Origin of the sequence: uncultured Corynebacterium sp. (assembly GCF_946998835.1) — a bacterium.
GTDB lineage: Bacteria > Actinomycetota > Actinomycetes > Mycobacteriales > Mycobacteriaceae > Corynebacterium.
Genome location: NZ_CAMQAZ010000011.1, coordinates 1 through 57,671 on the forward strand (window position 1 = coordinate 1; position 57,671 = coordinate 57,671).

Below are 57,671 nucleotides of genomic sequence, written 5' to 3' on the forward strand. Positions count from 1 at the left end.
GGATTTAATCGCCATGGAGGTTGAACTTCGTCTCCAACTTTCGGTTGATGTTGACGATTCCGGCTCGTCAGCGGTGTTTTGGCAGGTGGAACTGACCTAAGCTCGAGAGCGTGGATACTCCTGAGACTCTGAACCGCAGCTGGCAAGTGCTGCGGTTTGCCCTGGATGTGTTGGTGCTGGTGCTGCTGGCGGTATGCGTGGTGCCGAACCCGGAGTGGCGAATCATCACTTATGCGGCGTGCTTTCTGGTGGTTTATATTGCGGGTTCGGTCGGACCAATCGGGCGGGCTCGCCATGGCAACGTTGCCAACGAGGTTGCGCTGACGAAGCCGCGCGGTCTGCTGCTGGGTTGGCTTGTGATTCTGCTGCTGTGCTGGGCTGCGATGGCGTTCGCAACGCTGGATGCCTCGTTCCTGGTCTTCCCGCTGTTTTTCGTAATTTTGCAGGTCACCGGTGGGCTTACCGCTGTAATCATGGTGGTTGCGACAACCGCGACGGCAATCGGTGCTATCGCTGTCCACACGCCGCTGACTTTTGGTGGTGTCCTCGGCCCCATCCTGGGCGGAACATTTGTCCTCACTGTGGGGCTGGGGTTCCGGCTTCTGCAGAAGGAGACCATCGAAAAGACCAAGGCACTAGAGGAGCTTTCGGCTGCCCGCGCCCGCTCGGAAGCGCTATCACGTCGCGCTGGTGAACTGGACGAACGCGCACGCCTCGCAGCCGATATCCACGACACTGTGGCTCAGGGCCTGTCCTCCATCCAGCTGCTGCTGCATTCGGTGGAGTCGCGCATGAAGAACGCCCCCATCGAGCATGACCAGGCCTCACTTGATTCTCTACAGCTCGCCCGCAAGGTCGCGGCCGACAATCTCGCCGAGACCCGCCGCATCATTGCAGCGCTTCAGCCGGCTCCCCTCGAAGGCTCCGACCTTTCCAGCGCGTTAGAGAACGTCTGCTCCTCCACGGTGCTCGGCGATGCTGTCAGCTTCTGCGTCGACGGCACGCCGACACGCCTGCCAGCCACCGTCGAGGCGACCATCATCAGGGTGGCCCAGGCGAGCTTGGCGAACGTCGTCAAGCATGCACACGCCACACGTTGCCGCGTCACCCTGACCTACCAGCCCGACGAAGTTCTGCTCGACTGCGTCGACAACGGCATCGGATTCGACCCCACCACACCCACCAGCGGAGACAGCGTCGGTATCGCCAACGCGCGCCGACGTGTGGAAAAGCTCGGCGGCACCTTCACCATCGAATCGGAGCCGGGGCGCGGCTGCGGAGTCAGCGTCAGTATCCCCCACGAACTCGCCTCCTAAAGAACCGCGCCTGGTATGCAGGTAGGAAACAAACGTTCACATCACCCGAGGAGTTAGCCAGGTGACCAAACCCATCGGAGTCCTCATCGCCGACGACCACCCCATCGTGCGGGCTGGTCTGCGCGCAGTCGTTGAATCGGCGCCGGATATCGTCGTGGTCGGCGAGGCCGCCAGCGCTGATGAGGCGGTCAATAAGGTACGCGCATCGCTTGACGACGACTCTTGCGACCGCATCGATTTGGTACTGATGGACCTTCGCTTTGGCGAGGCCCCTGGCACCAACACGCGCGCAGGCGGTGTCGATGCCACCGCAGCCATTCGTGCCTTGTCCGGGCGCGGTGTGAAAGCTCCGGAAGTGTTGGTTGTGACCAATTATTCTTCGGACTCCGATGTACTCGGCGCTGTGACTGCAGGTGCCGTTGGCTATCTGCTCAAGGATGCTGCGCCGGAGGAACTGATTGATGGCATCCGTCGCGCCGTCCGTGGCGAAACGGTACTGAACACGCAGGTAGCCGGGCGCCTGATGGGCCGGATGCGCAACCCCAATACAGCACTAACCCCGCGCGAACTCGAAGTGCTCGAGTTGGTCGCACGGGGGATGTCGAATAGGAAAATCGCAGAACAACTGGTGCTCACTGAAGCGACGGTGAAATCGCACCTGGTGCATATTTTCACCAAGCTAGACGTCAGCTCCCGCACCGCGGCTGTTGCTCGGGCGCAGGAGCTGGGAATGCTGGGCGAATAGGTAAGAGCTAACCTACGGGGCTTGAGCGGCGGGTTAACTCCGGCGTAGGAATAAAGGCTACCGATGTGAAGGAGTTACCAGGAGCTGGTCTCGTCGGCATTGCCCTTCTTCCAGGTCTCCCACGGAATGTTCCAGTCACCCAGCCCATCGACACCAGAGAGCGTCCCGCCAACAGTGTTCTTCACAATGACGATGTCACCACGCTTCGTGTTGTCCAGGAACCACTTAGCGTTGGCATCAGAAACATTGATACAACCGTGAGACTGGTTGACGCTACCTTGTGCCCACGTTGACCACGGTGCGCCGTGGACATAGATGCCGGAATAGGACATCTGCGTTGCGTAGTTAACCGGAGTGACGTAGCCACCATTTTCCAGCGACAGACCGTAAGTGCGAGAGTCCATCACCATACTCTGGTTGCGATCACCAATGATGTACTGACCATTCGGAGTCGGGTGAACATTTGACCCCATGGAAATGGGCATGGAGTTCACGACTTTACCGTTCTTCTTAATAACCATGGTCTTGGTCGCATCATCGGCAATAGCGATAACTTCATCACCGATAGTGAAGCTAGCTTCGGCGGACTCCGCACCGTACATGCCGTCACCGAGATCCGTACCGTAAATGTCGGACTTTACGGTAACCTTCGTGCCCGGCTTCCAGTACTCCTTTGGACGCCAGCGAACCTCAGTGTTGTTCAGCCAGTAAAAACCACCCTCCACCTTAGGTTCAGTGGTCACCTTAATGGCTTCCTCCGCGGCCTTTCGGTCCGAGATGCTCGCGCTGAACTTCACAGCAATAGGCTGACCGACACCTACAGTAGAACCATCCAGTGGAGACAGATAGCCGTTCACCTGATTAGTCGGCTCGACAGTAGTGAAAGAACTCGAAAGCTTTTCCGCACCCGAGGTTGCATTAATCTCGTAAGTTTTCGAGTAGCCCAGGGGCTCAGCAGTGGTCCACTTAGACCCCGTGGAGTCAAGCTTGCCCTTTACTTCTTTGCCCTCAGGGTTGGTCATTACGACCTTATCCAGGCGATGTCCCTCGCCAACCTCGACCGAAATGGGGTCAACCACAGAAACCTCCGTGGCATCATCCTTCACGCTCGCGACAAGACCAGCGTCTGCCTCTTTCGCCTCTTGCTGTTCGGCTTCTTCTCCGCCAACAGTACAAGCCGCTAGAGAAACAGCGGTCGCGAACGCCACCACCGTCATCGACAGACGCTTAAAAGATTGCCGCATGATCGTGCTTCACTCCAACAGTGCAATTATTAGCTAGTACTTTAGCGGGCTCACCAGCACAAACTTGATACGCCCTGAAAAAATCAGACTACCCTGCACTAGCGCTGGCCGTCCCCGAAAACAGTTAACCCGAGGTGAAAAAGTCTTATAACTGTACAGCGCCGGCTAGACAGTCACAGTTTGAAGCCCCACACAGGGCACAACATGCAAGATAGTCTGACAGTCCCTACAGTTAACCCTCTAGAAAACTGCTGTGCAACCCCCAAAAAGTTGGGCATTTGAATTGACCTGCAGAAACAGAACGTCCCCAAGAAGCGTTACCAAAAAGTAATCAGTTCACTATCCAGTGTCACCTCCCAGTCGCACCCTAGCTACCCCTTAGCCTCTCTCCGGCCATCCCCACCTACGCCCGAATTTCACAGCCACAATAGCCCGACGGCGGTTTATACCAGCCCAGCGAATATTGCCTCGAAGTTAGTGGGTACTGCCTCAAACGTTGATACAAGTCGCCAACCAACCCCACTTTGAGGTTTTTCAAACTTTTTTTGAACTTTTTTCAAACGGTTACGCAAACTCCTTACAAAAACACGCAAAAACGGCGACATAAAAACCCCGGCTGACCAGCCGATTTTACAAACAATCAGAAACCTGGTTATATATCTTTTCGTTGCCAGCGAGGAGCTCACAAAGAGAGCACCAAGCAGGAAACGGTAAGCGCCATTAGCTCAACTGGCAGAGCAGCTGACTCTTAATCAGCGGGTTCGGGGTTCGAGTCCCTGATGGCGCACGAAAGCCCAGGCCAGACAGTTTTTACTGTCTGGCTTTCGGCGTTTTTAAAGGTAACTCCCTGTTCAGGGCGTTTTTCGCAATAGCATGCCCAGGGTACATTAATCGCCCGTGCACCCGGGAAACAACCTCTAAAGGGCAGACATTGGGCACGATTTGGGCACAAAACTTCGGTAGTTTGCGGCTGCTGAAAAGCGCACAGACCCCAAGTAACCACTTGGGGCCTGTGCGCTAACTACCGAAAACTACTTCGCAGCAGCCTCGATCATCTCGCGAATGCGGTCGATTTCCTTGCTGCGGTTACGGTTGCGACGAATTCCCATTGCGATGCCGCCAACAACGAGTGCGGCGACAACACCCAGTGCCGCCTGCACCTTCGGCTCGTTCAGAACATCGACAACGCGGGTCTTTGCGTCATCCGCAACGTTCTTCGGATTCGTTCGCACGGTTAGCTCATCCAGAGTACGGGCGAGCTGGTTACGGTTACGCTCAATATCGCGCTGGATATCTTCAATGCTGCGAGCCACGTAAACTCCCTAAAAAGTTGAGTATCTAAAGTGATTGTTCGCCTAAAAGACTAACACTTCCCGTACGGCAACGTGGTCGAGCACTGGGAAATACTCCTCGAATACTCCAGAGCCAACACGCATGGCCCCAGAGTCGATACGATTAACTCATGACTACTTCTTCCGCCAACGAAAAAGAATTCGGCCAAAATAACATCCGACTGGAAGCTGGTGAGCCAGCTCCCGCGTTTACTCTTCTCAACGACGCCGAAGAGCAGGTTTCTCTGTCGGACTACGCGGGCAAGCCCGTGCTGATTTACTTCTACCCGCGGGCTAACACCCCAGGTTGCACCACTGAGGCATGCGACTTCCGCGATGAATCCGCAGCCCTGAATGGTGCCGGCATTCCTGTCGTAGGTATTTCTCCGGACAAGCCGGCGAAACTCGCAAAGTTCCGTGAGGACCACGGCTTGAACTTCACCCTCCTGTCCGATCCGGACAAGGAAACCATGACCGCGTTCGGTGCCTTCGGCGAGAAGAAGAATTACGGCAAGATTGTTCAGGGTGTTATCCGCTCAACCTTCCTGGTCAACGCTGAAGGTGAAATCGAGAAGGCCTGGTACAACGTTCGCGCTAAGGGCCACGTCCAGCGAGTCCTACGCGACTTGGGCGTAGAGTCACAGTCCACCGAGAGCTAGCTTGACACTGGCAGCCTCACCGCCGCCTACTAACCGCACACCGAGCAGACAGTTTCGCAGTCGTGAATCAACCTCAAGGAACTCCGGAGATTCTTCGTCCCCGCCGCACCCCGGCTCAACAGCGCAGCCGCGAACGGTACGCGCGAATGCTCAGCTCTGCACGCGCGGTGCTCGTGCAACATGGGTTTGAGTCCTTCACTTTCGATGAAGTAGCGCGACATGCAGACATCCCCATCGGCACCCTCTACCAGTTCTTCGCGAACAAATTCGTGATGATTTGCGAGCTCGACCGCCAGGATACAGAAGCCGTTATCGAAGAGGTCTCACGTTTTAGTCAGACGATTCCCACGCTGGAATGGCCCGAGTTCCTTTCGGAGTTCATCGACCACCTAGCTACGTTGTGGCGCGGTGATGTCTCAAGAAGGGCCGTATGGTTGGCGGTGCAATCAACTCCCGCCACCCGAGCCACGGCTGAGGACACGAAGTCCCGCCTGGTCACCGAGATCTCACAAGTGCTGCGCCCGCTGGTGCCGTCGTCAAGCGAGGCGGAACTGAACTTTATCGCCGACCTCTTAATTAACGCCACGTACGCCCTGCTGAATTATGCAGTGGACCATCCGGGGAGCGAGGCCGAACGGTCAGCACATTATGAGCTGACTGTGCAGGAAATTAAGCGCATGACAATTTCCTATCTCATGAGCGTCGCGGAAGCAGCACGTTAACAATCGCTACTGCCGACTAACAGCTGCTTTTTGGGGGGGCTAGTCCAAACGCACAATGGCAATCGCGTAGTCGCCGTCGTGCGAGATGCTTAACGACGGCCCCCGCTGCCACTGCCTATCGTGGAAGTGGCAACCCACAGCTCCGTGGAGGCGCAGGCTCACACGGCCATACGCATCCGGTTGCACCTCTATCTCCTGCCAGTCCAGCTGATCCCGAGAAATTGGCGGCGCGCTTCCGAAAAATGCCTGTGACCAGGCCTTGATGAAGGCTTCTTTAGCAGCCCAGCGGCCTGCTAAATGACGTGCCAGCGCGGCCTCTCCCAGTCCACGTCGCCTCGCCACCAGCAACTCCGCCGGCGTGAAAACTGCTTGCGCGAACTGACTGCCTGAGGCATTCAGTTGTTCCGCAAAGCCTGGGACGTGGACTAGGTCGATGCCAATCATGGGTGCAGGACACCTTCTACCAGGCGGGCACCGTCGGAAAGCAGGACGGCTTTTTCCAAAGCGGCGGGTGAGCCAAACGAACCACCGTCTGCCAGATTGCGCTCGCGAGGACGCTCATACAGCGCTTCTCCACCGTAGATGGCCTCGTCGATGCGACGCAGGCCAGCTACTTCTCGCGAGTGTGCCGCGCTCCGCCAACGCTTCGCCGCTTCTGCTCCATCATGTTGCGCAATCGCCTGGTAGAAAGCTTCCGGATGGACAACCGCAACTAAAGCGGAGACATGCCCGAATCCGAGTGAGGTGACAAACCCGGCCTTCAACGGCAGCGTGCTGCCAAAGTTGACTGTCTGCGTTGGCCATACCAGACGCGCATGCTTAGACAACACGGGATCGACGCAGTCCAGTGACTTATTCCCCGGCACGATGCCACTGCGCAGCACCTGAGTCAGACCAATGAGCTGGAAGGCCGCGGCTCCGCCCTTAGCGTGCCCGGTCAACGACTTCTGAGAGACCACGAGCAACGGATTCGACGGCGCACGACCGAGTTCATCAGCGATGCATTCATGCAGTTCGGACTCGTTGGGATCATTGGCATTGGTAGACGTATCGTGCTTGGACAACACCGCAACTTCGTCCGCAGTGACATCGAGCGCAGCAAGCGCACGGGCCAAGGAAGACTTTCCACCGCCCTGTGCTGCGGCTAGCGCACCCAAGCCGGGAGCCGGAATGGAGGTGTGCGCACCGTCGGCGAATGACTGCGCGTACGCGACTACACCAAGTACTGGTAGCCCCAGGTCACGGGCTACGTCGCCGCGGGCCAACAACACCGTGCCGCCGCCCTGCGATTCCACGAATCCTCCACGCCGGCGATCGTTCGGTCGGGAGAAGTATGCCTGATCGATGCCTCTGTCCTCCATGGTGGCGGAGTCAGCGGTAGCAGCCATGTCGCCGAAACCTGTAATTCCCTCTGTCGAGAGGTCATCGAAGCCACCGGCGACAACAAAATCGGCCTTGCCCAGGGCAATCTTGTCGACACCTTCCTCCACCGACACCGCCGCCGTCGCACAAGCGGCAACCGGATGAATCATCTGCCCATAGCCACCGACATAGGACTGCATCACGTGCGCCGCGATTACATTCGGCAGTGCCTCCTGCAATACGTCATTGGCGCGTGGCTGTCCTAGCAATCCGTCGATGTAAAGGCTACGGAGCGACTCCATCGCACCGATTCCCGTTCCCTGTGTCGATGACACCCGCGCAGGGTTCACCGCTTCGAGCAGCTGCGCTGGGCTAAAGCCGGACGACAGGAACGCATCTACGGTGCAGACGAGGTTCCACAAGCTCACACGATCTAGATTTTCCATCATGTCCGCCGGGATACCGTAGCGTGCCGGATCAAAACCCTGTGGAATTTGCCCGCCAACATAGCGACTCATCGCCATACGCCGAGGCACCTGCACTGGTGTGCCCGCAGCCCGGGTCACCAACCATTGGCCTGTCTCGGCATCAAAGCTCGCAGTGGTGTTGTCCGGATTGGACGCGACAAATGTCTCTGCTGTTTGCCGGTCACGCACCGAAAAGCTCAGCGCGCGATCCAGGTAGACCGTGGTCAGCTCGGTCATCGTATTGTCGACCAGATCGCCATCATCGGCGTACCGACGCACGCCAACTCGCGCTAGCACCTCATCGCGGTAGCGCGAAACAATGTCGCTTTCGGCAATAGCCTGCCCCTCGTCATCGAGCCAGCCACCCTCATAGGAGATTAGTCCCATTGACCAGGCCAACTCTACGATTCCCGCTGCCGAAAGATCACCGACTTCCGCCTCAAAGCGCGTCCGCGAAGAACCATATGGCCCCAGCTCGCCGGCACCGACAATGACCACCATGTCCTCCGTCGCCACTGCGATGTCATCAAAGGCCGGTGTCGTCTGCACAATAGGCCGGCGCGGACTGGGCAGGCCCTGCAGAACTCGGCTTGACGACGGTCCCTGTGCGGTAGCCACATCACCAACCTCGGCACCTTCTGCTGACTCCTGCCCCGCCTGCGCAGCTTCCTGCGCCAACTGAGCAATATTGAGGTCCACCTCGCCCAATCCGCCAGTGAGATCGGCAACGATGGGGCGTGTGCACGCCTTCTTCTTAGCCTCGACGCTGGCCAGACGAACGAGCTGGGCTGCCATTTCTTCGGTGGAGAAGGTGCGCACGCCCCGTTCTTCCACTGCAGCAACCAACGGGTCGTTACCACCCATCAGGTTGGTGCCGCGGACCCAACCAATGTGCGCATGCGCCAATGTCGTGCGGGTGCGCCAGGAATCCTCCACATTCCAGCGTGCCACCACTGCATCGAGGGCTGCCTTAGCTTCACCGTAGGCGCCATCGCCACCAAAGCGACCGCGATTCGGCGAGCCAGGCAGCACCACATGCAAGCGCTGCTGCAGATTGTTATCCCCACCGAGTGCAGACAACCCTGCAATAAGGCGTTCCACCGACCACAGAAGTAGGCGCATCTGGGTCTCGGACGCGGGGCCTGCGTCGGCAAGCGAACCCGAAACAGGCGGGGCGGCAAATGGGAATAGCAGGGTCGGCACCAGAGCTGGCTTGGTAACCACCACATCCGCGCCGATTGTCGTAGTCTGCTCGGTTCCGATCCAGTCGACAAGGGAATCCAGGTCCTGGAAGCTCGACAAGTTAGCCGGAACCACCCACATCTTCGCGTCACCTCGCGCATGTGTGCGGTAGAGCTCCTTGTAGAAGCTCAGTCGCTGGTGTCCCAGACGTGAGGTGGTCACTACCACGGTCGCGCCTTGACAGAGCAACTGCGCCACCACAGCCGAGGCAATCGAGTGTGGCGAGGCCCCGGTGACTACTGCAATCTCGGCGCTCATCTGTAGCTCATCAGTCCGGCTTCCGGCTTCTTCCGCCAGTTGACGATAAATTGTCGCCAGCTGCGTCCGACCGACCTGGTCGGCCTTGGCAGCCCACCATTGTGCCTGCTCGGCTGCGCTTTCGTGGATACTGCCCGGCGCGGCTTCGGCCACATCCTCGTCAGCTGTTGCCCAAAGGCGGGCAAGGTCATCGCGGGAGGTGGCCCAGCGGTCGTCGAGAAGCACTGCCTTAGTCGGCGCGAACGACGGCGTCACCAGCTTCGGCCAGTCCGCGCCGAGCTCAGCGGTGACGAGATTAACCAGGTTGTCATCAGCATCATCGGCGTTGAAGTCGATGGCGCCGGTGAACTCATGGCCAAGTTGCTCCAGAATCGTCCGCGCAGCGGTCGCCAGAATGCCCGTTTGTCCTGTGGTTTTGTCGGCGAACTCATTGAGCACGCTCGAGTCGACCAGGCCCGCCCTCCCTTCGCTTGCCGACGGCTTGGCAACAGAGATACCCCGTAGCGCGGCAACAGCGACTACCGCTTCATCGATGAGCTGATTGAGCTCTGACGTGTTCGTTGGAGCTGCCGGCGCAAGATACGCCAGCTCCCCGCCACGCAGGGACGCGCCTTCGCGGGTACCGAGCATAATTTCAGCGTTGATTGCGGTTACCCAGCCGTCGCCGAGCTGCCACTCATCGCCAACGTAGTCAGCAATGTAGTTCGCCCCCGCACCGGCAGGCCCCGTGATGCGGCGAATACCGTCAGCAACAGCTTCGGTAAGCACTGGCCCGAAGGCTGTATAGCCACTGGCCAAATTATCGGTCTTGGCCTTCAGGTCCAGCAGCTCCGCATCGGCAGCCCCCTCGATTGAACCGAGGTCGAATTCCACCCCGAGATCGAGCAGTAGCTGATTACGCCGGGACGAAACTCCGTCGACCAGAGTCTCAATCGAGTCGGCTGCGCCCAGCTGGTCTCGACGCAACTTCGTCCACTGACAAATGAGCACGTCGAGTGCTTCGGCTGGGCTGATGGTGATATCAGCAACTTCTGCACTTGAGGTGGTGGCGCTGGCTCCCCTGGCCTCATGCACGGCAGCCGTGTCCTGTTCGGCAGCCGTGGCCTGTTCGGCAGCCGTGTTCTGTTCGGCGGCGGAGTGCTCAGCCCCCGCGGTTACCTGGGCTGTCTCCGAATCCGCAGCGCGTTCCAGGGCCGGCTCGCGCTCCGACTCTGGCTTCTCCGGCTGAATCTGGTCGCGCATAAATACGGCATCAGCATCGCGTTCGAGATTGAGTACTCGAATGTCACGGCTGCGGTGCCGGGGCAGCTGGCAGGTTCGGGCAGCCAAGTTTGCAAGTGTGGGCGCAGTACCAACACCGATTTCAATGATGCGGCTGACTCCGAGGTCGTCGAAAAGCAGATCCTGCGTTTCAATCCACCTCACCGGCGAACAGAACTGCCAGGCCAGCAACTCAACCAGCAGCGTACGGGCCAAGTACGACGGGTTCTCGGCAGCAGCTTCGAAGTCAGCGAGAATTTTTTCCAGAATTTCTGAATCAACGACGGCCGTCATCTGTCGGACAAACTGCTCCGAAAGTTCAAACGCTGTTGCGGTGAGATTCGGGATATAGCGTCCAACCAGGCGCTCTGGAGCAATCTCTGCCGGCAGCAATCGATCCAGATGTTCGCGGAAAGAGTCGACTCCATCCCGGAGAACACCGGAATGGAAGGGCACGTCGATACCCGGAATACGCACAAAGCCCTTGCCATCCGGGCTTCGACGCGCGCACTGCTCGGCAAGCGCCTCCAGGCCCGCGACGGTACCTGCAACGGCATACTGTTTGCCCGCCAGGTTGAGATTGACAACTTCGAGGAACTCACCCGTTTCCTGCGCCAGGTGACCGACGAACTCCGCGACCTCACCTTCGCTCACGCCAATCTTGTCCGGACGCAGCGCACACAAACCATAGTTGGAACGCCCCTGTTCATCGCGTTCGACCAGCTCGTGCATGGTCAAGCCGCGACGGTACACGACCTCCAACACGGCATCTGCATCAAGCGCACCGGCAAAAGCTGCCAGCGCGTTGTACTCGCCAACTGAGTGCCCGGCAAAGTGCGCCGATTCATCCAACAGCCCTGCCTCACGCAGCTCCGCGACCTGCGCCAGCCCCAAGGTAGCCATTGCTACCTGGGTAAATTGCGTAAGATTCAGGACACCTTCTGGGTGGAAATAGCGCACCCCATCGACAACAACTTCTGTGGGGTTATCGCGGACGATTGCCAGCACGGAAAAGCCGAGCTTCTCCCGGGTCATCGCATCTGCTTCGCCCCATACGCGCCGGGCAGCCACGCTCCGCGTCCGCGCGTCCAGACCCATCCCCTGTGATTGAATGCCCTGGCCGGGGAACACATATGCAGTCGTCGGCGCGGCGATCACGGCGGTGGCGGTCAGCACGAGTTCCCCATCGACCGTGGCGAGGACTTCACGGACCTCACCGGCGCCAGGGCGGTTATCAAAGCCGCGCCGCTCCACGGAGAAACTCACCTTTTGCCCAGGCAGCACGGGGCTCAACATAGTCGCGGTGAACTCAGATACTCGGTTTCCTACGCCCGCATCTGAGGCTGCTACGGCTGCATGCTCCGCCATCGCAGACAGCCACATGCCATGGACAATGACGCTTGGCAAACCAGCGAGAGCAGCTGCGCGGGAATCAACATGGATGGGATTGCAATCGCCTGTGACGCTGCCAAACGGCGCCATTGCCCGCGGGGCTTCTACAGTCATCGCCCCTCGGAAGCTCCGTGGCGTATCCGTCACCGTCGGCAATGGCACAGTATTGGTCCGCGCCGTTTGCCCACCGTTTCGACCACGAATGGCAAAGCGTTCACTCAAGGTGGCTAATAGTTCGTCACCATTGTGAATCTCCGCACGGACCACAACTACTCGTCCCAGGTCCGTATCGACAACCTCGTCGACACGCGCACTACTTCGCAGTGTTGTGTTTTCCTGCGGCAGTGCTCCGAACATACGAATGTGATGCTCCAGATGCACAAGCGACAGCATGCCCTCGACAACATCTATCCCGTGCTCAGTCCGCGCCTGCGCAATCGCTGCAAAGATTGCCGGCCAGGCATGTCCGACCAGCACATCTGGCACTGTCGCCCGAGCATCATCGTCAGCTGCCGCAACGGTCACCGCGTCGTAGTCAGCCACTGCCATCAGGTCCCACGCGGATTCCCACACCGCGACCCCATCAACAACATCCGCAAGCTCACCACCGGCGGCAATCCGCGTCAGCTCCCGCATCGCCGACGTCGCATCCTCATGCTTGACGACGGGCACCGCGCCCACCGCTTCACTCTGGCACATGCGAATCTTAAGTTGCGTATCCTCGCCTACGGCCTCCGGCAGCGGTACGGTCAACTGTGCCCACGACAGGTCCTCCGCTATTTCCTCGGCTATTTCCTCGGCGCTGCCAGATACTTCGATGGTTTCCAAAATGGCACCCGTGCCTGGATGCTCCAGACGCTGTGCACCGGAGTAATCGGCCTCGTCAGAGACACACACCCACTCGTGTTCCGGCCCCAGCGCCAGTGCTGGATTCGGCTGCTGCCGACCTGCCCACCAGATCACAGGTGCTGCGAGCATCCGGCTGAGAGTGTCGACAGGCGCACCTGGCAGATAACCGTCCTCCATCAGCGCCCGGGCGGTAGCCTTTTCAAACCGGCCCAGAATCTCCGCCACCGTCTCATTCGCGCGAGTAATACCTGCCACGGCCTGTGGTCCTGGGATAATGCACACTCCATCCGCGTCATAGCGGGAGTCATGGGCCTGCCACAGCGAATCCGAACGCCACCAGCGCCGTACCTCAGCATCGATAACCGGCACAAAGGGAACGGGTTTGCCCGGTGTGCGGCACAGCTCGGAGATAAAGAAGGTGACATCTGCCGGGTGGAGGCGAATATCCAAGTCCAGGAGGCTAGCCAACCTCGAAGTTTCGTCCCGCGGCTGGGTGCGCACGCTGTCACCGTCGGCAAGCGCGTCAAACGTGCCCTCATCGGCCGGACTGAGTCGCGCTTCCACACGATCGACAAGTGCGACAAAGCGCGTCGCCCACGTCGGGTCGATGAACTCACCGTCCGGTGCGCACAATTCGAGATAGCGATTCAGCACCTCGGCGTAGGTCATGGAGTCGACATCGCCGAAGAAGGGCTTCGCAGTGGCGTTTATGGCAGCAATGATCTCCGCTCGACGTTCGTTTACCGCTGCGGCATCGCCTGCAACCTCGTCGAGCAATCGGCCAGCACGTGCTGCGGCATTGTCGATTTCATGGATGTCAGCGCCCAACTGGCTGCGTCCCGAGGCCATGCCATCAACGGCGCCGCCAGCGGGAATCCACTTATCGGTGCCGTTGGTAGCAACGAGCAATTGTTTCACAGACTCAGAAGCCGTCGATTCCTTAGCCGCCATCGCGGCGGTGCCGATGATGACCGCATCCACCGGCATTGGGGCCAGGCCGTAGCGAGTCGACCACGTTCCCATCAGGTAATCGCGGGCCTGCTCCGGCTTACCGATACCACCGCCAACAGCAAGCACCACATCGTGGGTACGAATCTTTGCGTAAGTGTTAATTAGCAGGTCATCGAGGTCCTCCCAGGAATGATGTCCACCAGCACGCCCACCTTCAACCTGCATGATGATCGGATAGTGAACACCCTGCTGCACCAACGCATCTGAAATTGCCAGCACGGATTCAATCTGCTCAATGGTGCCCGGTTTGAACGAGATATGCGGAATCCCACCCTCGCGCAGCTGCTTCACCAGCTCGACTGCCTCGTCCACTTCCGGAATTCCCGCAGAAATGGTCACACCGTCAATCGGACGTCCCGCTGCCACCGCACGCGGCAGCAGACGACGTCCCCCGACGTGCAGGCCCCACAGGTACGGGTCCAAGAACATGGTGTTGAACTGTGCACTGCGCCCCTCATCGAGCAGCTCCGACAGACGTTGGACATTGGCCTCGAAAATCTCCGGCGTGACCTGACCGCCACCGGCCAATTCCGCCCAGAAACCAGCATTCGCGGCAGCAGCAACAATCTCCGGGTCAACAGTTGTTGGTGTCATGCCGCCGAGCAGAATCGGCGCACGCCCAGTTAACCTAGTGAACTTCGTCTCAACACGGGGCTTATCACCCGTGACCAGGCGCGGTGCAAACTCCCGCCAGGAGGTGGGGTGTTCAATGTCGGCCTCAAAAAGTGCGCGCTGCCCTGCCGCAGTTGCCGCAGAGAGCACCGCTACGCCGTACCCTTCAGCATTGCGCTCCGTCAGCTTGACGACGCCCGTGTCTGGCCCCAAATCCACGATAGTGGTGACCCCTTGGTCGATGAGCCCCCGTACCTCGGCACTCCAATCGCTGGGGTCAACCAAAATTGCACGCGCGAGCCGGTCGGCCACATCGGTATCCAGTCCGATGCGGTCAGCCTGTTGCACCACCCATTTCACAGCGGAGGCAAGCACTGGATGGTGAAAGGCCCCGCTCACTGGCAGTGTCGTGCATTCGACAGCACGGTCCTTCCGCTGCCCTGCCGTGAGCTGATTGGATAATTGGTCAGTGAGTCCCTCGGCGAGCTGTTCCAACTTTTCCTGGGCACCGATAACGACGCTGGTAGTCCGCGTGTTCTTCAGCCCGATGACGCATCCCTGTGGAAGGAGCGGTTCCAATTCCGCGGCTGTCAGCCCCGAGATGCTCAGCATTGGCGCGCGACCAAATCCAGCTACCCGAGTGCCGCGCGCGCAGGCCACACCAATAAGGCGAGCGAGTGCAAGAATATCTGCTGCTTTTTCTGGGTGCATCGCGATTTCAGCGGCCAACACACCTTGCGAATGCCCTGCCACCGCTGTCGCTTCGGAGATATCAATACCCTGCGCTGCCAACTGCTCAATGACGCCCAACTGCGCCAAGAGAATGCCCGGAACACTGACCGCAGGGTTGGTTGTATCTCCGGTAAATGGCTCCTCAGTGGCAAGAGAGGTAGCCCAACCAAAAGGATTAAAGCCTGCAGGTAGTTGGCCTACGAGATCGTCGTTAAGCGGTGCGATTAGTTCCTCGGCGAGAGTGAACGCGTCCCATAGTTTCTGTGCAGTACCGCTGGCGATAGCGCTGGCAAGAGTGTCCAACCAAGGGCGCGATTGACCGGCGAATGTAACGGCGAAGGTCCCAAGATCTGGAGCAGACGCAGCGTTGGTGTGCACAGTATCGAGTTTCTCGTAAATCACGTGGCTGAGGTCCTTGTCTATTGAGCTGCGGATGAACTGCGAAACGGAAACAGCTTTTGTTTCCAAATCCTTGCCAGGACACTATGCCATAAATCATGAGGCTTTCATCATGTTTGGATTGCGTGAATATGCGATGTCGCCAATAAAGGAAGAGCACCCAAAGGAAGATGGGGCAAAACATCACCGCGACTAGATCGACAGCGCCCACGCTTTAGCCGCGCAAGGATTCTGCAGGTAGAGAACAGTGTTCCCCTATTGGGGTGCTGTCCAAATTAGACACTGAGGCGAGTGCATAAGAGACAGGAGGCGGACGAAATCCCCGTGCCACCACTTGCCGAGTTCGTGATTAACATCACAGCGGCTGGTCGTGTCCGAATCGTTGAAATTGCCCGAATTTAATCGCCGAGTGCATCCAACACCGCCGACTCTGCTTCCTCGAGGCGACGCTCCGACTCTTCGACTTCCCGCTGGGACTTGCCGTCGCGCTCTACGTTGCCGTCAAAAATTGCGCAGGGATCATCGTTAACCACGGTGTCATCGGGGACGATGCCCCGACGCGCCATGTATTCATCCAGATGCATTGAGATGCTCATGTCGCCTCCCTGCTTTAAATATACGATTGGCGCCATTGTATCGACAGGCCTGATTGCCTTCTTATCTTCGGATAGCCAAGCAAGCTGGCCAAGTTTATCCGGAAACGTGGAGCCGTACCGCTTACCGTCCGGTGCGGTGTATCGCGCTTGGTATCGTCCGCTTTCAGCAGCCGCAAACTACCCCACCCGCATTATCTCCCAGACCCCGAACAGAGTCAGCAGTCCGGCAAGTGGCGGTACCTAGCTCATTGGCAACGCGGCTAGAGGCTCGTCGTGGGCTGCCCGGTGCGCTCCTATTTGAGTCCCCACGCGGCGGGGGCGTGCTGCCGGAGCCTAGCTCTTCCCACAGCTGGTGGAGTACGTCTGTCGCTGAGACACAGGCTACTGACCCGACGTTTCCGAAGCAGTTAACCCGTCACGACCTCAGGCACACTGCAGCGTCTCTGATGTTGTCCCGCGGCTGCACCGTGTTGCAGGTACAGCGCCAGCTCGGTCATGCAGATGTGGCCACGACCCTTCGCATCTACTCGCACCTGATGCCCGGCGACCTGGAGCGGGTTAGGGAGGTCATGGATAATTTCGTCCCCACCACGTCCTCATAGGTAACACTGGCGCGAAAGACCGCGTAGGCTGCTCGCCCGCTGACTTACTGCGTACTAGAGTCGTGGCGAGTTGACAGATAGGTATTGCCGCCCCGCGTCCCGCTCCTGCCCGAGGGGCGGAGCTGTCGCAGGTCTACAACTGGTCTGGCGGCCACGGCTTTCCGTCAGGGAAGTATCTGTCATACTTCCAGCCCAGGCGGAAAGGGAGTACATATTTCTGGGGACTGTTGTTCGCTTCCCACATCGACTTTGGTTTTGTTGCCCGCTCGGCTTCTTCCCGGTCGGTGTACACCCCGTAACAGATAGGGTCCCAGAAGTTGCTATCGGTGATTTCGAGAGTGGGTGTGCCGGTGAACACTCCGTAAAGGAGTTGGTCGCGGCTTTCGACCTCGACCTCGAAATCTTCCCAGGTGCCCATCATTCCGCCGGGTTGCGCGCGCCACCAGTTGTCAATCGCGAGGGCGGTCTCCTCGGACTCGACGAACCCGCCGAGCGGCTCGGTGTTATCCGGGTAGCGCGGGTAAATGACGCAGACGACAATTTTCATAGACACGTTTCTACACCCGGCACGGGAGATTAGCCACAGAGGAGTAGCTGCGGGCGTAGTAGGTTTTTCCGTGGTAGACGATGGTTCCCAGGGTGACACCGATGAAGCGGGTATCTACCTTGCCGTTGCATGTAAAGGCCACGTTCTTTTGAGTGAGGGTATTTGTATTGTAAGCAGAAGCATGCACCCCGCTTAGGGCAAGCTTCCACGCGGTGTAGTACTTGTACCGTAGGTCCGAGCTGTGCTTAATGCTGCTGACAGGCACACGGCAGTTGGTGTGCGCCTTGAAGCCTATGGTTCCCCAACCTCCGGACTTGCGAAGATGAATGTTGTCGAGTTTCAGAGTGCATGGCCCGTACTCCTTGACGGCCCGAACGGCGGTGGTGTCCTCGCCGGGTGGGGTGTCAGATAGGACGTAGGGTATCGAGATTGACCCAAGGTTTTCTTCTACTTGAGCCTGGGCGGGTGCTGCAATCCCTAAGCTGGCGACGCTAATTGCTACCGCTGTGAGTAGGGATATTGTGCGTGTGCGCATGGTCAGAGTCTTTCGTGAGCGTGCTTGCCAAACCGTTGGCGACAGGCTGCCCTTTTGCGACCTATTAGCTGGGCGACTGTCACTAATAGATTGGCTCACTCCCTGCCTCAATGGAAGCCCCGTGACTTTCGGTTACCCCCAAGGCGAGCTGAGTTGTGTCTACTCCTCTAGACACGGGGAACCGGCTCCGCGAGACTGGGCACATGACTATATACACCGCAAGGGTAAAGCGCTCCGGCGACTGGTGGGCCGTCACCGTGCCCCAGGTGCCGGGACTCTTCACCCAGGGGCGCACCCTCGCTGAGATAAAAGATATGGTGCGCCGGCCGCTAGAGCTATACCCGGAGATAGAGCCAGACCCGGACACTGCGAGGGTAGTTATCCAGCTGGGCACTCCCGCGGGTGAAGAGGCAGCCGCAACCGCAACTGCTCGTGCTGCTCGCAACCTTGTAGCTCAAGGGCTGACCTACCGCGACACGGCGGTACTGCTCGACATATCCCATCAGCGGGTCGCGCAGCTCGTCTCCGACTAGCTCGTCACCTATCCCACCACCCCGCCTGACGCGGCACTGCACCGGTTCATGCAGCAGTGTAATCGCGCCGGGCGTTTTCTACGTGTGACCTAGGAAAATGCCGCCCGCGACCGAAAATGTTTCCGGCGTTGTACCCTAGCCTCCGTCGCACACACGCGCTAGAATGGGGTCAAGTTTCCAGAGTTGATTTAAGGAGTGTACCTAATGTATACAAGCTTTTTCGAGCGCCAGCAGGAGGCCATGGCGCGTGTGGCCGAGTCGCAGGAGGTTTACGACCGTGCAGAGGCGGCGTACCAGGCGGCAGTCACCGAGCGCACGGATACCTACGACGCGGGAAAGACTGAGCGCGAGCAGCGCATGGCAGCCCTTGAGGAGGAGCAGGCGCGGCAGCGCGCCGCCCTTAATGCGGAGATGGATAATGACTACGCGGAGACGCTGGCGGAGGCCGACCGCGCAGTCAACGCCGCAGTGGAGACTGTCAATGCTGCACAGGACCCGTGGCGGGAGACCATCACCGCGGAGGTGGAATCTAAGACCGTCACGCGCCCGCAAATCGAGATGGCTGGCCTGACCTTGCCGCAGCGTCGCCACACGCACCGCAAGCAGGTCGCCTAGCAACAAGCGACTAGCCCCCAGGTGATTTAACTGGGGACTTTTTCATGCGTCAAAACTCACCCGCTGCGAGGTGCTGTGGCGGGCTGCGGGGAGCAGGGAACGGGAGGCCTGTGGCAGGTCGCAGGTGGCAGGCAGACTGTTCCCTAGACCGGGCGCTAGACCACGGTCTAGACCATGAAAAGTAAATTCTGTATGCGGGAAATGAGCATAGACCCGGAGCGTTAAAGCCCTAGACAGTCTGGGTTAAAGTCCTAGATACTTAGCGACAGAAAACCCGCCCAAGTCCGAGTTTTCCCAGGTTCGAGGCGGGTTTTCAGGGTCTACGCCCGAGGTATGAGGGGTCTTGCGGTCTAGAGCCAGGTACAACGGCCAGTCGCGCGGACATTACTACCGTCGAGGTGCCCATCAAGCGGGCCACGTCCGCCACGGCTAGGTCGCTCATGCAACACGCCCCCAGCCCCTTGGTGATACTCAGCCGGTCTAGCTCTCCGTCAGCTTCTCGCAGGCGAGCCAGGCGGCCACATCTCCCGCGTCAAAATGAGCCTTGTCCTGGCTGCTCTGTATGCCCGCCTTGCGATATTCCCACGTAAAGCGCAGCTGCCTCAGCGAGTCCCGCATGAGCCGCGTCGCCGCCTCCGTAGGGGCGGGCGGGGCAGTCACCGGCAGCGTTTTCAAGCCAGGCGCGCGACTAGTTAGGAACTGTAACAATCGGTTTTGTGAGACCCCGGCGAGTGTGGCCACCGCCCGGCGGGGCACCCCGAAATCGAGCAGCGCGCCTACCGCGTCACGGTGCCACTGCATGGTGCCCAGCTGCCCCGCGTGCTCCATGTCGCGGAGCAGTGCGGGGGCTGCGGCCCACATCTCGGAGCCGTCGATAGCATTCGCTGCGGCCTGTAGACGCTGCTCTAGCTCCGCGCGTGCGCGGCCTGCTGCACTGTAAATTTTCTGCACGTCTTTCATGGTCTACCCCTAGTGATAGGTGGCGTGTTCGTGTACCAGACAATCGAGCTGACCGGCGGTAGACGATACTTTTCCCAAGGGGCTGGTTCGCCATGACCTCCGTCACACTGCCGCGTCGCTTCTTATCTCGGCGGGTGCCAATGTGTTGCAGGTGCAGCGGCAGCTTGGTCACGCTAAGCCGTCGATTACGCTCGACACCTACTCCCACCTATTTGACTCGGGACTCGGCGAAGTGGGGGCGAAAATGGGCGAAATTTTAGGCTCTGGTTGCAGTGAGGTTGTAGTGGAAGCCCCCGCGGGAAAGTAAAATACCCGTGACCTGCATAGTCACGAGGTGTTTATGTGTGCGCCTGGGGAGACTTGAACTCCCACGCCCTAAGGCACTGGAACCTAAATCCAGCGCGTCTGCCAATTCCGCCACAGGCGCCTGTCTTCAAAATCCGTGACCGTTCCGTGCGGTCCCAGCAGGCACCAGCTACCGCTTAGCCGCCTACCGAGGCAACGAACCATCACAGCTCTTTTGGACTGTACACACTTTAACGGGTTCGCCGCAGATTTCCTAATGTCCTATCTAATGTCTCCTAACCTCTCATCAGGCAAGCGCGCTAGCTTGGCAGGTCACACACTAGCTATGGTGGTTGTGTGTCCACTTCACAGCATCCCAACACCACTGACAGGCCAGCAAAGATTCCCACTCGCACTCGAGTGGTGCAACTGATCTTCTTAGTCCTTGCTGTCGGCGCTACTCTTGCGCTCGCCTACTGGCAGCTCAGCAGGTGGAACACAACCAGCTCATTCCAGAATCTGGGCTACGCACTGCAGTGGCCCGCTTTCGGTCTGTTCTTTATTTGGGCCTATCGCAAGTACATGGAGTACGAACGAGAGCGCCTGAGCGGCAATACTGAGGCCGCATCCGAGTCCAAGGACAGTGTCATGACGGAAATCCCCGACGAGTTCCTGCCCACCAACCCAGATGGCACACGCAAGGTACCGCGCGTGGATGAGACACAATCGACTGACTCTAGTACCAACGCTTAGGCGACAACTGCTTACTCGAGAAAAGGACTTTTAGTGACCAACATCAACCCCGATCGTCAGGAGCGCGTGAAGAAGGCACTGACGTATTTCTCCATCACTGCTTACTTCACCGGTGTAATGCTGCTCCTGCTGTGCGCCGAGATGATCTACAAGTACCTCATCCTCGACAACTCCGCCGACGCGCCGCGGTGGTTCTTCTACACTGCCCAGATTCACGGCTTCGGCTACATGGCATTTCTGATTGCCACCGTAAACCTGGGCACCAAGGCCCGCTGGGAGCCGGCTAAGTGGATTATCACCGCTCTCGGCGGCGTTGTCCCGTTCCTCTCGTTCTACGTTGAGAAGAAGCGCCGTGAGGAAGTCGAGACCGCTTTCCAGCTGAAGTAGCGGTTGCTACCCCTCAGCCTCAGCCAGAATTTTCAGCGCCGGAGTCAAGGCACGCAGTGCACGCCCCCTGTGGCTAAATGCGTCCTTGTCTTCGGCGCTCATTTGTGCCGCAGACAAGGTGCCCTCAGCATCGTTGCCCTCTCCAATTGCAGGTGAGAACACCGGGTCGTAGCCGAACCCGTTATCCCCAACCGGCTCACGCAGAATGGAGCCCGGCCAGCGCCCCTCTACAACCAGCAGAAGGTTACCGGCTTCATCGAGGACGGCGGGGAAACCGCCGTCGGCAAGCGCGGACGGTACCTCGCCAACACCGGGGACGACTAGCGCGCAGGCGGTGCGGAAGGACGCTGTCCGACGCTTATCCGGGCAGTCACCCATCTGCGCGAGCAGCAGCTCGTAGTTAGCGACATCATCGCCGTGGGTGCCGGACCAGCGTGCGGAGAGCACACCCGGCATACCGTTTAGCTCGTCGACGCTCAGCCCTGAATCATCGGCCAAGCAGGCGTATCCGGTGTGAGTCGCGCCATCGAAAGCCTTGATATAGGCATTGTCCGCAAAAGTGCGACCGGTTTCGGGGCGCTCTGGGTACTCCGGGACGTCGCTAAGCGAAAGAAGCTCCACCGAATCGATCCCCGCCGCGCGCAGAATGCGGTCGAGTTCGACTAGTTTCTTGGAGTTTCGGGTAGCGACGAGGAGTTTCACGGCAGCTCACCTGGGTACGGTGCGCGCAGAACTTCCTGCTGCAGGGCGACGAGCTCGCGCAGACCCTTTTCAGCCGAGTCGAGCATGTCGTTCAGCTGATCGCGGTCGAAGGTGCCTTCCTCGCCAGTGCCCTGGATTTCGACGAACTTACCCTCAGCGGTCATCACCACGTTGAGGTCGACCTCAGCGCGGGAGTCCTCCTCGTAAGGCAGGTCCAAGCAGACGCGGCCGTCGATAATGCCGACCGAAACAGCTGCAACCGGCGCCTTCAGCGGTGTGCCCGGAACAGCGCCCGCTGCGTGCAGGTAAGTCAGGGCATCGGCCAGCGCGACATAGGCACCCGTGATGGAAGCGGTACGGGTACCGCCATCTGCCTGCAGAACATCACAGTCAATGTTGATGGTGTTCTCGCCGAGCTCCTTCAGATCGATAGCTGCGCGCAGGGAACGGCCAATCAGGCGGGAAATCTCGTGCGTACGACCCTTGACCTTGCCGCGCATCGACTCACGCGGCATGCGCTCGTGAGTAGAGGCCGGCAGCATGGAGTACTCAGCGGTCAGCCAGCCCTCACCGGAGTCACGCTTGAATCGCGGTACGGACTGCTCCACGGAAGCGGTGCACATCACGCGCGTGTTGCCGAAGGTCACCAGCACAGAACCGGCCGGATTGTCGGTGAAGCCACGAGTGATGGTCACCTTGCGCATTTCATCTACCGCGCGTCCATCGGCACGGCGAAAATCGGAATTAGCTGTAGTCATGCCCACTACCCTACCGCTCGGCGCGAATCTGTTGCGACAGCCCAGCGGCAACCCGACGATTGCTGGAGCTAGGCGCCCAGCTCCATGCCCAAGTAGGCCAATTCAATATCCCCAGCAAAGGTGCTCTTCGCGGCGCGCAGGGCCTCCTGCCCATCTGCGTACGGCGGAATGTGAGTCAAAACCAGCTTCTTAACCCCGGCTAGCGTCGCAGCCCGTCCGGCTTCGAAGCCCGACAGATGCATATTTGGGGGATTCCCCTCGTCGTTGCTGCACCACGTGGCCTCGCAGATGAAGATATCCGCATCCCGCGCCAGCTCCACCAACTCATCAGTCCATGCGGTATCGCCCGAGTACGCAATGGTCAGACCGTCCGCTTCAATGCGATATCCAACAGCTGGCACCGGGTGGATCATGGTGTACGGCGTGACGACGGCACCTCCGTCCGCTTCAGCCCCTCCAACCAGCAGTGGCTCGCCAGGATTGGTGACCACCTGATTAAAGGTGTCTTCCAAGTTCGCATCCTCTTCACTGCCCAGCGCTTCACACATGACCGCAATGCGGCGGTGAATATCCCCTGGGCCGACAAGCAGATTTCGGCAGCGCGCCGGGGCCGTCGGGTGGAAGCGGCGCCAGACAAGCAGCCCGGGGATGTCTGCCGTGTGGTCTGGGTGTACATGGGTCAGAAGTAAATCGCAGGCCGCGGGATCAGCGATTTTCTGCAATTCAGCGAGGACGCCAGGACCCAAATCAATGACAAAGGTTCGACCGTTATCCAGCTCAATGAAGTAGCCAGATGCTGGCGCCGATGGGCCACCCATGCTGCCCGTACATCCCAGAACCTTCAATCGCATACTTCAAGCTTGCCATGTAATTGGCCGAAGCAGCGCAAAAAACCAGTGGAGTGTCCGGGTTTAATAAGAAAGGTCACATTTGTGAATGCATAGTGACCTGGCTTATACCCGGGCCGAGGAAGCGCTTGGCCAGTGATGCAAAAACTTGCGGATCGCCAGTGGATTCAAAAGTGCGCATCGGGTTCGGATTGCTCTCCGGGTCTGCGAGCATGTCCGTCTCTGTGAGGATGCGCAGTACGTCCTTGGAAGTTTCCTCCGCCGAGGACACCAGGGCGACATCTTCGCCCATCGCCAGCTGAATAACACCGGACAGCAGTGGATAGTGCGTGCAGCCCAGCACGAGCGTGTCTACGCCGTCGGACTGCAGTGGTGCGAGGTAGCCCTCCGCAAGCCCCAGAATCTGGCGTCCCGAGGTGATGCCACGCTCCACAAAGTCCACGAACCGCGGGCAATCAACGGCGGAAACGTCCACACCGGGCACTGCATCAAAGAGGTCTTGGTAAGCACGGGAGCGAATCGTGGCGGCAGTACCGATGACACCGACTTTTCCATTCCTGGTGGTCGAGACCGCACGCCGCACGGCAGGCAGGATAACTTCGACAACCGGAACTGGGTAGCGTTCGCGGGCATCGCGCAAAAAAGCAGCCGAAGCGGTATTGCAGGCAATGACAATCATCTTGCAGCCGCGGGCAACCAATTCATCGGCAATCGCTTCAGCGTGCTGACGTACCTCGGCAATCCGCAGCGGGCCATAGGGACCATTGGCCGTATCGCCGATATACATAATCGACTCGTGCGGCAGCTGATCCATGATGGCACGTGCCACTGTCAGGCCGCCCACACCCGAGTCGAAGATGCCAATCGGCGCAGTCCTGTCGGGGAAGCCGTTATCCTGTGCCGCCAACTGATTGACCGCCTGAGTTTCCGCTCCTGCTCCCACCGCTATCTGGACTCCTCATATCGTTTGAAGGACTGGTTTTAACGAGTGCCGATGATTACCGAGTGCCTCTGTGATGTTTAAGTGTCAATCTTTCGGCGCACACCGAAACTCCCATTCTAGGCAGATTCTAAGCCGACCCTACTTAAGGGCCGAGTAGCTGATGCCGCAGAGTATTCGCGCTGCAGACTCCTAGCTACGCAGACCTCTAGCTACGTGTGCGACCACGCTTAAACATCATCGCAGCCCAGATACCCGCAAGCCCACCGAAGAGGTGCATCTGCCAACTGACAGCCATCTGTGTCGGCAGCACTCCCCAGATTAGACCCGAGTACATGGAGGCCAGAATCACGCCCAAAATGATCTGCATCACGCGACGATTAACAAAACCGCGGACCACCAAGAACGCGAGCCAACCGTAGATAAGACCGGACGCACCAATGTGGACCGTATTCGCACCGCCGACCAACCACGTCAGACCGCCACCAACTACCGTAATGAGAAGTGTGACCTGCCAAAATAACCGCTTCGACGACATTGCAATCAGACCGGCAAATAACGCCCCCGGCAGAGAGTTCGCCATAATATGCCCGTAATCTGCGTGCAGTAGCGGTGCGGCAAAGATTCCCCACACTGTCGAGGTTTCGCGTGGGCGCACACCGAAGTTATTCAGCGCACCGCCGAAGACGAATTCATTGACGAGAAAGACCGTCCAGATAACTACCAAGTACCCAATAGCCGTACTGATGGCCGCCCCGAGCCCGCCATCGCGATCTTGCGGAATAAGCTGATTATTTCGACGCTGCTGCACCGGACCGCCAGTCGGATACTGCGCATAGTTCTGGTAATTCTGCTGTCGTGCCGAGCCCCATTGCGGATTCATTGGCGAACGTCCCTCACTACTTGTCCAGCATCTCTGACAGCGCGGACACTCCCGCGCGTCCTGTTGCACTCATTACGGCATCGACAATAGCCATCTGCACCGCATCTGCTGACATCGCAGCCAGCAGTGCCACTACCTCCGAGCCCACGGGTTCAACGTTTCCGCCATCCTCCGCCTCTGCGGTGCTGAGTACAAACAGCGTGTCACCGTCCATCGGCGCATGCGCCGGCCGAATCGCCCGGGCCAGTCCATCATGACCGCACATCGCCAACCGCTTCAACTGTGCCGTCGTCAGCGGCGCATTGGTTACCAACGTGCCAATCGTCGTATTTCGCACGCTTGCCGACGATTCCCCATCCCCAGCCACATCAGCGAGAATCTTGGTCCTACCGACGAAAACCCGGTCCAACTGCGCCAATGCGTCCTCACTGGCACCGGCCGCCACAGGCATTCCGTAAAGGCGTCCCTCCGGGTCAATGACCGCCCCAAAGGAGTTAACCACCATGGCAGCGGCCACGAAATACTTGCCATCGGCTGAGTTCACGCGAGCTTGGCCAAAGCCACCCTTGATAGCACCGGCCATAGCTCCGACACCGGCACCTACTGTTCCAGAGGGAATGGTCTCCGGGACGTCGTCAAGCGCGTGCGACAACGCCTCGCGCCCGAGCTCTGCGGTGGGAAGCGTCGGTTCGCCCAACAGCAAATCGAAGATGACGGCGCCGGGAACGATGGGCACGAGGACGTCCGGCCGTGTTGGAGTGACCTCAAAACCGATGCCACGGTCATGCAGCTCGCGCATAACTCCATCTGCAGCGGCGAGACCGAACGCGGAGCCGCCAGCCAGAACGACAGCGTGCGCGCGTTCGACAGTATTTTCCGGCGCGAGCAGGTCGGTCTCACGGGTGCCGGGGCCACCGCCGCGGACATCGACAGCGCCGATGGCACCGCGTGGAGCGGCTATGACGGTAACTCCGGTATCTCCCTCGGTAGCGTGCCCGATGGAGATACCCTCGATGGAGTCGAGGCTGCCTGCGCCGACGTCGATGGTCGTGCCCAGCGCAGCACTGCTGGCCTGGTGTCGAACGTCGGCGGGGCTGATTGCGAAGATGTCAGAATTCATTGTCGACCACGGCACCTTTCACCACAGTTCATCGCAGTTGATCACTGCTAATCACTGTTGATTGCAGTTAATCTCTGCATTCTTTTGAGGTTTTACTGGGACTCACTACTCGCCCATGAGCTGATCCAGCAGCGATTCCTGGTTATAGGACAACCACTGGTACATCGCATCGGTCTGCTCAATCTGCTCGATGGACCCGTTGAGGTTCTCCATGGAAACATGCAGGTAAATACGCAAATCATTGATACCCGAAACCCAGGCGTGGGCATCGCTTTCCGAAATGGATACCTGCCCGGACTCCGCCGGTTCCAGAGCGTCGATGATGGCGCGCAGTGAGTGGAGCTTGGCTTCAACAATCTCCGATTCATAGAGCTGGCGCATGAGGGCATTTTCCCCCTCGACGCTCTCAGCTCCTGGCTTAGCGAAATCCGGCAACAGGCGCGCGAGCTTCGGGTCAGTCGGGGCTTCCGCGTGCCCGACGGGCATCCCTGTCATCTCTGCGAGCTCATCCTTCGGCGCTGTTCGGGCGCGCTCCATTAGCGAGTCCGCCACAGTAGCAGCCAGATTCAGCAGCAAATCCCGCTCCGCCCCCTCGAATGCCGTGACGTACTTGACGCCACCGCCGAGAAGGGACCGCTTGCGCTTCCAAGGACGCATGTAATTTCTCTCCCGCTGTCGTATTTCGGCTTAGTCAGCCTGCTCCATTGTTGCCCACAGTCCTGCCTTGTGAAGTTTCTTCACATCGGCCTCTACCTTGTCACGCTCACCGGAAGACACGATTGCCTTGCCTTCCGTGTGGACCGTCATCATCAAGGCATGCGCCTTCTTTCGATCCATGCCGAAGAGCATCTGGAATACGTAGGTGACATAACTCATGGAATTAACCTGGTCATCCCACACAATGCACTGCCAGGGTCGGTTCGATTCCGTCACGACATCGGCATCCATGGTGGGCATCGGTGTTGCTGCTGGCATGCTCATAGCCACCAGGATAGTACGGAGTGACGCACACTCGCCGGAACCGACTGCCCCGGTCAGCAAACGCGGACTAGACTGTTCAGCGTGATTGATAAGCATTCCTCCACCGCCCTTCTCACCGACAAGTACGAGCTGACGATGCTGCAGGCATCGCTTGCCGACGGGTCCGGCGAGCGCCAGGTCGCCTTCGAGGTGTTTGGCCGCCGCCTGCCGAATGAGCGCCGCTATGGTGTTGTCGCTGGTACAGCGCGCGTGCTGGATGCTATCCGCAACTTCCGCTTCACCGAGGACCAGCTGGCTTCGCTGGACTTCCTCGACGACCGGACGTTGGACTACCTGCGCAACTATTCCTTTACCGGCCAAGTCGACGGCTACCGCGAGGGCGAACTCTACTTCCCCGCCTCACCTATTTTGACGGTCCGAGGCACTTTCGCTGAGTGCGTCATTTTGGAGACGGTCATTCTCTCCATTCTCAACGCGGACTCCGCCATCGCCTCGGCGGCAACCCGCATGGTCACTGCCGCCGGCGGTCGCCCGATTATTGAAATGGGCTCCCGCCGTACTCATGAAGAGGCCGCGGTGACTGCCGCCCGTGCCGCCTACCTGGCAGGTTTCAGCGCAACCTCCAACTTGGAGGCGGCAGCGCGGTACAACATTCCGGCCTCCGGTACTGCGGCGCACGCGTGGACTCTGTTGCACACCAACCCAGATGGCACAACAAACGAAGCTGCTGCCTTCAAGGCGCAGATTGACACGCTGGGAACGGACACCACTTTGTTGGTGGATACCTACGACATCACCGAGGGTGTCAACACCGCCATTGAGGTCGCGGGCCCCGAGCTCGGCGGTGTCCGCATCGACTCCGGTGACTTGGGCGTTCTCGCACGCCAGGTCCGCCAGCAGCTGGATTCGCTGGGTGCCCACAACACCAACATCGTGGTGTCCTCTGACCTCGATGAGTTCGCAATTGCGGCGCTGAGGGCAGAACCGGTTGATGTCTACGGTGTGGGCACCTCTGTAGTCACTGGTTCCGGCGCACCGACTGCGGGGCTGGTCTACAAGATGGTGGAAGTTGATGGGGTTCCCGTCGCCAAGCGTTCTCTGGATAAGCGGAGCCACGGTGGCGTGAAGGCGGCGATTCGGACCTGCCGCCGTTCCGGTACCGCTGTGGAGGAAATCGCCTTCCCGCTCGGCTCTGAGATTCCGGATGTGGGCAACCTGCAATACCGCGATCTGACTATTCCGATGATGCGCGATGGCGAGGTCGTCGATGGTCTGCCGACGCTGGAAGAGTCCCGCGAACACTTGGTAAAGGCCCTGGTCAGCCTCCCGTGGGAGGGGCTCGCCCTCTCCCGTGACGAGCCGGTGCTGTCCGTCCGTTTCCACGGCGTCTAGGCGGCGGGACTGTGTCGGATACTCCCGAGCACGCAGATTTTGCTGACCTCTCGGACGACTTTGATGACGTTGATGGGGCAGATGAGCTAGACGACCAAGTTCCACCGAGCGCCAGCGTCCATGACCTTGACAGCATCGAATCGCTTCTCGATGCGGCAGTCGAGGGACTCGGCGGAACGACGCGGCCCAATCAGGTCAAGATGTCCCGCGCGGTTGCCTCAGCCTTTGCCCGCGAACGACATCTAGCGGTACAGGCCGGCACCGGTACAGGTAAGTCGCTGGCATACCTGGTTCCCTCCATCGTGCAGGCAATGGAATCCGACGAGTCTGTAATTATCTCCACGGCGACCATTGCTCTACAGCGCCAGCTGGTTGAGCGCGACTTGCCGCGGCTGGTCAGGTCACTGGAACCGCACTTGTCCCGTACTCCGACCTTCGCAATTCTCAAGGGTCGCTCAAACTACCTGTGCAAGTCCAAGGTTGGCAATGTCATCGCAGATCCAGTCCTGGACGGTGACGAGTCCGAGCAGGCAAGCATGGGCGGCCCCACTGCTCTGCTCAGCGAAGCGCAACTCAGCCGCACTGCCGCTGAGGTCATGCGGCTGCGCGAATGGGCCAATGACACCGACTCTGGCGACCGTGACAGCCTGGACAAGGGCGTTTCCAACGAAGCCTGGCGGCAGGTCTCCGTCACGGCCCGCGAATGCGTCGGCGCTATCTCCTGCCCCTTCGGCGAAGAATGTTTTGCCGAACAAGCACGTCGCGAAGCCTCAAACGTCGACATCGTGGTCACCAATCACGCACTACTGGCCATCGATGCGCTCTCCGACGCCATGATTCTGCCGCAGCACGACTGCGTTGTCATCGACGAGGCCCACGAGCTCGATGGCCGCATCACTTCTGTCGCCACCGACGAGCTCTCCCCCGCCGGTATCACCATGATGGCTCGCCGTGCCCGCAAGTTCGGCGCCACAGAGCAGGTCGATGATGTCATCGACGCCACGGATCTACTAGGCGAAACCGTCGCATTGCTTGCCGACGCCCACAGCGGCGCACTCGAAGAAATTCCAGGTGAGCTGGGAACGGCGCTGGCTTCGCTCCGCGATAGCCTGTGGCAACTGCAGACCACGCTAGGTACCTCTGGCTCAGGCGGCTCTGGCGGGTCGGGCTCCGGGGGTTCGGGTTCCGACTCTGACAGCACGGAACGTCAGACCGTGCGCGCAGCCGTGGAGAACATGCACGACACCGTCGTTCGTATTCTGGAGTTCAGCAGCGACGATGTCGTATGGCTTGGCGAGAACAAGACAGTTTATGTCGCTCCCTTGTCCATCGCAGCACTGCTTCGCGAACGCCTCTTCGGCGAATCCACCGTCGTCTTGACTTCAGCAACGCTGGCTCTTGGTGGCAAGTTCGATGCCATGGCCGCTGCTTGGGGGCTTCCTTCTGGACAGTGGGATGGCTTGGACGTCGGCACGCCCTTTGACCCGCAGAAATCCGGAATCCTCTACGTCGCACGCGACCTGCCGCGCCCCGGGCGCGACGGTGCCACCCCAGAGCAGTTCGCAATCATGGAGCGCCTTATCCGCGCCGCTGGTGGGCGCACGCTGGGACTATTCTCATCTCGTCGTGGCGCCGAGGCTGCCGCGGAGGAAATGCGCAAACGCCTGCCTTACGACGTCCTGTGCCAGGGCGATGACTCTATCGGTGCCCTGGTCGATCGCTTCGCCGCTAACCCGCAGACGTGTTTGTTTGGCACGTTGACGCTGTGGCAGGGTGTCGATGTTCCCGGCCCATCGCTGTCCTGTGTCATCATCGACCGCATCCCATTCCCCCGTCCCGATGACCCGCTGCTATCCGCGCGCTCCGATGCCGCTAACGCCGCTGGTAGAAACGGATTTATGGAGGTCTCAGCGACCCATGCAGCACTGTTGATGGCGCAGGGTTCTGGTCGTCTGCTGCGTCGGGTCGATGACCGCGGGGTCGTTGCGGTACTGGATTCACGATTGGCGACAGCCCGCTATGGTTCCTGGATTGCCGCGTCGATGCCGGACTTCTGGCGAACAACCAATCTAGATACTGCAGCTGGGGCGTTAAAACGGTTGACGCAGGAAGCTTGATTCGGGGGCCTGTTTCGGGAGCGTGATTCGCGGGTAGTCCGGATTCTGGAAAGGTTTTCACAAAACTCGTACGCTTTTCTTTTCAATACATTATTGTGATGTGAAACACAGCGGAGTTGCCGTAGTCGTCCACGTAATACCGGGAGGATTAAGCAGCTTTGCGCGAGAACAGAAAGGCGATTTTCCCTCATGCCTCTTTCCAGTAACCTCCCCGACGTAAACATTCCAGAAACCTCGCTCTTTGACTTCCTCTTTGGTGAAATTGAGCCACGTCACCAGGACAAGATTGCAATCGTTGACTCAGGCTCAGAAGTCACCTTCGGTGATTTGAAAGCCAGCATTGAGAAGTTCGCGGGCGCACTGGCCGCACGCGGTATTAAGAAGGGCGACGTTGTAGCACTCCACTGCCCCAATTCGACGACCTTCGCAGTCGCCCTCCACGGTGTCCTGCGCGCCGGCGCTATCTGTACGACGGTTGCATCGCTGGCAACTGCCGAGGACATTGAAAACCAACTGCGTATCTCTGACGCCAAGATGATGCTGACTACCTCATCAATCGGTTGGGCGGGCGCCCACGGCGCTGAGGCCGCTGGTCTCCCGGAAGACATGATTATTGGCCTGACTGGTCTCCACGGCATGGGTGAGCTGCTCGCCGAGGGCCACGCGGCCCCGGACGTCGAGGTCTCCCCCGATGACGTTGCCGTGATTCCATTCTCCTCCGGAACAACTGGCGTTCCGAAGGGCGTGCAGCTTACGCACCGCAACCTGGTGGCTAATGTCGTGCAGGCTGGCGGCGCCGCTGCCGGAGCGCTGACGGAGGACACCCCGGCCGTGACCATCCTGCCGTTCTTCCACATCTACGGCCTGACCGCGCTGCTGAACCTGTGCCTGTGGCGCCGTACGACGCAGTACACGATGGGCAAGTTCGATTTCGTAGATTTCCTTTCCATCATCGCAGACAACAAGGCGAAGTTCGCATTCGTCGCGCCACCGGTTGCCGTCGGCTTGGCCAAGCACCCCGCCGTCGATTCCTTCGACCTGTCCAGCTTGGAGACCATCTTCTCCGGCGCGGCATCCCTCCAGCTCGATCTCGCAGAACAGGTCGAAAAGCGTCTCGACTGTGTGGTTGCACAGGGCTACGGCATGACCGAATCCTCGCCAGCTACGCACATCCGCATCGGCCACGATAGCCCCCTGGACTCGATTGGCCGGGCAGTCCCCAACACTCAATACAAGATTGTTGACCTTGAGGCCGACGGCTACCAGGAAATCCCCGTTCCTTCCGAAGGCCGCTCGAAGCCTGGCGAACTGTGGGTTTACGGCCCGCAGGTCATGAAGGGTTACCTCAATAATCCGAAGGCTAACGCAGAGACGCTTGTCGACGGTTGGCTGCGCACCGGCGATGTTGCGGAACTCGATGAACACGGGAATGTGTACATCGTGGATCGTTTCAAGGAACTGATTAAGTACAAGGGCTACCAGGTTCCGCCGGCGGAGCTCGAGTCCGTGCTGCTCAGTCACCCGGATATCGCCGATGCCGCCTGCTCTGGTGTCATTCGCTCCGACGGCGAGGAGATTCCAAAGGCCTATGTCGTCCTCAAGACTGGCAAGCAGGTAACGGAGGACGAGATTATGGACTACGTTGCCGACCGCGTCGCACCGTACAAGAAGGTTCGAGTCGTCGAATTCATGGAGGAGATTCCGAAGTCGGCGACGGGCAAGATTCTACGCAAGGACCTCAAGGCCATGGAGGCAGCCCGCGCTCAGGCGTGAGTTGCTACCCCAGGGGTGACTGCCACAGTCACTGACCCGGGTGCAATCTCAGTAAACCCGGCATCCTGAACCTCAACTGCGCGGAGCTCTGGCGCAGGCCACTGCTCCCGCGGTATTTCTTTGACGTCCAAGGGGTAACCGCTTTGCGCCCAAGCCCACGCTTCCTCGACGGGCAAAGTGGCTGCGTAGAGCATCGAGCCATGCCCAACCTGCGCGGCTACCTTTCCGACGGACATGCCCAGGTTCTTGTCCACCCAGATAACCGGCGGAGTGAAGGTGACAGCACGGCTATCCCCACGCTGTTCCACAGAGACATCGTTCTCCGGGGCGTCGTAAGGCAAATCGGTGCCGGAAATTTGTAGTTTGGCAATCTCCGGATAAGTTTCAGCCACCGGCGTTGGCAACAGCGCACGAGCCTGGGCACCGTCAACTTCAACTGTGACACCCGGTGCGAGCTGAGCGCGTTGCCAGCCAACGTTGCGGGCACGGCGCGAAAGCTTGCGGATGCGCGCACCGTACCAGGACGTCAGCCCCTGCTGGTAGGCCGAAGCATCATCGCCTGCGCGCTTATCCAGGCAGCAGGCGACAACTGCCATAGCGGCAGCACGAAGAATCGCCTTCCGGGAAGGGCGTTCCTTCTTCGGAATCTCCAGCACAATCGCCATTGCCCATGGCACGTCCTCACCGTGGTCTTTCCTATCGGGCTGCGGCAGGAGGCTATGGGCTGTGCGAAACCACTCCGGAACCGATTCTTCAGCCGAATCAGCTGGGTCGTTGTGATTCTTGATTGGCACTACTGCTCCAACGGCACGCGGCGGAAGGTGCCATCTTCGCGGTCGGCATCATCGATTTCATCACGGGAAATACCGAGCATGAACAAAATCGAGTCCATGAACGGCACGTTAACGGAGGTGTCTGCAATTTCCTTCAGTGCCGGCTTTGCGTTGAAGGCAATGCCGAGACCTGCGACCGATAGCATGTCGATATCATTGGCACCATCGCCGACGGCGACAGTCTGGTGCATTTGAAGCCCCGACTCCTTTGCGAATGCCTTGAGGCTGCGGGCCTTTTCCTGCCTATCGACGACACCGCCAATCACGCGGCCGGTCAACTTACCGTCCTCAACTTCGAGGGTGTTGGCCTTGTAGAAGTCCAGGCCCAAATCCTTCGCCAACGGTTCCAAAATCTGGATAAAACCACCGGAGACTGCACCGCACTTGTAGCCAAGACGCTTCAGGGTGCGAATAGTAGTGCGGGCACCTGGGGTCAACTCAATGGAATTTGTGACCTCTTCAAGGACGCTGACCGGCAGACCAGCCAGGGCCTTGACACGCTCATGCAGGGACTCAGCGAAGTCCAGCTCGCCACGCATAGCGCGATCCGTAACAGCCGCCACCTCGGCCTCACGGCCAGCGTGGGCAGCCAGCATTTCGATTACCTCGCCGGTAATCAGAGTCGAGTCCACGTCAAAGCAGATTAGACGCTTGGAACGGCGCTGCAACCCTGCACGCTCGATTGCGATGTCGATCTCCTGGTCTTGTGCCAACTGCGCCAGGGCCTTACGCAGTGGAATACCAGCACCCGGCTTCGGATCCGGAATAGAGACAAGCAATTCCAGACCGGTAACCGGGTAATCAGCAATACCGCGAATGGAATCAATGTTTGCACCGTAGTCAGCGAGCGTACGGCCAATCCGAGAGATGTCCTCGGCATTGACCGGGTTGCCGAGTACGACAAGTGCGTGAGTGGACACAGCGCTGCGCTCAATTGGGGCATCAAGGTGGAAACTGACCGTCATGCCGTGCGGTTTCAGCGTTTCAATGAGCCCCTCTCGGAGGACTCCGACCTTCTCCTCGGTGACGCCGACAAGTGCGCCGAGACTTAGGTTAGAGCGGAAAACCGACTGCTCCACATCCAGAATCTGGACCCCGTATGCGGCGAGTACGCGGAAGAATGCTGCCGAAACACCCGGGCGGTCGCGGCCGACAGCCGTAATAAGAACCGGGGCCAGGCCCGAAGCTAGCGAAACTGACAGCGCGTCAGAATCTGCAGACTGACTGGGAGAGGAAATTACCTGTTCATTCACCAATCCAGTATCGCACGAAGCACATGTAGAGTGCTCATCGCCTAGCGGGATTCGGCACTTCAGAGGGTGGCCGATTTGTTTTGGCTCTACACTCGACTCTCCGCCCCCCCCATATCCGTCCCCTCCCCAATCCCACCCCATGAAAACCTGTTAAAGACAAGGCAACGGCCCCATCACGGGAAACCGTGATGGGGCCGTAGCTTCGCGTAGTTTTTAACTCAGAGTTGCATTAGCCATGTAGCCACTAGCGCTTAGAGCTGACGACCAACGTGAGCCTCTGCGCGCTGACGCTCAACCATGTGCGGGTAGTGCAGCTCGAATGCCGGGCGCTCCGAGCGGATACGCGGCATCGAGGTGAAGTTGTGGCGCGGCGGCGGGCAAGAGGTAGCCCACTCGAGGGAGTTGCCGTAACCCCACGGGTCATCAACAGTGACGACCTCGCCGTAGCGCCAGGACTTGAAGACGTTCCAGACGAACGGGATAACGGACAGACCCAGGATGAACGCACCCACAGTGGAGATCATGTTCAGCGTGGTGAAACCGTCGGTCTCGAGGTAGTCGGCGTAACGACGCGGCATACCTTCGTTACCCAGCCAGTGCTGAACCAGGAAGGTCAGGTTGAAGCCGATGAAGGTCAACCAGAAGTGAACCTTTGCCAGCTTCTCGTCGAGCATACGACCGGTCATCTTCGGGAACCAGAAGTAAACGCCCGAGTAGGAAGCGAAGACCAGGGTACCGAACAGCGTGTAGTGGAAGTGTGCAACGACGAAGTAGGTGTCGGAGACGTGGAAGTCCAGCGGCGGGGAAGCCAGCATAATACCGGTCAGACCACCGAACAGGAAGGTCACGATGAAGCCGAGAGCGAAGGTCATCGGGGACTCGAAGGTCATGTGGCCGCGCCACATGGTACCCATCCAGTTGATGAACTTAACACCGGTCGGGACCGAAATCAGGAAGGTCATGAACGAGAAGAACGGAAGCAGAACGCCACCGGTCACGAACATGTGGTGCGCCCACACAGCCATGGACAGACCTGCAATAGACAGGGTTGCGAAGACCATACCTGCGTATCCGAACAGCGGCTTGCGGGAGAAGACCGGCACAACCTCGGTGATGATGCCCACGAACGGCAACAGCAGGACGTAGACCTCTGGGTGACCGAAGAACCAGAACAGGTGCTGCCACAGCATGGCGCCACCGTTAGCCGGGTCGTAGATGTGACCGCCCAGCTTACGGTCGTACAGAACGCCGAGAGCAGCTGCAGTCAGAATCGGGAAGATCAGCAGAGCCAGGATCGAGGTGACCAGGATGTTCCAGGTGAAGATCGGCATACGGAACATGGTCATGCCCGGTGCGCGGAGGCACAGAACTGTGGTGGTCATGTTAATAGCGGAAGCGATGGTACCGACACCACCGATACCGACACCGACGATCCACAGGTCAGAACCGACACCCGGGGAGTGAATCGGGTCAGACAGCGGGGAGTACATGGTCCAACCGAAGTCAGCAGCACCACCCGGGGTCAGGAAGCCCGACAGCATCAGAATGCCACCGACAGTGGTCAGCCAGAAGCCGAAAGCGTTCAGACGCGGGAAAGCCACGTCCGGCGCACCAATCTGAAGCGGCAGAATGTAGTTAGCAAAACCCCACACAATCGGGGTACCGAACAGAAGCAGCATCACCGTGCCGTGCATGGTGAACATCTGGTTGAACTGCTCGTTGGAAAGGAACTGGAGTCCTGGGGCGAAGAGCTCAGCACGGATAAGCAGAGCCATCAGGCCGCCGACAAAGAAGAACGAGAAGGACATAATGATGTACATAATGCCCAGCTTCTTGTGGTCGGTCGTGGTCAGCATATCCCACGCCCAGCTGCCCTTACGCTCATGTCCGAACGGCTGCGGCCGTTCCGGCGCTACAACGCCGTGATCTGGACGAGGCGCTACTGCAGTCATTCTTCCTCCTTACTACGCGAAGATTTCCTGTAACTCACTACAGGGATTTTAAGTTTTGTCCTTGTGAGAATAGTGCAGGTGAGTACGCGACGGCGAACCCACCTACCGCTATGTGCCAGATTCTAGTCTGAACCTTGGAAAAAGTTAAGGCTAAGGGATTTTCCGGCTCACTTCCCTGCTCAGTTAAGCACACTATTAGTTTCCTGAGAATTGTCTTAACCTGGGCTAACGCCTTTTTAGCAGGAATCGCCGCGGTTAAGACTACTACCCCCGTGTGTGCGATCACTACAGCAGGAACCGTGATGAAAAGGTCCCTATACCTCTGCTTTTAGAAGTCCCAGTCCTCATCCTCGGTCACTTCGGCCTTACCCATGACGTAGGAAGAACCGGAACCTGAGAAGAAGTCATGGTTTTCGTCAGCATTCGGCGACAGCGCCGACAGGATTGCCGGTGAAACCCGAGTTTCGTCGGACGGGAACATGCCCTCGTACCCTAGGTTGTTCAGCGCCTTGTTGCCGTTGTAACGCAGGAAGCGCTTGACATCCTCAGTCCAGCCGAGCTCGTCGTACATTTCCTCGGTGTACTGGATCTCATTGTCGTAGAGGTCAAACATGAGATCGAAGGTGTATTCCTTCAGCTCGTCACGCTCTGCCTGGGTCAGACGCTCGAGGTTGCGCTGGTACTTGTAACCGATGTAGTAACCGTGCACTGCCTCATCACGAATAATCAGACGAATGATATCCGCGGTATTGGTCAGCTTGGCGTGGCTGGACCAGTACATCGGCAGGTAAAAGCCCGAGTAAAATAGGAAGGACTCCAGCAGCGTGGAAGCAACCTTCTTCTTCTGCGGGTTATCGCCCTCGTAGTAGTCGAGGATGATCTTGGCCTTCTTCTGCAGGTACTCGTTTTCCTCACCCCAGCGGAAAGCATCCTGAATCTCAGGGGTCGACGCCAGTGTCTGGAAGATTGACGAGTAGCTCTTAGCGTGCACCGACTCCATGAAGGCAATGTTGGTGTACACAGCTTCCTCGTGCGGGGTCAGCGCATCTGGAATAAGTGATACCGCACCAACCGTGCCCTGGATGGTGTCCAGCATGGTCAGGCCAGTGAATACGCGCATGGTGGTGCGCTGTTCCAAGGCGTTGAGCGTATTCCAGCTCTTGATGTCGTTCGACAGCGGCACCTTTTCCGGCAACCAGAAGTTACCGGTCAGACGATCCCAAACCTCGAGATCCTTGTCATCAGGAATCGTATTCCAGTCAATTGCCGCTACTGGGCATGCACGCGCTTCTGGATTCTTCTCACGATGGGCCGGAGTCGAGGGCGGGCAATCATCGAAACTCACGTGGAAACCTCTCCCTTTTCATTCATATCGCCGTTTTTTAGAGTGCACCTTATATATAAGGTGCACTCTTCACTCTTTACGAGCTCAAACAGCAACTGCAGCTGCGTCGACTATTTCAGCCGCGTCTCGCCACAAAACGTCAGGCTCCCGGTAAAAGGAGCCACTACTCTCTGCAGCTTACCCACACCGCTGACCTAATGCACCTCACAAGGGGAAAACTTCCCATTGAACGCTCTTTATGCCAGTCGCCCCTCCCCCAACACCACGTCACACAAAGAAAAAGGTGCCAGCTGTGGCGCGGCGCCAACGGTTTCGGGCTAGATTCGAGCCAGGGGCAAAGCTAACTCCATCATCGTGGTAAATGCCTTCTCACGTTCTTCCGGAGTGGTCTTTCCACCTGTGACAATGTTGTCAGACACAGTGAAGATGCCCATTGCCTCCGCACCGGCCTCCGCGGCTGTCGCATACAAGCCAGCCGATTCCATTTCCACTGCCAGCACGCCCATTCGAGCCCAACGATTATTCACATCTCCCCGGAAATTGTAGAAGATGTCGCTGGACAGGACGTTGCCGACGTGCGTGGTGATGCCCTGTTCACGAGCTCGATCACGCACGTCTTCGATCAGGCGGAAGGATGCAGCCGGGGCGAAGGTTCCCGGCAGGTTGTACTGAGACAGGAAATTGGAATCAGTCGACGCAGTCTGACCGATAACCACGTCATACAGGTCCAGTTCTGGCTGCAGCGCGCCACACGAACCGACGCGAATCAGCTTCTTACAACCGAAGACGTGGATGAGCTCCCAGGAGTAGAGCGAAATGGACGGAATACCCATGCCGGAGCCCATGACGGACACCTCCTGCCCCTGGTAGGTGCCAGTAAAGCCAAGCATGTTGCGGACCTCGTTGAACTGAACGACATCCTCCAAGTAGGTCTCCGCGATGAACTTGGCTCGCAGCGGATCACCGGGCAACAGAATAGTCTCTGCGATTGGTGCACCCTTTGGGTTGATGTGCGGAGTGCTCTTGCCGGCGGTCTCAGACATGGTTTCCATCCTCTTCCCCCATTACGCATGGGTAAAAATAAACGAGAAAAATAAGCGAGCTTTTATCTGCCAGTGACCAGGGTAATTATCTGCCTCACATCCATCAATAGTGCTATTTAGGTGTGTTTCCTATTGAGTGGATTAATAAATGAAGCAATTAAAAAGACGCGAGAATCTCCCCGACAAAACTCGGGAGGATTCTCGCGCCTTCAGCGAAACAGCGCTACAGCACGTCCGGCTTAGAGCATGCAGGAAACGCAGCCCTCGACCTCAGTGCCCTCCAGTGCAACCTGACGCAGGCGGATGTAGTACAGAGTCTTAATACCCTTGCGCCATGCGTAAATCTGCGCACGGTTGAGGTCACGGGTACTCACCGTGTCCTTGAAGAACAGCGTCAGCGACAGTCCCTGGTCAACGTACTTAGTAGCAACCGCGTAGGTGTCAATGATCTTCTCGTAGCCAATTTCGTAGGCATCCTGGAAGTACTCGCGGTTGTCATTGTCCAAGTGCGGAGCCGGGTAGTACACGCGACCAATCTTGCCCTCCTTGCGAATCTCAATCTGAGACGCAATCGGGTGGATTGACGAGGTCGAGTTGTTGATGTAGGAAATCGAACCGGTCGGCGGGACTGCCTGCAGGTTCCGGTTGAACAGGCCGTGCTCCATGACGTCGGCCTTCAGCTGCGCCCAGTCCTCGGCATCCGGGATGTGCGCGGAGGAGTTCGCGAAAATCTCCTTGACGTGCTGAGTCTTTGGCTGGAAGTCTGCCGGGTCGAAGTTATCGAAGTACTTGCCACTGGCGTAGTCGGAGTTTTCAAAGTTGACGAACTTCTGACCGCGCTCGCGAGCAATCTTGTTGGATGCGCGCAGGACAGCGTAGAGCACTGCCGCAAAGTAGGCGTTGGTGAAGTCCAAGCCCTCTTCCGAACCGTACATAATCTTCTCGCGACCTAGGTAGCCATGCAGGTTCATCTGCCCCAGGCCGATGGCGTGAGACCCGTCGTTGCCCTTGCGAATCGACGGCACTGAGTCAATAGAAGTCTGCTCACTAACCGCGGTCAGGCCACGGATGGCGGTCTCAACGGTGCGACCGAAATCCGGCGAATCCATGGTCATCGCAATATTCAGCGAGCCGAGGTTACAGGAAATATCCTCACCAACGTGCTCATAAGACAGGTCCGCATTGTAGGTCGACGGAGTGTTGACCTGCAGAATCTCCGAGCAGAGGTTCGACATATTAATACGTCCCTCAATCGGGTTCGCGCGGTTAACCGTGTCTTCGAACATGATGTACGGGTAGCCGGACTCAAACTGAATCTCAGCGATGGTCTGGAAGAACTGACGCGCGTTGATCTTCTGCTTACGAATACGCGGGTCCTCGACCATATCCGCGTAGTTCTCAGTGATGTTGATGTCCGCAAACGGCTTACCGTAGACGCGCTCAACATCGTACGGGCTGAAGAGGTACATGTCGTCGTTACGCTTGGCCAGCTCGAACGTGATGTCCGGAATGACTATGCCGAGAGACAGCGACTTAATGCGAATCTTCTCGTCGGCGTTCTCACGCTTGGTGTCCAAGAAGCGCATGATATCCGGGTGGTGCGCGTGCAGGTACACGGCACCCGCGCCCTGGCGGGCACCCAGCTGGTTAGCGTAGGAGAAGGAGTCCTCCAGCAGCTTCATAACCGGGATGACACCGGAAGACTGGTTCTCAATGTGCTTAATCGGAGCGCCCTGTTCACGCAGGTTGCTCAGCAGCAACGCCACACCGCCGCCGCGCTTGGACAGCTGCAGCGAGGAGTTGATGGCGCGGCCGATGGACTCCATGTTGTCCTCGATACGCAGCAGGAAGCAGCTCACCGGCTCACCGCGCTGGGCCTTACCGGAGTTGAGGAAAGTAGGAGTAGCAGGCTGGAAACGGCCGGTGATGATTTCATCAACCAGGTGCTGCGCGAGCCCCAAGTCGCCGTCGGCAAGCGTAAGAGCAACCATGCAGACGCGGTCTTCGTAGCGTTCCAAGTAACGCTTACCGTCGAAGGTCTTCAGCGTGTACGAGGTGTAGTACTTGTAAGCACCCAGGAAAGTCTTGAAACGGAACTTGTGGGCGTAGGCCTGCTTGAACAGGGCCTTGACGTCCTCGAATTCGTACTTCTCCAGAACTTCAGCCTCGTAGTAGTGGTTTTCTACCAGGTAATCGAGCTTCTCCCGCAGATTGTGGAAGAAGACAGTGTTCTGATTGACGTGCTGCAAGAAGAACTGCCGCGCAGCCATGCGATCCTTATCGAACTGAATCTTGCCGTCTTCACCGTACAGATTCAGCAGCGCATTGAGCGCATGGTAATCCAGCTTGTCCTCGCCCACCGGCTCCGCGACCTGCTTACCCTTTTCCGACACGTTGACTCCTTTGACATCTATTTCCCCGCGCAGTGTCTGTTCAAACACTGCCCAGAACAATCTAATCTAGCTATTTTCCTCGCGCACCGCTTTACGACGGCTTCCGCGAGCGCATCCACACGGCTGCTCTCAGTGTCCCTTCCCTCGACACTGGGAGCGCCCTACGGTTCCAAGAGCCCTAACTTAGGCGCTAGCTTTACCGTGGAAGAACTCCTCTAGCCCTTCTCGAACTCGCTGCACATCATGGTCGGTTCCCATCAACTCGAAACGATACAAGTATGGAACCTTGCACTTGTAGGAGATCACATCTCCTGCCTTGCAGAAGTCTTCACCGAAGTTGAGATTTCCCGCGGCAATGACCCCTCGAATGTATGAGCGGTTGTGCTCATTATTGAGAAATTTGATTACCTGCGGCGGAACTGGCCGTGAGTTACCACCGCTGATCGAAGCACCGCCACCGTAAGTCGGACAAATGAGGACATAGGGCTCATCGACGATAAGCTCCGGCTCATTGCGACGGATTGGAATGCGGGCGTTTTTGATACCTAGCTTTTCGACAAACTTGTGTGTATTCCCCGTCGCCGAGGAGAAATACACCACCAGCATGAGAACTTCACCCTTTACATCGCAAAACCCCCCGATATCCGTTTCCCGAGTGGCCAACGAAATCTGCGGGGAGGTGTGTGAATTTTAAGCTGCCTGGAGAGCCTTGATGCGGTCCGGACGGAAACCCGACCAGGTCTCGGTGCCAGTGTCAACGACTGGAGCCTGGAGGTGACCGAGGGCCATGACGTAGTCCCGAGCCTCATCGTCCATGGTGATGTCGACGATATCGTAGGCAATTCCAGCCTTATCGAGGGCGCGAGTGGTAGCGCGGCACTGGACACATGCAGGCTTGCTGTAAACGGTAACCATGACTCTCACAAACTTTCTGGCTTTGACTAAGACCAATAAATCGGGACGACTTCGTACAAACAATGGAAGCGGCCTAGGAATCAGCGAACTGATTGACCGGCTGAAAGCTCCCGTGAGGTTCATGAGAAACCGAGTACGGGTGGCCGACAGGTCCTTGTAACTATCCTTGGCTCGACACGTGAAACACTACACTTGGTATCTGAAAAACTCTAGTCGCACTAGATGTAGTAGTCACAAGCATGATATTCCCTGTTCGGAGATATCTGGCGCACAAGATGTTGTACGCACACGCACCACAACCTTGTAATTTCACCGCGAAAATTCCCGAAAATCACGGAAAAACAGCTATCGCGATATTTTGGTTAAGCCAATTAGCGCATGACGCCCCGCGGCCGACCGCACCAATTCCAGGCGCCGCAGCACTCTTCCCTCCCCTTGCCCAACTTCGGATTCAGCTGCAACCCCAAAATTCGCGGGCTGCACATGTGAACACGGGCTGCAAATGTGAAACTGTGCGAGTTTATGACACTTTCAAGCCATTTTTCGGGCCATTTTTGACATAAGCGTAGTCAGTAACTTCCATCACCCCACCGCCCCCAGCCATAAACGCTGCCACCGCCCGAACCTGCCCCCTCCAAAAACCGAAAACCGCAACCCTTAGCCACAGTGAACTGCGACTTCAGATTGCGGTTTTGGCAATAAATTAAGGAAGCTACTTGCTTCGCGCCGACCTAAATAAGGCTTAGCCCTGGCGGGCCTTGAAGCGCGGCTCCTTCTTGTTGATCACGTAGACCTTGCCACGACGGCGCACGACCTGAGCGCCCGGCTTGTTCTTCAGCGACCGAAGGGACTTGCGGACCTTCATTCGGGCGCTCCTTTCTACTCGGCTCCGAAACGGGAACGTGCACGCTGCACTATCCCGGACAATCACCCCAGTGACTGCCTGGCAACGCACCCTTCCTGACAATCCGAAGAAATATCAAAGAGTATGCGTTACGACACGAGTTGCCATACTACCCAATAAGCAGAATAACTCCAAAAAGCCGGGGGAATCATGTTCTTTAGAACCAGCCCTGATGCCTAGCTGCCCCACTGCACACCAGCCTCTCGATTCACACCGGCCCCCGACTTCGCACCGGCCCCCGACTTCACACCGTCCCCGACCAACACGCCGGCCTCTGCCTGGCTACTTAGCCGCAGCAATCATGTACTCACGCACCTCTACAAGAGTCTTACCCGAGGTCTCCGGCACGGCCTTGATCGTAAACACCAGCGCAATTGCGCCCGTGATAGCAAAGAAGAAGAACGACCAGGCACCGCCCACAGCATCGACCATCGGCAAAAATGCCTGTGCCACGAACCAGTTCGCAACCCACAGCGCGAGCCCAGCCAGCCCCATACCCAGGCCACGAGCCTCAGTCGGGACAATCTCGGAAATCAACAACCAGGTAGCCACCGACACAGCCGCCTGCTGAAACACAATGAATACAGTCATCAGCAGCAGCGACATCATCGCACCCGTCGAAGAGTTGCTCGACAGTCCATAGACCGGTGCCAAAACAAGCAGCGAACTCGCACAACCGACCAGACCGATAATCAGCATTCGACGACGTCCAATCCGGTCAATAATGCTCATACCAATCGCACACGAAATCACCGAAGCGACACCGATAATAATGGAGGTATAGACAGAGCTTTCCGTCGACAAGCCAACCTTGTTCATCATCGTCGGCGCGAAGTACATGATTGCATTCGCACCCGTGACCTGCTGCGTTACACCGATCAGCATCGCAATGATGACCGTGCGCCGCACCCACGGCATCTTCAGGGCCTGGCGCTCGGCCGCACGCTGATCAGCGCTTGACGACGCCTCGCCCACGGCAACCTCATCCAACGTCGCCTGATTTCCTTGCATCTGACGCAGCACCGCCAGCGCCTTACCTTCCTGACCTCGGCGGACGAGGTACGCCGGAGTATCGGGAAGGACCAGCATGCCAATGAGCAGCACGATGCCGGGGACAGCACCTAGTCCCAGCATGAGCCGCCAGTTACCGGAAGAGGCTAGAGCAGAGTTGGTGAGGAATGCCACCAGCTGACCAATCACAATCATCAGCGAGTTCAGGCTGACCAGACGCCCGCGCACGTGAGGAGGCGCCATTTCGGAGATATACATCGGCACGACAATGGACACACCACCGATACAGACGCCGAGCAATGTACGCGCAGCACCCAGGGAAAACGCACTGGATGCGAAAGCACACCAAATGCTGCCAATAATGAAGCCGACGGCCCCGAGCAGGATGGTGCCTCGGCGCCCCAGGGAGTCTGCGACACGACCACCCAGGAATGCACCGATGGCAGCACCGACCAAAAGCATGGCGGTGACCGTCGACTCCTGCCCCGGCGTCAGCTCGAAGGATCGCTGGATATACAGCAGCGCACCGGAGATTACGCCGGTGTCGTAACCAAAGAGGAGGCCGCCCAGAGCGGCGATGATTGCCACGGCTACCGACCGAGTAGTGGTGGCTTCCCGGTTCGGACCATTTTTATCTTGTTCGGTTGTACTCACGCTGAAAATCTTGCCACCGTCAGGCCATAGGCCCCCTATCCACGCAGTACTTACTCGATAAAGATAAGGAGTTTCATAACTATCTGCCGCAAAAAGCATCGCCTTTCCGGCTCAGCCCTAGCGGTAGAGTTGGGGCCATGACATCAGCAGGCACACAAAGTTTCTCTCATCCCCTCCAGTCTGAGATCATCACCGACCTCCACGTCCGCTCCAGTATCAATCCTGCGGAGGAAATCAGCCGTCGAGTCGACTTTCTCTGTGATTACTTCCGCACTGCTCACGCCAAGGGCTTCGTTCTTGGTATCTCCGGCGGCCAGGACTCCACGCTGGCTGGCCGCTTGGCTCAGTTGGCCGTCGAAAAGCTTCGCGACGGCGGTGAGAACGCCACCTTCATCGCCATTCGCCTCCCCCACGGCGTGCAGGCCGACGAGGACGACGCACAGGTGGCACTGCGTTTTATTCATCCCGACCAAACCCTGACTATTGATATCGCACCGGCCACCGCCGCAATGACCGCACAGGTTACCGACGCCTTGGCCGGCAGCACTATCAGCGACTTCAACAAGGGAAACATCAAGGCACGCATGCGCATGATTGCTCAGTATGCAGTGGCGGGCGTTGACGGCGCATTGGTTATTGGCACAGATCACGCCGCCGAGGCCGTCACCGGCTTTTACACCAAGCACGGCGACGGCGCATGCGACCTCGTGCCGCTACAGGGCCTGAATAAACGCCAAGGCGCAGAATTGCTTCGCCACCTCGACGCCCCTGCCAGCACCTGGGAGAAAGTTCCGACCGCTGACCTGGAGGAAGATCGCCCTGCGCTTCCCGACGAAGTTGCGCTCGGGGTGACCTATACCGCCATCGACGATTACCTCGAAGGTAAGGCCGTCTCAGATGAGGATGCCGCACGAATCGAGCGCCTCTACTCCATCTCCCGCCACAAGCGAGCTGTGCCACCCGGGCCAGCCGATTCATGGTGGCGCTAGACTGGCACCCCCCCTAGGCGCTGGAGTAACCGGTGGTAGAACAGACAGCTCAGCGCCGCCCTTTGAGAGTCAGCGCCGCCACACTCTAAGAGCGCCGCCACACTCTAAGAGAAGGCCTTCGCGCCAGCGTCCCAAATAGCGCCAACTGCGGCCAAGCTGTCAGTTGCCGCCGCCTCTGCGTTCGGCTCCACTGCTGGTGAACCATCCTGGATGAGCTCAGCGGTTACCAAACCATGAGCAAACGCCCACATGGCCAGCCCCTTAGGCTCATCACCGGCAACCTTGATAAATGCATCGCGAATCCAGGCATCCAACGACGAAGGTGAGACGACATTCACGAAATTGGTGCGACTCATCAAACGGTAACCATGGGGATCATCGAGAACAGCCTGGCGGTATGCCTGCAGCAGAGATGCCGAAGTGCAGTCCTCATCAATGGCAGCATGAATACGTTTACCCAGATTCTCAAGGCTCTCGGTCAGCAAAAGCTGCAGGAGTTCTTCCTTGCCGCTGATGTGCTTGTACAGCGATGGTGCCTTCACATCGAGCCGCGCCGCAAGGCGGCGCATACTGATAGCGCTCCAGCCCGATTCGCGCAGCATCGCGCGCGCTTCATCGACAATCTTCTGCATTCGTGGGGTCTGCTTGCGCACATCGGGCTGCGCTGGCACCCCATCGGTCATTTCTATGGTGCACGTCACATTGGTGACTGTAACCCGTCACACCTCACTTAGGGCGCTTTTGGTCAATTTAACCCGACAATTTTCAAAAAATAGCTAACGGCGATGCTCGGGTACGAAAAGTTACCCTTGCCCGCCATTAGCTAATGCTTGACGACGAGGCCCTACCCGTCGCCAGGTAAGAAGTGCGATATACCGCCACTACACCTCGTAGCGATCCGGCTCCTCGCCGAGGTGGAAACGGCGACCCGAAACATCATTCGGAGTAATGCGCACGTAGTTGTACTTCAGAGTCGGCAGCCAGGGCTTCAGCGGCAGCTCATCTGCAGCGTTGATATCAGCGCGGGAAGTGAGAACCTCCGCGTCACCCTTGACGATGACCGACCAAGCCTTCTGAGCGTCCTTATCAACAAAGTCAGCTTCAAAGAGAACATCGTGGTTCAGAGAAACAGTAAAGAGCTTCGAGCCCTCGGCAGTGCGGAAGTAGATGTTCCCCTCATGAACGACATAGTTCAGCGGGAAAAGGTCCATGTCGTCTTTACGACGAACAACGAGGCGCCCAAAAGTCTGCGTAGCCAGCAGCTCGAGGGACTCTTCGGCGGACAGGTTCTGAATGACGGAGTCGTTGTATGCCATACACCCCAGTATTCCACCGTTCAGACAAAGTTGCTACAGCCATACGAGCAACCAATCACTGAGGTGAATGGCAGACGTTTTCCACCGAGGTGACGACGGGTTAAGTAGCAAAACTGACAACTCGGAAACTTGCGGGCTGCACATGTGAAAAAGGGGCTGCACATGATTACGGGCTGCACATGTGAAACTGTCCGAGTTTATAGCACTTTCAGGCCATTTTTCGGGCCATTTTTGCTATAAGCGGGGTCAGTAACTCGCATTGAGGACTAGGTAGCAAAAGGTACCCACCCATCGGCATGCCGGAGGGACACACTTTTTGCTACTTAACCCCACTTTGATCCTTTAACCCGGAATACAAGAAATCCCCCGGTCATAACGACCGAGGGTTTTTCTACTGGTGGAGCTAACGGGACTCGAACCCGTGACCCCCACACTGCCAGTGTGGTGCGCTACCAGCTGCGCCATAGCCCCAGAATCAACATCGAAGCGGTTTTTCACCCCTTCGCTGTGGACTCCTCAAAGGCTACATGGCACTGCCAGATATCACCAAATCCGCATGTAGAACACACTTTTACCCATGTGTTTCGCAGACCTGAAGCGAGTCCCGCGAACATGAACCGGCGATAATAACGGACTGACTTTCCTGGTAGCTAGCGACGTGCGAGCGAACTAGCGCAGAGCCAACTCGACCCAGTCCCCCAAGGTATACTTTTCTTCTTCGCCGGGGATTTCCTCCAAAATATCCTTGCCATCGACGAACACATGCGGCGAGGAAACCTTGCCCAGACGCTTTGCAAGGTCATCATCGTTCGCGTTGGCGCTGGCCTTTGCCTCGGTGGTGTCAATTCCAGAGCGCACCTCGTCGACAATATTGTCAGCAACGCCGAGCTGCTCCAGACGGTCAGCCAACTCATCATCACTCCAGGTGATGGAATCTTGCTGGTCGGCCATCATCATGGTGCGGAAGTTCCAGAATGCGCGGGCATCACCGGTCTCGGCAATCTTGCGGGCAACTGCATAGACGCGAGTGGAGTGACCATCACGCTGTTCCTTCTCCCGGGCATCCAGGAAATTCAGCGTACGGTATTCAGCAACCAGCTTGCCGTCATTTAGCGCCTTGAGCTCATCATCGTGGCCCTCTTCACTCATCTGTGCACAGTAGTGACATGAAAAGTCCTCGAAAATCGTGGCCTTTTTCGCCCCTGCAGCGCCATCCTTACTCAAACGGATGACATCACCGTCGAGCGCTACGGAGAAATTGACATCCTCATCCGGCAGCCCCCCAATCGGCTGCGAACGACCGATGTAAATGACACCGCCAATCACAAGGGCAACGACAGCAAGAAGAGCAATCAAGCCTACGACAAAGCCATTGCCCTTTTCATTCGGATTCTTAATCTTCTGACTCACACCGCTTACGATAGCGGTGATTTCTTGCCAACAACACAATTGTTGCTGAGAAAACCCAAATTGTTGCCAAGTCCACAACGAATTCTAGGGCGAAATTCGACTGCAAGCACCAATTCTCTTGCAGCTACCTCACTGGGCTCCCGCTCTCAGCCGACCCACTGCCCACTCTGGAGACTGCGCAACTAGACCCCGCTCTCGAGGCAGCGGGCTAGGGGTAAATGGCCCACTTTTTCCACGGCCACAGGTACACAAACACCGCCAGGACCATGAAACCAATATCACGGGCAATAGACGTCAGATATGAAACCGCATCAGCGTTCTCGTCGTAGCCACCACCGCCAAAGCAACCACAGTCAATCTGCAGGCCACGTGCCCACGCCGAAATGATGCCACCGATGAACACCAGCAACAACAATCCCGATACCACCGCCACCGGGCGCAGGAACAGGCCCAGGATCAGCAGGAGACCGAGGATGACTTCGAAAGCGGGCAGCGCCACCGCCACAACCGGCACCAAATCGCTCGGCAGCAGCTCATACGCCTGCACGGCCTGACGCGATTCCAGCGGGTTGAGCAGTTTAATAAGACCCGAGTACAGCCAAATTGCTGCCAGGCCAAAGCGCGCCACCACACCAACGAAGTTCTTCATACTCAAAAAGGTAGTACAGGCTAGCTGTTTCCAGCTAGCCCAGAGACCGGCTGGCTATTACCCGTTCAGAATTACCCGTTCAGAACTGCGGAGACAACGTCCTGCGCCTCAGCCTGGACCTGTGCCAGGTGATCCGCCCCCTTGAAGGACTCCGCGTAGATTTTGTACTTATCCTCGGTGCCCGACGGGCGTGCTGCGAACCATGCGTTCTCCGTGACTACCTTCAGGCCACCAATCGCAGCACCGTTGCCCGGTGCCTCAGTCAGCTTGGCCGTAATAGTCTCTCCTGCCAGGGTGTCGGCCTTGACCTGCTCCGGCGAGAGCTTCTTCAGAATTGCCTTCTGTTCGCGAGTTGCGTCCGCATCTGTGCGGGCGTAGGCCGGGGCACCGTACTTATCGGCAAGCTCAGCATAGAGCTGCGACGGAGTCTTCTTGGTCACAGCCGTAATCTCGCTGGCCAAAAGATCCAGGATGATGCCGTCCTTGTCGGTGGACCACACAGTGCCGTCGTGACGCAGGAACGATGCGCCAGCGGATTCCTCGCCACCGAAACCGATGGTGCCGCCGAGCAGACCAGGGACGAACCACTTGAAGCCGACCGGCACTTCCACGAGCTTGCGGCCCAAATTGGCAACGACGCGGTCAATCATCGACGAGGACACCAGTGTCTTACCGACCGCGGTCTCCTGCGACCAGCCCGGACGGTGCGCAAAGAGGTAATCAATGGCAACGGCCAAGTAGTGGTTCGGGTTCATCAGACCCGCATCCGGAGTCACAATTCCGTGGCGGTCCGAGTCCGCGTCGTTACCGGTGGAGATGTCGAACTTGTCGCGGTTGCCAATCAAGGATGCCATCGCATTCGGCGAGGAGCAGTCCATACGAATCTTGCCGTCGGTATCCAGAGTCATAAAACGCCAGGTCGCATCAACCAGTGGATTGACCACAGTCAGGTTCAGGTTGTGCGCATCGCCAATCGCGCCCCAATAATCCACCGACGCACCGCCCATTGGATCAGCACCGATACGTACGCCCGCATCACGGATAGCGTCGAGGTTGACAACATTCGGCAAATCCGAAACGTATGCATTGAGGTAGTCGTGCTTGACGACGAGGTTCCCAGCCTTTTCCACCAGCTGGCGCTTAACCCCATCCAGGCCCTTCGCCAGGTATTCGTTGGCTCGAGCTGCAATCCAGTCGGTCGCATCCGCATCCGCAGGGCCACCGGTCGGCGGGTTGTATTTAAAACCACCATCCCGTGGCGGATTGTGGGAAGGGGTAATCACGATGCCGTCGGCACGCGCGGAGCTAGTGCCCGTCGGACCGCCCTCAACATCGTGGTTGAAGGTCAGAATTGCGTGGCTGACGGCGGGAGTCGGAGTGTAGCGGTCCTGGGCATCGACCATCACGGTAATGCCATTGGCGGTGAGTACCTCGAGGGCGGAAATCATTGCCGGCTCAGACAGACCGTGGGTATCGCGGCCAACGTAGAGCGGGCCTTCAATGCCCTGGCCCTTGCGGTAGTCGACGATGGCCTGGGTAGTGGCGTGAATATGATCTTCGTTGAAAGCGCCGTCGAGGGAGGAACCGCGGTGGCCGGAGGTGCCGAAAACGACCTTCTGGTCGGGGTTATTCGGGTCCGGGTGCTTTGTGTAGTAGGCAGTGACCAGTTCCGCGACATCAATAAGGTCGGACGGCTGGGCCAATTGCCCGGCGCGCTCATGAGCCATTGTGGGTATCCTCCTGCTAATTCGGCGAACTGCGCAACCGACAACTTCGCTGCGCTTCCTCTTTCCAGTGTCCCCGTTTTAGGGTCAACGCGCATGGCAGAACCACTTGGCAACGCAATCTCGCCCCTGCAATAGGGTGCGATGGGACTATTGCTGCGTGGGTGTCTGAAGCATGACCGGTTGGTAGCTGCGACGACTGGCTGCTGTGCTAGCGTTCTCACCGTGAATGAGGAATCTGTCGCTCCGAAGCTGCCATCAGCAGGACGAGGGCAAGTTCTTACAGCGTTGGCCGTGGCCGCCGGCGCTGCCCTCGGCGCGGTAAGTCGCTTTCTATCCGGAGCAGCTATTGATTCGATTGCAGGCTCTGGAACAAGCACGGTTTCGACCACTGCCATCAACCTGGTGGGCTGCTTTCTCTTTGGCCTGGTTAGCAGCATCGTTTTCGCTAATCCTCGACTTGCCGCCTTCTGCGGCACTGGATTCTGTGGTGGCTTCACCACTTTTTCTGCGTTTGTGATTCTCCTGCTCGCCCAGTCAGACGTGTCCGCCATGCTGGTGATGACTGTCGGACTCATTCACCTGCTGTGCTGTCCTCTCGTCTACTGGCTGGGAACCAAGTGTGTGCGGGAGACAGCGGAATGACCGAAGACATTCTCAGCTCTTTTCCCTCAGCACTCTATGCCATCCTCGCAGTCGCCGTTGGCGCAGCAGTTGGAGGAGCACTGCGGTTTGGGCTGGCCGAACTTGCGGTGAAATGGACTGAATCTAAGCTGCCCGGGACGTGGAGCGCGAATATGCTCGCCTGTTTGGTCGCCGGTGTTGCTGCTGCGGTGTGGTCGCGGGGGACGTCGATAAGCGATGGCCTAACGCCCGCCCTGGCCTATGCAACGGTGATGATTGGCTTCGCTGGCGGGCTATCGACCTGGTCGACGCTTGCGGGCGAGATTGCGCGGCTTAGTAATCAACACTTTTGGAGGGCATGCGGGTACGCCGCTCTCACACTCATCGGCGGAACAATCTTTGCTTACGTGGGGATGCATCTACCCCCACTTGTGGCGAATTAACGACATAAAGGCCATTTTCTGAAAATTTGATGGCAATTTTTAGCCTTCCTATCAGTAAAGTTCCACAGCATGGAAAGCTTCAGCGATTTTGCCTCAGCGGCGGATAGTTTTATTTGGAGTCCGTATCTCCTGATCCCCGCGCTGATTGGCACCGGAATTATTTTGACCATTCGTCTGGGCGCAATTCACCTGGTCAAACTCGGCCCGGCACTGCGCCTCGGACTCATCGACCGTAGCGACGAGGACGCCGAGGGCGACATCACCAACTACCAGGCGCTTGCGACAGCGCTTGCGGCAACGGTCGGTGTCGGCAACATCGTCGGTGTCGCCACCGCCATTGGGCTGGGTGGTCCCGGCGCGCTGTTCTGGATGTGGGTCACCGGCCTGCTGGGTATGGCATCGAAGTACTCCGAGGCATTCCTGGGCGTGAAGTACCGGCAGGTCGATGCAGCTGGCGAACAGTCCGGCGGTCCGCAGTACTACCTGCGTAAGGCCATTCCGAATGGTTTCGGCAAGACGCTGGGCATCCTGTTTGCCATCTTCGCAGCGCTCGCGGCGTTTGGTATCGGCAACCTGACTCAGGGCAACGCCGTGGCCTCGAACCTGGAAAACAGCTTTGACATCGATCCGACGCTCACCGGCATGATTATGTTCATCCTGGTAGGTGCGGCACTGATGGGCGGCATTAAGTCGATTGGCCGCATCACTGCCAGCTTTGTGCCCATGATGATTGTGCTCTACATCGGTGCAGCTGTGTGGGTGCTCATTGCCAACGTCTCCGCTCTGCCTGAAACTTTCAAGCTCATCTTCACCGATGCTTTCACCGGCACGGCAGCCGTAGGCGGATTCGCAGGATCCACACTGATTCTCGCTCTGCAGATGGGTGTTGCCCGCGGTCTGTTCTCCAACGAGTCGGGCCTGGGCTCTGGCGCTATCGCCGCCTCTGCGGCATCGACCACGCACCCAGTTCGACAGGGCCTGGTCTCCATGACTCAGACCTTCATCGACACCATCATCGTCGTGTCCTTCACCGGCCTGGTTATCATCAGCACCGGTGTTTGGCAGGATGGCAACATCGACACCGGCGCACTAACTGCCGAGGCATTCTCCCGCGGTCTGCCAGGTCACTGGGGCGGCACCATCGTCACACTGTCGGTTGTCTTCTTCGCGTTTTCCACCATGCTGGGCTGGTCCTACTACGGTGAGCGCGCCTTCGAGTCCCTGGTCGGCCGTCGTGGCACCGGCCTCTACCGCGCAATCTTCACCTGTGTGGTCTTCGTCGGCGCGGTCACCCAGCTGGAAACCGTCTGGTCCGTCGCCTCGGCCCTCAACGGTCTGATGGCGCTGCCGAACCTCATCGGTCTAATCGTCCTGTCCGGACTCATCGCCCGCGAGACAAAGGCCTACCTCGAATTCGACCCGCAGCTGCGCGCGACCGCTGCGGAGATTGATAAGTGGCAGTCTCAGCAGGACTTCGAGGCGTTCAGCAAGAATTAGCTGAAACTGCCAACTGTTCGCTAGGCGCTACGGCAGGCCTACGAGCAGGTCTGCGCGGTCTCCGGCTTTTCGATGGCCGCAAGCGCGTCGTCAAGCACGGAGACCTTCACCAACTTCATATCGCCACTGTCGGCAGTCAGCGCCTCCGTGCAATTGCCCTCTGGCACGAAGAACATCTCGGCACCCTCATCTCGGGCTGCCGAGATTTTGTGTGTAACGCCACCGATTTCGCCCACATTCCCGCTCGCGTCAATCGTGCCGGTGCCGGCGAGGTGGTGCCCCTCAGTCAGGTCACCAGGGCTGAGCTTGTCAATCACGCCGAGCGTCATCATAAGGCCGGCCGACGGCCCTCCAATGCCGCTGAGCTGGTACTCGACCTTGGTGTCGTCCGCAGATTGGGAGCCCATCCCAACGCCGAGCATTGCGGCATTCTTCTGATGCGGGTTTTCCGCCAGTGTCACCGAAATATCGGTGGTTGCTTTGGGGGCAGCGTCCTTGCCCTTAGATTCCTTCTGCTTATCGACGGCCGCAGGTTTGACCTTCAACGTGACAGTATCGCCCGGTTTGTGGCCGGCAATGATTGTTTTAACCTGCTCGGGCTTGTCCACCGTCTCCCCATCGACGGCGAGGATGACATCATCTTCATGAAGCCGACCATCAACAGGGCTATCCGGCACTGTATAAGCGACGGTCACTTCCATCGGCAACCCGAGATGAGCCAGTGCTGCAGATGTGGCGTTAGCCTCTGATTCGGTAAAAGCAGCCTTGTTTTCCTCCTCCACCTCGTCCTGACTCTGACCGGGAGGGAAAATCGCCTCAATGGGGACAATATCGTTGTCGCGATCAAACCACAGGCCAATGACCTGCGGAAGTGACAGGTTATGCCGTACCGCAACGGTAGTCATATCCAGCGTGCCCTTAGATGGTTCCGAATCGGCGACGCTACCGCTGACCGAGATGATGCTTGTTCCCTCGACATCACCGAGAACATCGAAGACCGGGCCGGGCCCCTGCGCGGCATAGGGCACTGTCAACGTTGGCAGCGAGAGCACAGTCGCCAACGCGGCAATGGGCACAGCGCCCGCAACAAGAGTTTGGGTACGACGATTCACAGATATCACCCTACATTCTCACCACCTACCCAATGAACACCTCATGGATGTTGCGATAGATGTTATTCGCATCTTGTTCGCTGGGCGCGAAGTTGCCAATTAAGAGGTGCTTTCAAGTACTCATGCGGCCCATTGCCCGGTACGGTGGGAGCATGAGTTCTAACGGATTTGGCTTTGGTCCGAACGACAATGATGACAATCGCGACGACGCTGGCAACAACGACTCCGGCCAGGGCGGTCAGGGCGGCCAGGGCGGTCCTTTCGGTTTCTTCGGCTTTCCCTTCGGCGGCATGGGCGGTGCCGGTGGCTTCGGCTTCGGCGGCCCCGGGCAGGCCGGCAGCGGCAACGGCGGCTCGGGCAAGGGCGAACAGCCTAACCTGGGCGATATTCTGAACCAGTTCGGTGAAATGTTCTCCGGCATGGGGCAGCGATTCCAGGAGGCCAACTCTGGCCCCGTCAATTACGACGCAGCTGAACGCGTTGCGCGTACCCGTCTTGGTAACCCGGCTCCGGTGAAGGAGTCAGCGCGCGAGGCACTGACTGATTCCCTGCGCCTGGCTGAACTGTGGCTGGATGATGCCACTTCCCTGCCCGCTGGCGCGAACCGCGTGGAAGCGTGGAATAGCCTGCAGTGGTTGGAAAACACCAAGTCGACATGGACTCGTCTGGTTGATCCAGTCGCTAGCCGCATGAGTGATGCCTCTCTCGAGGGGGTTCCGGAGGAGGCCCGCGAGATGATGGGTCCGATGCTGGGCATCATGCGCCAGATGAATTCGATGAGCTTCGGTACCCAGCTGGGCAACGCGCTGGCTGATTTAGCACAGACAAGCCTGACCGGCTCTGACCTCGGTTTGCCGCTACACACTACCGGCGCGGCGGTCCTCCTTCCGACACACCTGGTCGCGCTTGCGGAGGAACTCGAGGTACCGGCGCGCGATCTGTTTATTTACGCTACTGCCCGCGAAGCTGCACACCAGCGTCTCTTCGACCGGGTGCCATGGCTGGTGGAACGCATGATTTCCTCCGTTGAGGAGTACGCTGCCGGCATCGTCATCGACTACTCCGCTATCGAAGAGGCTGCTCGCGGCCTGGATATCGAAAATATGCAGGATCCGCAGCGAATCCAGGAAGCCATGAGTGAGCTGCAGAATCTCGATTTGAGCCCGAAGATTCGTTCTCGTAACGAGAATGCTCGAACTCGTTTCCAGACACTGCTTGCCCTGGTTGAGGGCTGGGTGGACATGGTTGTCACCGAAGCTCTAGGCGATCGTCTGCCAGGTGCAGCACAGTTGGATGAAGCCTGGCGTCGTCGCCGTGCCACAGAAGGTGCTGAACAGGCCCTTGAAAAGGCCACGGGTATTGACCTGGGCTCCCCCAAGGTGCGCGAGGCAACTGACCTTTGGCGCCGTCTCACCACTGCTGTCGGCATTGAGCGACGCGACAAGGTCTGGGATCACCCGGATTTCCTGCCTGTGGCGGAGGATTTGGATGACTCCGCAGCGTTTATTGACTCGGTTCTCGGTGGCTCCGACAACGATGACTTCGATCCGATTGCGGAGCTCGAAGAACAGCTGCGAAAGGAAGCCGAAAACCGCGCCGCTGAGGACAACGCTGAAGACGGCAACAACACCGACAATAGCGACTCCGACGACGACAAGTAGCGCGTTAGCTCTGCGTTCCCCAGCGCTGATAGGCCTCTAAATAGCCCCGTGCCCGCTCGTGGTGCGGGGCTTTTGCCGCCCAATACCAAAACTCTTCGGTATGACCACCGTCGACGAAGGTATGCACCAGTTCATGCACGATGACATCGTCGAGGACGTACCCCGGGACGTCGGCAAGCCTGTGCGAGATACGAATGCGCCCCGGGCTATCGACGCCGCCGGTGACCGATGCCCACCTGCGCGACATGTTCTTGACCCATTTGATTGACTCGAATCGGGGCCGATCTTCCAGCACCGTACGAGAGAGCAGGCGCGCACGGCGCTCTAACTCGGAATTATCCAGATTACTGCCGACTTTTTTCCGCACTCGCGCAACAATTTCGTGGACCTGCTGTTTTTCCGCCGCGGCACTGAGGTCGTCCGGAACCATGACGATGATTCGGTTGCCCTCCGCGCGGGCAGACACGGTACGGCGGCGGCGCTTCGAGCGCCGAACCTCAATATCCGGGCCGTACTCAGGTCGCTTGGTGCTCATGCTTTTTAAGCGTATATGCTCTCGCCTGCGATTGCGTAAAAGTTGACCCCACGGTAAAAGATATTTTTATGGGGGAATACAGGGATACGTCTTGGGGGCGGATAGGTGCGGCCGGCGCAATCGAACTAGATTCATGTGCCGCACAAACGCACACAACACCTACTTCGTCATACGCGCTGCGTCCGGAAATACCAATTGTCATGCGCCCTGGCGCCCGGATTCAGTTCGGTGTCGAACCGGAGCGCAGCATGGTTCTGCCGCTTTCCGACGGCACCCCGCCGGGGCCTGTCTTCTCCGCGCTCCTTGCAGCTCACCGAGGTTCATCCTTGGATGATGCTTTCGCTGACAGCGACGGAAAGCTAACGCCGCAGTTCATCGCGGCACTCATCTCAGATCTTCACCGAGCAGCACTGGTACGACAGCCGCCGACGCGGCGCAGAATTACACTGATTGGCCGGGATAGCTTACGCACCGGTCTTT

The 57,671-nt window shown here is 58.4% G+C and carries 52 protein-coding genes and 3 tRNA genes (1 of these 55 running past the window's edge); 20 read left to right on the forward strand and 35 right to left on the reverse strand.

Features of this window, described 5'->3' with window-relative positions; all coding sequences use genetic code 11:
• Positions 1 to 110: 110 nt before the first annotated feature.
• Together Q0U90_RS05280 and Q0U90_RS05285 are read left to right on the forward strand one after the other, a co-directional pair.
• Entirely contained in the window at positions 111 to 1,316 is a 1,206-nt protein-coding gene (locus Q0U90_RS05280; protein WP_297452414.1) for a sensor histidine kinase, read from the forward strand.
• A gap of 61 nt (positions 1,317 to 1,377) precedes the next feature.
• Complete coding sequence (locus tag Q0U90_RS05285; RefSeq protein WP_297452415.1) at positions 1,378 to 2,061, forward strand: response regulator transcription factor; 684 nt, start codon at positions 1,378 to 1,380, stop codon at positions 2,059 to 2,061.
• Positions 2,062 to 2,135: 74 nt separating this feature from the next.
• Here the strand turns inward: Q0U90_RS05285 and Q0U90_RS05290 are convergent, their stop codons facing one another.
• Positions 2,136 to 3,305 carry an Ig-like domain-containing protein gene (locus Q0U90_RS05290; RefSeq protein WP_297452416.1) on the reverse strand — a complete coding sequence of 390 codons (1,170 nt, stop codon included), beginning with the start codon at positions 3,303 to 3,305 and terminating at the stop codon, positions 2,136 to 2,138.
• Between the two features lie 714 nt (positions 3,306 to 4,019).
• Here Q0U90_RS05290 and Q0U90_RS05295 point away from each other — a divergent pair.
• Positions 4,020 to 4,092: transfer RNA gene (locus Q0U90_RS05295), tRNA-Lys, on the forward strand.
• Between the two features lie 244 nt (positions 4,093 to 4,336).
• Here the strand turns inward: Q0U90_RS05295 and Q0U90_RS05300 are convergent.
• The gene (locus Q0U90_RS05300; RefSeq protein ID WP_297452417.1) at positions 4,337 to 4,618 is read right to left on the reverse strand and encodes a DUF3618 domain-containing protein; all 282 of its coding nucleotides are present in this window, start codon (positions 4,616 to 4,618) and stop codon (positions 4,337 to 4,339) included.
• A gap of 149 nt (positions 4,619 to 4,767) precedes the next feature.
• Here Q0U90_RS05300 and bcp point away from each other — a divergent pair, with 149 nt between their 5' ends.
• Both bcp and Q0U90_RS05310 read left to right on the forward strand, forming a co-directional pair.
• On the forward strand, positions 4,768 to 5,295 hold the full coding sequence (gene bcp, locus Q0U90_RS05305) for a thioredoxin-dependent thiol peroxidase (RefSeq protein WP_297452418.1): 528 nt from the start codon (positions 4,768 to 4,770) through the stop codon (positions 5,293 to 5,295).
• A gap of 146 nt (positions 5,296 to 5,441) precedes the next feature.
• Positions 5,442 to 6,017 (forward strand): TetR/AcrR family transcriptional regulator, encoded by a 576-nt coding sequence (locus Q0U90_RS05310; protein ID WP_297452466.1) that lies wholly within the window; start codon positions 5,442 to 5,444, stop codon positions 6,015 to 6,017.
• A gap of 39 nt (positions 6,018 to 6,056) precedes the next feature.
• Here the strand turns inward: Q0U90_RS05310 and Q0U90_RS05315 are convergent, their stop codons facing one another.
• From Q0U90_RS05315 to Q0U90_RS05325, 3 genes are all read right to left on the reverse strand, one after another.
• The gene (locus tag Q0U90_RS05315) at positions 6,057 to 6,461 is read right to left on the reverse strand and encodes a holo-ACP synthase (protein WP_297452419.1); all 405 of its coding nucleotides are present in this window, start codon (positions 6,459 to 6,461) and stop codon (positions 6,057 to 6,059) included.
• Complete coding sequence (locus tag Q0U90_RS05320) at positions 6,458 to 15,604, reverse strand: type I polyketide synthase (RefSeq protein ID WP_297452420.1); 9,147 nt, start codon at positions 15,602 to 15,604, stop codon at positions 6,458 to 6,460. Before Q0U90_RS05320 ends, Q0U90_RS05315 begins: the two co-directional genes overlap by 4 nt.
• 395 nt (positions 15,605 to 15,999) lie before the next feature.
• Positions 16,000 to 16,197: a hypothetical protein gene (locus Q0U90_RS05325; RefSeq protein WP_297452421.1), complete on the reverse strand. Its 198-nt coding sequence runs from the start codon at positions 16,195 to 16,197 to the stop codon at positions 16,000 to 16,002.
• A 320-nt stretch (positions 16,198 to 16,517) separates the two neighbouring features.
• Here Q0U90_RS05325 and Q0U90_RS11625 point away from each other — a divergent pair, with 320 nt between their 5' ends.
• Complete coding sequence (locus Q0U90_RS11625) at positions 16,518 to 16,799, forward strand: tyrosine-type recombinase/integrase (RefSeq protein WP_366516634.1); 282 nt, start codon at positions 16,518 to 16,520, stop codon at positions 16,797 to 16,799.
• A 133-nt stretch (positions 16,800 to 16,932) separates the two neighbouring features.
• Here the strand turns inward: Q0U90_RS11625 and Q0U90_RS05330 are convergent, their stop codons facing one another.
• Entirely contained in the window at positions 16,933 to 17,346 is a 414-nt protein-coding gene (locus Q0U90_RS05330; RefSeq protein WP_297452422.1) for a hypothetical protein, read from the reverse strand.
• Positions 17,347 to 17,356: 10 nt separating this feature from the next.
• Positions 17,357 to 17,488 carry a hypothetical protein gene (locus Q0U90_RS05335; RefSeq protein WP_259789016.1) on the reverse strand — a complete coding sequence of 44 codons (132 nt, stop codon included), beginning with the start codon at positions 17,486 to 17,488 and terminating at the stop codon, positions 17,357 to 17,359.
• A 596-nt stretch (positions 17,489 to 18,084) separates the two neighbouring features.
• Between Q0U90_RS05335 and Q0U90_RS05340 the strand changes: the two genes are divergently transcribed.
• Together Q0U90_RS05340 and Q0U90_RS05345 are read left to right on the forward strand one after the other, a co-directional pair.
• On the forward strand, positions 18,085 to 18,414 hold the full coding sequence (locus Q0U90_RS05340) for a type II toxin-antitoxin system HicB family antitoxin (RefSeq protein ID WP_297452423.1): 330 nt from the start codon (positions 18,085 to 18,087) through the stop codon (positions 18,412 to 18,414).
• A 204-nt stretch (positions 18,415 to 18,618) separates the two neighbouring features.
• Complete coding sequence (locus Q0U90_RS05345; RefSeq protein WP_297452424.1) at positions 18,619 to 19,029, forward strand: hypothetical protein; 411 nt, start codon at positions 18,619 to 18,621, stop codon at positions 19,027 to 19,029.
• A 480-nt stretch (positions 19,030 to 19,509) separates the two neighbouring features.
• On the opposite strand, the gene Q0U90_RS05350 is transcribed toward Q0U90_RS05345, so the two are convergent.
• Positions 19,510 to 19,980, reverse strand: a complete 471-nt coding sequence (locus Q0U90_RS05350) for a hypothetical protein (protein ID WP_297452425.1) — start codon at positions 19,978 to 19,980, stop codon at positions 19,510 to 19,512.
• Positions 19,981 to 20,071: 91 nt separating this feature from the next.
• On the opposite strand from Q0U90_RS05350, the gene Q0U90_RS05355 reads away from it, so the two are divergent.
• Complete coding sequence (locus tag Q0U90_RS05355; protein ID WP_297452467.1) at positions 20,072 to 20,296, forward strand: tyrosine-type recombinase/integrase; 225 nt, start codon at positions 20,072 to 20,074, stop codon at positions 20,294 to 20,296.
• A gap of 38 nt (positions 20,297 to 20,334) precedes the next feature.
• Here the strand turns inward: Q0U90_RS05355 and Q0U90_RS05360 are convergent.
• Positions 20,335 to 20,416: transfer RNA gene (locus Q0U90_RS05360), tRNA-Leu, on the reverse strand.
• A gap of 215 nt (positions 20,417 to 20,631) precedes the next feature.
• Between Q0U90_RS05360 and Q0U90_RS05365 the strand changes: the two genes are divergently transcribed.
• Both Q0U90_RS05365 and Q0U90_RS05370 read left to right on the forward strand, forming a co-directional pair.
• Positions 20,632 to 21,027: a hypothetical protein gene (locus tag Q0U90_RS05365; protein WP_297452426.1), complete on the forward strand. Its 396-nt coding sequence runs from the start codon at positions 20,632 to 20,634 to the stop codon at positions 21,025 to 21,027.
• A 33-nt stretch (positions 21,028 to 21,060) separates the two neighbouring features.
• Positions 21,061 to 21,414: a DUF3817 domain-containing protein gene (locus Q0U90_RS05370; protein WP_297452427.1), complete on the forward strand. Its 354-nt coding sequence runs from the start codon at positions 21,061 to 21,063 to the stop codon at positions 21,412 to 21,414.
• A gap of 6 nt (positions 21,415 to 21,420) precedes the next feature.
• Here Q0U90_RS05370 and Q0U90_RS05375 read toward each other — a convergent pair whose 3' ends face one another.
• The 8 genes from Q0U90_RS05375 to clpS all read right to left on the reverse strand — a co-directional run bounded on the left by Q0U90_RS05375 (position 21,421) and on the right by clpS (position 27,646).
• Positions 21,421 to 22,116, reverse strand: a complete 696-nt coding sequence (locus Q0U90_RS05375; protein ID WP_297452428.1) for a non-canonical purine NTP pyrophosphatase — start codon at positions 22,114 to 22,116, stop codon at positions 21,421 to 21,423.
• On the reverse strand, positions 22,113 to 22,874 hold the full coding sequence (rph, locus tag Q0U90_RS05380) for a ribonuclease PH (protein ID WP_048733016.1): 762 nt from the start codon (positions 22,872 to 22,874) through the stop codon (positions 22,113 to 22,115). The genes Q0U90_RS05375 and rph overlap by 4 nt, the downstream gene beginning before the upstream one ends.
• Before the next feature lie 68 nt (positions 22,875 to 22,942).
• A complete protein-coding gene (locus tag Q0U90_RS05385) occupies positions 22,943 to 23,692 on the reverse strand; it encodes an MBL fold metallo-hydrolase (RefSeq protein ID WP_297452429.1) in 750 nt (249 codons plus the stop codon).
• 106 nt (positions 23,693 to 23,798) lie between these two features.
• Positions 23,799 to 24,629, reverse strand: a complete 831-nt coding sequence (gene murI / locus Q0U90_RS05390) for a glutamate racemase (protein ID WP_297452468.1) — start codon at positions 24,627 to 24,629, stop codon at positions 23,799 to 23,801.
• A gap of 241 nt (positions 24,630 to 24,870) precedes the next feature.
• Positions 24,871 to 25,545: a rhomboid family intramembrane serine protease gene (locus tag Q0U90_RS05395; protein ID WP_297452430.1), complete on the reverse strand. Its 675-nt coding sequence runs from the start codon at positions 25,543 to 25,545 to the stop codon at positions 24,871 to 24,873.
• Positions 25,546 to 25,561: 16 nt separating this feature from the next.
• The gene (locus Q0U90_RS05400) at positions 25,562 to 26,665 is read right to left on the reverse strand and encodes a P1 family peptidase (protein ID WP_297452431.1); all 1,104 of its coding nucleotides are present in this window, start codon (positions 26,663 to 26,665) and stop codon (positions 25,562 to 25,564) included.
• A 105-nt stretch (positions 26,666 to 26,770) separates the two neighbouring features.
• Entirely contained in the window at positions 26,771 to 27,322 is a 552-nt protein-coding gene (locus Q0U90_RS05405) for a DUF2017 domain-containing protein (RefSeq protein ID WP_297452432.1), read from the reverse strand.
• A 30-nt stretch (positions 27,323 to 27,352) separates the two neighbouring features.
• Positions 27,353 to 27,646, reverse strand: coding sequence for an ATP-dependent Clp protease adapter ClpS (clpS, locus tag Q0U90_RS05410; protein ID WP_005511165.1), 294 nt, complete (start codon positions 27,644 to 27,646; stop codon positions 27,353 to 27,355).
• A gap of 81 nt (positions 27,647 to 27,727) precedes the next feature.
• On the opposite strand from clpS, the gene Q0U90_RS05415 reads away from it, so the two are divergent.
• The 3 genes from Q0U90_RS05415 (at position 27,728) to Q0U90_RS05425 (ending at position 32,928) form a co-directional block, all read left to right on the forward strand.
• On the forward strand, positions 27,728 to 29,038 hold the full coding sequence (locus Q0U90_RS05415; protein WP_297452433.1) for a nicotinate phosphoribosyltransferase: 1,311 nt from the start codon (positions 27,728 to 27,730) through the stop codon (positions 29,036 to 29,038).
• A gap of 11 nt (positions 29,039 to 29,049) precedes the next feature.
• The gene (locus Q0U90_RS05420) at positions 29,050 to 31,155 is read left to right on the forward strand and encodes an ATP-dependent DNA helicase (RefSeq protein WP_297452434.1); all 2,106 of its coding nucleotides are present in this window, start codon (positions 29,050 to 29,052) and stop codon (positions 31,153 to 31,155) included.
• 189 nt (positions 31,156 to 31,344) lie between these two features.
• A complete protein-coding gene (locus tag Q0U90_RS05425; protein ID WP_297452435.1) occupies positions 31,345 to 32,928 on the forward strand; it encodes an AMP-binding protein in 1,584 nt (527 codons plus the stop codon).
• On the opposite strand, the gene Q0U90_RS05430 is transcribed toward Q0U90_RS05425, so the two are convergent.
• The 10 genes from Q0U90_RS05430 to Q0U90_RS05475 all read right to left on the reverse strand — a co-directional run bounded on the left by Q0U90_RS05430 (position 32,919) and on the right by Q0U90_RS05475 (position 45,165).
• Positions 32,919 to 33,722, reverse strand: coding sequence for a peptidyl-tRNA hydrolase (locus Q0U90_RS05430; RefSeq protein ID WP_297452436.1), 804 nt, complete (start codon positions 33,720 to 33,722; stop codon positions 32,919 to 32,921). The two genes, Q0U90_RS05425 and Q0U90_RS05430, sit on opposite strands and share 10 nt — an antisense overlap.
• On the reverse strand, positions 33,722 to 35,014 hold the full coding sequence (serB, locus tag Q0U90_RS05435; protein ID WP_297452437.1) for a phosphoserine phosphatase SerB: 1,293 nt from the start codon (positions 35,012 to 35,014) through the stop codon (positions 33,722 to 33,724). Before serB ends, Q0U90_RS05430 begins: the two co-directional genes overlap by 1 nt.
• A gap of 251 nt (positions 35,015 to 35,265) precedes the next feature.
• Positions 35,266 to 36,966, reverse strand: coding sequence for a cytochrome c oxidase subunit I (gene ctaD, locus Q0U90_RS05440; RefSeq protein ID WP_297452438.1), 1,701 nt, complete (start codon positions 36,964 to 36,966; stop codon positions 35,266 to 35,268).
• A 328-nt stretch (positions 36,967 to 37,294) separates the two neighbouring features.
• A complete protein-coding gene (gene nrdF, locus Q0U90_RS05445; protein ID WP_297452439.1) occupies positions 37,295 to 38,311 on the reverse strand; it encodes a class 1b ribonucleoside-diphosphate reductase subunit beta in 1,017 nt (338 codons plus the stop codon).
• 317 nt (positions 38,312 to 38,628) lie between these two features.
• On the reverse strand, positions 38,629 to 39,354 hold the full coding sequence (gene deoD, locus Q0U90_RS05450) for a purine-nucleoside phosphorylase (RefSeq protein WP_297452440.1): 726 nt from the start codon (positions 39,352 to 39,354) through the stop codon (positions 38,629 to 38,631).
• A gap of 239 nt (positions 39,355 to 39,593) precedes the next feature.
• A complete protein-coding gene (gene nrdE / locus Q0U90_RS05455) occupies positions 39,594 to 41,747 on the reverse strand; it encodes a class 1b ribonucleoside-diphosphate reductase subunit alpha (RefSeq protein WP_297452441.1) in 2,154 nt (717 codons plus the stop codon).
• Positions 41,748 to 41,930: 183 nt separating this feature from the next.
• Entirely contained in the window at positions 41,931 to 42,353 is a 423-nt protein-coding gene (gene nrdI / locus Q0U90_RS05460) for a class Ib ribonucleoside-diphosphate reductase assembly flavoprotein NrdI (RefSeq protein ID WP_297452442.1), read from the reverse strand.
• Between the two features lie 84 nt (positions 42,354 to 42,437).
• Positions 42,438 to 42,662 (reverse strand): glutaredoxin-like protein NrdH, encoded by a 225-nt coding sequence (nrdH, locus tag Q0U90_RS05465; protein WP_005511161.1) that lies wholly within the window; start codon positions 42,660 to 42,662, stop codon positions 42,438 to 42,440.
• Positions 42,663 to 43,404: 742 nt separating this feature from the next.
• On the reverse strand, positions 43,405 to 43,527 hold the full coding sequence (gene ykgO / locus Q0U90_RS05470) for a type B 50S ribosomal protein L36 (protein ID WP_005511141.1): 123 nt from the start codon (positions 43,525 to 43,527) through the stop codon (positions 43,405 to 43,407).
• A 321-nt stretch (positions 43,528 to 43,848) separates the two neighbouring features.
• Positions 43,849 to 45,165, reverse strand: coding sequence for a sugar porter family MFS transporter (locus Q0U90_RS05475; protein WP_297452469.1), 1,317 nt, complete (start codon positions 45,163 to 45,165; stop codon positions 43,849 to 43,851).
• 203 nt (positions 45,166 to 45,368) lie between these two features.
• Between Q0U90_RS05475 and nadE the strand changes: the two genes are divergently transcribed.
• Positions 45,369 to 46,220: an ammonia-dependent NAD(+) synthetase gene (gene nadE, locus Q0U90_RS05480; RefSeq protein WP_297452443.1), complete on the forward strand. Its 852-nt coding sequence runs from the start codon at positions 45,369 to 45,371 to the stop codon at positions 46,218 to 46,220.
• 104 nt (positions 46,221 to 46,324) lie between these two features.
• Here nadE and Q0U90_RS05485 read toward each other — a convergent pair whose 3' ends face one another.
• From Q0U90_RS05485 to pgm, 6 genes are all read right to left on the reverse strand, one after another.
• Positions 46,325 to 46,921, reverse strand: a complete 597-nt coding sequence (locus Q0U90_RS05485; protein WP_297452444.1) for a TetR/AcrR family transcriptional regulator — start codon at positions 46,919 to 46,921, stop codon at positions 46,325 to 46,327.
• A 180-nt stretch (positions 46,922 to 47,101) separates the two neighbouring features.
• Positions 47,102 to 47,536 carry a pyridoxamine 5'-phosphate oxidase family protein gene (locus tag Q0U90_RS05490; protein WP_297452445.1) on the reverse strand — a complete coding sequence of 145 codons (435 nt, stop codon included), beginning with the start codon at positions 47,534 to 47,536 and terminating at the stop codon, positions 47,102 to 47,104.
• A 395-nt stretch (positions 47,537 to 47,931) separates the two neighbouring features.
• Positions 47,932 to 48,007 (reverse strand) — tRNA-Ala (locus Q0U90_RS05495).
• Positions 48,008 to 48,205: 198 nt separating this feature from the next.
• Positions 48,206 to 48,946 (reverse strand): thioredoxin domain-containing protein, encoded by a 741-nt coding sequence (locus Q0U90_RS05500; RefSeq protein WP_297452446.1) that lies wholly within the window; start codon positions 48,944 to 48,946, stop codon positions 48,206 to 48,208.
• Between the two features lie 208 nt (positions 48,947 to 49,154).
• Entirely contained in the window at positions 49,155 to 49,595 is a 441-nt protein-coding gene (locus Q0U90_RS05505) for a MauE/DoxX family redox-associated membrane protein (RefSeq protein ID WP_297452447.1), read from the reverse strand.
• A 71-nt stretch (positions 49,596 to 49,666) separates the two neighbouring features.
• Entirely contained in the window at positions 49,667 to 51,322 is a 1,656-nt protein-coding gene (gene pgm / locus Q0U90_RS05510; protein WP_297452448.1) for a phosphoglucomutase (alpha-D-glucose-1,6-bisphosphate-dependent), read from the reverse strand.
• Positions 51,323 to 51,544: 222 nt separating this feature from the next.
• Between pgm and Q0U90_RS05515 the strand changes: the two genes are divergently transcribed.
• The 3 genes from Q0U90_RS05515 to Q0U90_RS05525 all read left to right on the forward strand — a co-directional run bounded on the left by Q0U90_RS05515 (position 51,545) and on the right by Q0U90_RS05525 (position 53,883).
• Positions 51,545 to 51,964, forward strand: coding sequence for a CrcB family protein (locus tag Q0U90_RS05515; RefSeq protein WP_297452449.1), 420 nt, complete (start codon positions 51,545 to 51,547; stop codon positions 51,962 to 51,964).
• Positions 51,961 to 52,386: a CrcB family protein gene (locus tag Q0U90_RS05520; RefSeq protein ID WP_297452450.1), complete on the forward strand. Its 426-nt coding sequence runs from the start codon at positions 51,961 to 51,963 to the stop codon at positions 52,384 to 52,386. Before Q0U90_RS05515 ends, Q0U90_RS05520 begins: the two co-directional genes overlap by 4 nt.
• Before the next feature lie 69 nt (positions 52,387 to 52,455).
• The gene (locus Q0U90_RS05525; RefSeq protein WP_297452451.1) at positions 52,456 to 53,883 is read left to right on the forward strand and encodes a sodium:alanine symporter family protein; all 1,428 of its coding nucleotides are present in this window, start codon (positions 52,456 to 52,458) and stop codon (positions 53,881 to 53,883) included.
• A gap of 38 nt (positions 53,884 to 53,921) precedes the next feature.
• On the opposite strand, the gene Q0U90_RS05530 is transcribed toward Q0U90_RS05525, so the two are convergent.
• On the reverse strand, positions 53,922 to 54,995 hold the full coding sequence (locus Q0U90_RS05530) for a PDZ domain-containing protein (protein ID WP_297452452.1): 1,074 nt from the start codon (positions 54,993 to 54,995) through the stop codon (positions 53,922 to 53,924).
• Between the two features lie 152 nt (positions 54,996 to 55,147).
• Between Q0U90_RS05530 and Q0U90_RS05535 the strand changes: the two genes are divergently transcribed.
• Complete coding sequence (locus tag Q0U90_RS05535; protein WP_297452453.1) at positions 55,148 to 56,656, forward strand: zinc-dependent metalloprotease; 1,509 nt, start codon at positions 55,148 to 55,150, stop codon at positions 56,654 to 56,656.
• Positions 56,657 to 56,660: 4 nt separating this feature from the next.
• Here the strand turns inward: Q0U90_RS05535 and Q0U90_RS05540 are convergent, their stop codons facing one another.
• Positions 56,661 to 57,191, reverse strand: coding sequence for a YgjP-like metallopeptidase domain-containing protein (locus tag Q0U90_RS05540; protein WP_297452454.1), 531 nt, complete (start codon positions 57,189 to 57,191; stop codon positions 56,661 to 56,663).
• A gap of 200 nt (positions 57,192 to 57,391) precedes the next feature.
• Here Q0U90_RS05540 and Q0U90_RS05545 point away from each other — a divergent pair, with 200 nt between their 5' ends.
• A protein-coding gene (locus tag Q0U90_RS05545) for a TOMM precursor leader peptide-binding protein (protein WP_297452455.1) crosses the window boundary here: on the forward strand, positions 57,392 to 57,671 show its beginning. It continues 524 nt past the right edge of the window; 280 of the gene's 804 nt are visible here — the first part of the coding sequence; its start codon is at positions 57,392 to 57,394; the stop codon falls past the right edge of the window.

Bases quoted from the DNA above. Each gene is read 5' to 3' on its own strand.
- ctaD (WP_297452438.1), bottom strand. From the start codon at position 36,966: ATGACTGCAGTAGCGCCTCGTCCAGATCACGGCGTTGTAGCGCCGGAA.
- Q0U90_RS05395 (WP_297452430.1), bottom strand. From the start codon at position 25,545: ATGAATCCGCAATGGGGCTCGGCACGACAGCAGAATTACCAGAACTAT.
- deoD (WP_297452440.1), bottom strand. From the start codon at position 39,354: ATGTCTGAGACCGCCGGCAAGAGCACTCCGCACATCAACCCAAAGGGT.
- Q0U90_RS05340 (WP_297452423.1), top strand. From the start codon at position 18,085: ATGACTATATACACCGCAAGGGTAAAGCGCTCCGGCGACTGGTGGGCC.
- nrdH (WP_005511161.1), bottom strand. From the start codon at position 42,662: ATGGTTACCGTTTACAGCAAGCCTGCATGTGTCCAGTGCCGCGCTACC.
- Q0U90_RS05315 (WP_297452419.1), bottom strand. From the start codon at position 6,461: ATGATTGGCATCGACCTAGTCCACGTCCCAGGCTTTGCGGAACAACTG.
- Q0U90_RS05425 (WP_297452435.1), top strand. From the start codon at position 31,345: ATGCCTCTTTCCAGTAACCTCCCCGACGTAAACATTCCAGAAACCTCG.
- rph (WP_048733016.1), bottom strand. From the start codon at position 22,874: ATGACTACAGCTAATTCCGATTTTCGCCGTGCCGATGGACGCGCGGTA.
- Q0U90_RS05505 (WP_297452447.1), bottom strand. From the start codon at position 49,595: ATGAAGAACTTCGTTGGTGTGGTGGCGCGCTTTGGCCTGGCAGCAATT.
- Q0U90_RS05290 (WP_297452416.1), bottom strand. From the start codon at position 3,305: ATGCGGCAATCTTTTAAGCGTCTGTCGATGACGGTGGTGGCGTTCGCG.
- Q0U90_RS05310 (WP_297452466.1), top strand. From the start codon at position 5,442: ATGCTCAGCTCTGCACGCGCGGTGCTCGTGCAACATGGGTTTGAGTCC.
- nadE (WP_297452443.1), top strand. From the start codon at position 45,369: ATGACATCAGCAGGCACACAAAGTTTCTCTCATCCCCTCCAGTCTGAG.
- Q0U90_RS05405 (WP_297452432.1), bottom strand. From the start codon at position 27,322: ATGCGTCCTTGGAAGCGCAAGCGGTCCCTTCTCGGCGGTGGCGTCAAG.
- Q0U90_RS05325 (WP_297452421.1), bottom strand. From the start codon at position 16,197: ATGAGCATCTCAATGCATCTGGATGAATACATGGCGCGTCGGGGCATC.
- Q0U90_RS05535 (WP_297452453.1), top strand. From the start codon at position 55,148: ATGAGTTCTAACGGATTTGGCTTTGGTCCGAACGACAATGATGACAAT.
- Q0U90_RS05385 (WP_297452429.1), bottom strand. From the start codon at position 23,692: ATGGGTGGCCCATCGGCGCCAGCATCTGGCTACTTCATTGAGCTGGAT.
- Q0U90_RS05345 (WP_297452424.1), top strand. From the start codon at position 18,619: ATGTATACAAGCTTTTTCGAGCGCCAGCAGGAGGCCATGGCGCGTGTG.
- Q0U90_RS05330 (WP_297452422.1), bottom strand. From the start codon at position 17,346: ATGAAAATTGTCGTCTGCGTCATTTACCCGCGCTACCCGGATAACACC.
- Q0U90_RS05490 (WP_297452445.1), bottom strand. From the start codon at position 47,536: ATGGCATACAACGACTCCGTCATTCAGAACCTGTCCGCCGAAGAGTCC.
- Q0U90_RS05520 (WP_297452450.1), top strand. From the start codon at position 51,961: ATGACCGAAGACATTCTCAGCTCTTTTCCCTCAGCACTCTATGCCATC.
- Q0U90_RS05400 (WP_297452431.1), bottom strand. From the start codon at position 26,665: ATGAATTCTGACATCTTCGCAATCAGCCCCGCCGACGTTCGACACCAG.
- bcp (WP_297452418.1), top strand. From the start codon at position 4,768: ATGACTACTTCTTCCGCCAACGAAAAAGAATTCGGCCAAAATAACATC.
- Q0U90_RS05540 (WP_297452454.1), bottom strand. From the start codon at position 57,191: ATGAGCACCAAGCGACCTGAGTACGGCCCGGATATTGAGGTTCGGCGC.
- pgm (WP_297452448.1), bottom strand. From the start codon at position 51,322: ATGGCTCATGAGCGCGCCGGGCAATTGGCCCAGCCGTCCGACCTTATT.
- ykgO (WP_005511141.1), bottom strand. From the start codon at position 43,527: ATGAAGGTCCGCAAGTCCCTTCGGTCGCTGAAGAACAAGCCGGGCGCT.
- clpS (WP_005511165.1), bottom strand. From the start codon at position 27,646: ATGAGCATGCCAGCAGCAACACCGATGCCCACCATGGATGCCGATGTC.
- Q0U90_RS05525 (WP_297452451.1), top strand. From the start codon at position 52,456: ATGGAAAGCTTCAGCGATTTTGCCTCAGCGGCGGATAGTTTTATTTGG.
- nrdI (WP_297452442.1), bottom strand. From the start codon at position 42,353: ATGCTGGTGGTGTATTTCTCCTCGGCGACGGGGAATACACACAAGTTT.